This window comes from Nocardiopsis yanglingensis, from assembly GCF_045809185.1.
GTDB lineage: Bacteria > Pseudomonadota > Gammaproteobacteria > Xanthomonadales > Xanthomonadaceae > Stenotrophomonas > Stenotrophomonas yanglingensis.
In genome coordinates this window covers 56264-113140 of sequence record NZ_JBJNRH010000002.1, presented here as the reverse complement: position 1 = coordinate 113140, position 56877 = coordinate 56264, and the positions used below count along the sequence as shown (strand labels likewise).

The 56877-nt window shown below is 67.3% G+C and carries 49 protein-coding genes (2 of these 49 only partly in view); 24 read left to right on the top strand and 25 right to left on the bottom strand.

Translation table 11 applies throughout. From position 1 onward, the window contains the following. From ACJ7C5_RS03715 to ACJ7C5_RS03675, 9 genes are all read right to left on the bottom strand, one after another. Positions 1-298 carry the 5' portion of an MtnX-like HAD-IB family phosphatase gene (locus tag ACJ7C5_RS03715; protein ID WP_412703087.1) on the bottom strand. Its footprint begins 419 nt before the window's first position, so only the first 298 of its 717 coding nucleotides appear in the window; its start codon is at positions 296-298; its stop codon lies off the left edge, out of view. A 167-nt stretch (positions 299-465) separates the two neighbouring features. Next, on the bottom strand, positions 466-1674 hold the full coding sequence (locus tag ACJ7C5_RS03710; RefSeq protein ID WP_412703086.1) for a DegT/DnrJ/EryC1/StrS family aminotransferase: 1209 nt from the start codon (positions 1672-1674) through the stop codon (positions 466-468). Between the two features lie 10 nt (positions 1675-1684). Then, the gene (locus ACJ7C5_RS03705; protein ID WP_049446815.1) at positions 1685-2083 is read right to left on the bottom strand and encodes a DMT family transporter; all 399 of its coding nucleotides are present in this window, start codon (positions 2081-2083) and stop codon (positions 1685-1687) included. After that, a complete protein-coding gene (locus tag ACJ7C5_RS03700; RefSeq protein WP_012479558.1) occupies positions 2080-2439 on the bottom strand; it encodes an EamA family transporter in 360 nt (119 codons plus the stop codon). The genes ACJ7C5_RS03705 and ACJ7C5_RS03700 overlap by 4 nt, the downstream gene beginning before the upstream one ends. A gap of 1 nt (position 2440) precedes the next feature. Next, a complete protein-coding gene (locus ACJ7C5_RS03695) occupies positions 2441-3277 on the bottom strand; it encodes an alpha/beta hydrolase (protein ID WP_094000244.1) in 837 nt (278 codons plus the stop codon). Positions 3278-3356: 79 nt separating this feature from the next. Beyond that, positions 3357-4736 carry a sensor histidine kinase gene (locus ACJ7C5_RS03690; protein ID WP_005412674.1) on the bottom strand — a complete coding sequence of 460 codons (1380 nt, stop codon included), beginning with the start codon at positions 4734-4736 and terminating at the stop codon, positions 3357-3359. Next, the gene (locus ACJ7C5_RS03685; RefSeq protein ID WP_088025290.1) at positions 4733-5416 is read right to left on the bottom strand and encodes a response regulator; all 684 of its coding nucleotides are present in this window, start codon (positions 5414-5416) and stop codon (positions 4733-4735) included. The genes ACJ7C5_RS03690 and ACJ7C5_RS03685 overlap by 4 nt, the downstream gene beginning before the upstream one ends. 150 nt (positions 5417-5566) lie before the next feature. After that, positions 5567-6694: a metallophosphoesterase gene (locus tag ACJ7C5_RS03680; RefSeq protein WP_412703085.1), complete on the bottom strand. Its 1128-nt coding sequence runs from the start codon at positions 6692-6694 to the stop codon at positions 5567-5569. A gap of 73 nt (positions 6695-6767) precedes the next feature. After that, positions 6768-7217, bottom strand: a complete 450-nt coding sequence (locus ACJ7C5_RS03675) for a winged helix-turn-helix transcriptional regulator (RefSeq protein WP_097048328.1) — start codon at positions 7215-7217, stop codon at positions 6768-6770. A gap of 77 nt (positions 7218-7294) precedes the next feature. Between ACJ7C5_RS03675 and ACJ7C5_RS03670 the strand changes: the two genes are divergently transcribed. Beyond that, positions 7295-8512 carry an MFS transporter gene (locus tag ACJ7C5_RS03670; protein ID WP_412703084.1) on the top strand — a complete coding sequence of 406 codons (1218 nt, stop codon included), beginning with the start codon at positions 7295-7297 and terminating at the stop codon, positions 8510-8512. A 13-nt stretch (positions 8513-8525) separates the two neighbouring features. Here the strand turns inward: ACJ7C5_RS03670 and ACJ7C5_RS03665 are convergent, their stop codons facing one another. Next, a complete protein-coding gene (locus tag ACJ7C5_RS03665; protein ID WP_412703083.1) occupies positions 8526-9941 on the bottom strand; it encodes a GGDEF domain-containing protein in 1416 nt (471 codons plus the stop codon). 289 nt (positions 9942-10230) lie between these two features. On the opposite strand from ACJ7C5_RS03665, the gene ACJ7C5_RS03660 reads away from it, so the two are divergent. Beyond that, positions 10231-12480 (top strand): TonB-dependent siderophore receptor, encoded by a 2250-nt coding sequence (locus ACJ7C5_RS03660; protein ID WP_412703082.1) that lies wholly within the window; start codon positions 10231-10233, stop codon positions 12478-12480. Between the two features lie 45 nt (positions 12481-12525). Here ACJ7C5_RS03660 and ACJ7C5_RS03655 read toward each other — a convergent pair whose 3' ends face one another. After that, entirely contained in the window at positions 12526-13452 is a 927-nt protein-coding gene (locus tag ACJ7C5_RS03655; protein ID WP_412703081.1) for a hypothetical protein, read from the bottom strand. 220 nt (positions 13453-13672) lie between these two features. On the opposite strand from ACJ7C5_RS03655, the gene ACJ7C5_RS03650 reads away from it, so the two are divergent. After that, positions 13673-14653: a cation diffusion facilitator family transporter gene (locus ACJ7C5_RS03650; RefSeq protein WP_412703080.1), complete on the top strand. Its 981-nt coding sequence runs from the start codon at positions 13673-13675 to the stop codon at positions 14651-14653. 38 nt (positions 14654-14691) lie between these two features. On the opposite strand, the gene nfi is transcribed toward ACJ7C5_RS03650, so the two are convergent. Next, positions 14692-15366, bottom strand: a complete 675-nt coding sequence (gene nfi, locus ACJ7C5_RS03645) for a deoxyribonuclease V (RefSeq protein WP_097048331.1) — start codon at positions 15364-15366, stop codon at positions 14692-14694. A gap of 94 nt (positions 15367-15460) precedes the next feature. Here nfi and gpmA point away from each other — a divergent pair, with 94 nt between their 5' ends. Further along, the gene (gene gpmA / locus ACJ7C5_RS03640; RefSeq protein ID WP_019337589.1) at positions 15461-16210 is read left to right on the top strand and encodes a 2,3-diphosphoglycerate-dependent phosphoglycerate mutase; all 750 of its coding nucleotides are present in this window, start codon (positions 15461-15463) and stop codon (positions 16208-16210) included. A 161-nt stretch (positions 16211-16371) separates the two neighbouring features. Beyond that, on the top strand, positions 16372-18465 hold the full coding sequence (locus ACJ7C5_RS03635; protein WP_097048332.1) for a M13 family metallopeptidase: 2094 nt from the start codon (positions 16372-16374) through the stop codon (positions 18463-18465). A gap of 193 nt (positions 18466-18658) precedes the next feature. Here ACJ7C5_RS03635 and ACJ7C5_RS03630 read toward each other — a convergent pair whose 3' ends face one another. From ACJ7C5_RS03630 to ACJ7C5_RS03615, 4 genes are all read right to left on the bottom strand, one after another. Beyond that, entirely contained in the window at positions 18659-19276 is a 618-nt protein-coding gene (locus tag ACJ7C5_RS03630) for an HD-GYP domain-containing protein (RefSeq protein WP_094000233.1), read from the bottom strand. 45 nt (positions 19277-19321) lie between these two features. Further along, positions 19322-22786 carry a transcription-repair coupling factor gene (mfd, locus tag ACJ7C5_RS03625; RefSeq protein ID WP_412703079.1) on the bottom strand — a complete coding sequence of 1155 codons (3465 nt, stop codon included), beginning with the start codon at positions 22784-22786 and terminating at the stop codon, positions 19322-19324. A gap of 149 nt (positions 22787-22935) precedes the next feature. Beyond that, positions 22936-23481, bottom strand: coding sequence for a GNAT family N-acetyltransferase (locus ACJ7C5_RS03620; protein WP_004150340.1), 546 nt, complete (start codon positions 23479-23481; stop codon positions 22936-22938). A gap of 95 nt (positions 23482-23576) precedes the next feature. Continuing rightward, on the bottom strand, positions 23577-24434 hold the full coding sequence (locus ACJ7C5_RS03615) for a 23S rRNA (adenine(2030)-N(6))-methyltransferase RlmJ (RefSeq protein ID WP_024958156.1): 858 nt from the start codon (positions 24432-24434) through the stop codon (positions 23577-23579). 47 nt (positions 24435-24481) lie between these two features. Here ACJ7C5_RS03615 and creB point away from each other — a divergent pair, with 47 nt between their 5' ends. The 7 genes from creB (at position 24482) to ACJ7C5_RS03580 (ending at position 32284) form a co-directional block, all read left to right on the top strand. Then, positions 24482-25195, top strand: a complete 714-nt coding sequence (gene creB / locus ACJ7C5_RS03610; protein WP_412703078.1) for a two-component system response regulator CreB — start codon at positions 24482-24484, stop codon at positions 25193-25195. 3 nt (positions 25196-25198) lie between these two features. After that, the gene (creC, locus tag ACJ7C5_RS03605) at positions 25199-26659 is read left to right on the top strand and encodes a two-component system sensor histidine kinase CreC (protein WP_412703077.1); all 1461 of its coding nucleotides are present in this window, start codon (positions 25199-25201) and stop codon (positions 26657-26659) included. An 81-nt stretch (positions 26660-26740) separates the two neighbouring features. Then, entirely contained in the window at positions 26741-28060 is a 1320-nt protein-coding gene (gene creD, locus ACJ7C5_RS03600) for a cell envelope integrity protein CreD (RefSeq protein WP_412703076.1), read from the top strand. 10 nt (positions 28061-28070) lie between these two features. Further along, positions 28071-28481: a hypothetical protein gene (locus tag ACJ7C5_RS03595; RefSeq protein ID WP_412703075.1), complete on the top strand. Its 411-nt coding sequence runs from the start codon at positions 28071-28073 to the stop codon at positions 28479-28481. A 142-nt stretch (positions 28482-28623) separates the two neighbouring features. Then, the gene (locus tag ACJ7C5_RS03590) at positions 28624-30201 is read left to right on the top strand and encodes a M28 family metallopeptidase (protein ID WP_412703074.1); all 1578 of its coding nucleotides are present in this window, start codon (positions 28624-28626) and stop codon (positions 30199-30201) included. A gap of 153 nt (positions 30202-30354) precedes the next feature. After that, entirely contained in the window at positions 30355-31758 is a 1404-nt protein-coding gene (gene gltX / locus ACJ7C5_RS03585; protein WP_049399599.1) for a glutamate--tRNA ligase, read from the top strand. A 34-nt stretch (positions 31759-31792) separates the two neighbouring features. Then, positions 31793-32284 (top strand): Fur family transcriptional regulator, encoded by a 492-nt coding sequence (locus tag ACJ7C5_RS03580; protein WP_004150412.1) that lies wholly within the window; start codon positions 31793-31795, stop codon positions 32282-32284. Between the two features lie 92 nt (positions 32285-32376). On the opposite strand, the gene ACJ7C5_RS03575 is transcribed toward ACJ7C5_RS03580, so the two are convergent. The 4 genes from ACJ7C5_RS03575 to ACJ7C5_RS03560 all read right to left on the bottom strand — a co-directional run bounded on the left by ACJ7C5_RS03575 (position 32377) and on the right by ACJ7C5_RS03560 (position 38185). Continuing rightward, positions 32377-33531, bottom strand: a complete 1155-nt coding sequence (locus tag ACJ7C5_RS03575; protein WP_412703073.1) for an HlyD family secretion protein — start codon at positions 33529-33531, stop codon at positions 32377-32379. 10 nt (positions 33532-33541) lie between these two features. Next, positions 33542-35215, bottom strand: coding sequence for an MFS transporter (locus ACJ7C5_RS03570; protein ID WP_412703072.1), 1674 nt, complete (start codon positions 35213-35215; stop codon positions 33542-33544). After that, positions 35215-35781 carry a TetR/AcrR family transcriptional regulator gene (locus tag ACJ7C5_RS03565; protein WP_094000224.1) on the bottom strand — a complete coding sequence of 189 codons (567 nt, stop codon included), beginning with the start codon at positions 35779-35781 and terminating at the stop codon, positions 35215-35217. Before ACJ7C5_RS03565 ends, ACJ7C5_RS03570 begins: the two co-directional genes overlap by 1 nt. Positions 35782-35980: 199 nt before the next feature. After that, the gene (locus ACJ7C5_RS03560; protein WP_412703071.1) at positions 35981-38185 is read right to left on the bottom strand and encodes a TonB-dependent receptor; all 2205 of its coding nucleotides are present in this window, start codon (positions 38183-38185) and stop codon (positions 35981-35983) included. Between the two features lie 135 nt (positions 38186-38320). Between ACJ7C5_RS03560 and ACJ7C5_RS03555 the strand changes: the two genes are divergently transcribed. Both ACJ7C5_RS03555 and ACJ7C5_RS03550 read left to right on the top strand, forming a co-directional pair. Further along, complete coding sequence (locus ACJ7C5_RS03555) at positions 38321-38734, top strand: MerC domain-containing protein (protein ID WP_008264835.1); 414 nt, start codon at positions 38321-38323, stop codon at positions 38732-38734. Between the two features lie 110 nt (positions 38735-38844). After that, complete coding sequence (locus ACJ7C5_RS03550) at positions 38845-39024, top strand: 30S ribosomal protein THX (protein WP_004150462.1); 180 nt, start codon at positions 38845-38847, stop codon at positions 39022-39024. Positions 39025-39134: 110 nt separating this feature from the next. Here the strand turns inward: ACJ7C5_RS03550 and ACJ7C5_RS03545 are convergent, their stop codons facing one another. The 3 genes from ACJ7C5_RS03545 to ACJ7C5_RS03535 form a co-directional block, all read right to left on the bottom strand. Beyond that, the gene (locus tag ACJ7C5_RS03545; protein WP_412703070.1) at positions 39135-40388 is read right to left on the bottom strand and encodes an alkaline phosphatase family protein; all 1254 of its coding nucleotides are present in this window, start codon (positions 40386-40388) and stop codon (positions 39135-39137) included. 418 nt (positions 40389-40806) lie between these two features. Continuing rightward, positions 40807-41298, bottom strand: coding sequence for a methylated-DNA--[protein]-cysteine S-methyltransferase (locus tag ACJ7C5_RS03540; protein WP_012510484.1), 492 nt, complete (start codon positions 41296-41298; stop codon positions 40807-40809). Then, positions 41295-42773, bottom strand: a complete 1479-nt coding sequence (locus ACJ7C5_RS03535) for an AlkA N-terminal domain-containing protein (protein WP_412703069.1) — start codon at positions 42771-42773, stop codon at positions 41295-41297. The genes ACJ7C5_RS03540 and ACJ7C5_RS03535 overlap by 4 nt, the downstream gene beginning before the upstream one ends. Positions 42774-43202: 429 nt before the next feature. Between ACJ7C5_RS03535 and ACJ7C5_RS03530 the strand changes: the two genes are divergently transcribed. The 4 genes from ACJ7C5_RS03530 (at position 43203) to ubiM (ending at position 46630) form a co-directional block, all read left to right on the top strand. Further along, entirely contained in the window at positions 43203-44366 is a 1164-nt protein-coding gene (locus tag ACJ7C5_RS03530) for a COG3904 family protein (protein WP_412703068.1), read from the top strand. Between the two features lie 58 nt (positions 44367-44424). After that, positions 44425-44970, top strand: a complete 546-nt coding sequence (locus ACJ7C5_RS03525) for a DUF4019 domain-containing protein (RefSeq protein ID WP_097048343.1) — start codon at positions 44425-44427, stop codon at positions 44968-44970. Between the two features lie 11 nt (positions 44971-44981). After that, on the top strand, positions 44982-45371 hold the full coding sequence (locus ACJ7C5_RS03520) for an MAPEG family protein (RefSeq protein WP_412703067.1): 390 nt from the start codon (positions 44982-44984) through the stop codon (positions 45369-45371). An 80-nt stretch (positions 45372-45451) separates the two neighbouring features. Continuing rightward, a complete protein-coding gene (gene ubiM, locus ACJ7C5_RS03515; RefSeq protein WP_412703066.1) occupies positions 45452-46630 on the top strand; it encodes a 5-demethoxyubiquinol-8 5-hydroxylase UbiM in 1179 nt (392 codons plus the stop codon). Between the two features lie 25 nt (positions 46631-46655). Here the strand turns inward: ubiM and ACJ7C5_RS03510 are convergent, their stop codons facing one another. Then, a complete protein-coding gene (locus tag ACJ7C5_RS03510) occupies positions 46656-46877 on the bottom strand; it encodes an RNA-binding S4 domain-containing protein (RefSeq protein WP_014036469.1) in 222 nt (73 codons plus the stop codon). A 237-nt stretch (positions 46878-47114) separates the two neighbouring features. Here ACJ7C5_RS03510 and ACJ7C5_RS03505 point away from each other — a divergent pair, with 237 nt between their 5' ends. The 6 genes from ACJ7C5_RS03505 (at position 47115) to ACJ7C5_RS03480 (ending at position 56731) form a co-directional block, all read left to right on the top strand. Then, positions 47115-49061, top strand: a complete 1947-nt coding sequence (locus ACJ7C5_RS03505) for a DEAD/DEAH box helicase (protein WP_097048345.1) — start codon at positions 47115-47117, stop codon at positions 49059-49061. Positions 49062-49321: 260 nt separating this feature from the next. Beyond that, on the top strand, positions 49322-51703 hold the full coding sequence (locus tag ACJ7C5_RS03500) for a putative bifunctional diguanylate cyclase/phosphodiesterase (protein ID WP_412703065.1): 2382 nt from the start codon (positions 49322-49324) through the stop codon (positions 51701-51703). Positions 51704-51849: 146 nt separating this feature from the next. Continuing rightward, on the top strand, positions 51850-53478 hold the full coding sequence (locus ACJ7C5_RS03495) for a sensor domain-containing diguanylate cyclase (RefSeq protein WP_412703064.1): 1629 nt from the start codon (positions 51850-51852) through the stop codon (positions 53476-53478). A gap of 34 nt (positions 53479-53512) precedes the next feature. Next, positions 53513-54235 carry a pseudouridine synthase gene (locus ACJ7C5_RS03490; RefSeq protein WP_005408708.1) on the top strand — a complete coding sequence of 241 codons (723 nt, stop codon included), beginning with the start codon at positions 53513-53515 and terminating at the stop codon, positions 54233-54235. Between the two features lie 144 nt (positions 54236-54379). After that, on the top strand, positions 54380-55450 hold the full coding sequence (locus ACJ7C5_RS03485; protein WP_088025356.1) for a sensor domain-containing diguanylate cyclase: 1071 nt from the start codon (positions 54380-54382) through the stop codon (positions 55448-55450). A gap of 120 nt (positions 55451-55570) precedes the next feature. Then, positions 55571-56731, top strand: a complete 1161-nt coding sequence (locus ACJ7C5_RS03480) for an AAA family ATPase (protein WP_412703063.1) — start codon at positions 55571-55573, stop codon at positions 56729-56731. A gap of 30 nt (positions 56732-56761) precedes the next feature. On the opposite strand, the gene ACJ7C5_RS03475 is transcribed toward ACJ7C5_RS03480, so the two are convergent. Then, positions 56762-56877: the final stretch of a DMT family transporter gene (locus ACJ7C5_RS03475; RefSeq protein WP_049461762.1), read on the bottom strand. It continues 832 nt past the right edge of the window; only the last 116 of its 948 coding nucleotides appear in the window; its start codon lies beyond the right edge, outside the window — the gene reads right to left on this strand; it ends in the stop codon at positions 56762-56764.

Genomic DNA, 56877 nt, shown 5'->3' with positions numbered 1-56877 from the left:
CATAGTCCAGGCCGTCACTGACGATGCGCAGCGGCACGCCCAGTTGTTCGGCGCGGCTGACAAAGGCGGCGAAGCCCGGATCGATCTTTACCTGGTCCAGGTGTGCGTCAAGCGTGGCCGGGTCCAGCTTCAGCAGCCGCACCTGGCCCTGCATGCATTCACGCGAGCCGATCCTTCCCGACTTCCACTGGTCTTCCAGTTCCTGCCAGCCCGGCTGGCCGTACTTCTCCAGCAGCGAGTCGATGACATCTTCGAGGCTGATGGTGCCGTCGAAGTCACACAGGATGCTCCAGTGCATGGGCAGGTCCGTCGATGAGAAAGGCGTCCGGCACGGTGCCGGGGCAGGCTCAATGTAGGCAGGCAGCCTTTCTCGTTCCTTTCCTGTTGAAAGCCTTCATTTCCGGGCGGGGAAAGCGTTCAGGAATGATCTTTGTGAATGGGCGGATCGCCCGGGAATACCCGCTTTCAGCGTTGTGCATCAGCCAATGCCTGCAGAATCTCTGCGGTCTCTTCACGGGTCTGCCAGGCGCTGTTGCCGAGGGTCAGCATGCGTGCGGCGAAGTCGCGCGCGTTGGGCATGTCGTCCTGCGGCACGATGCCACGCAGGTAGGCGTAGTCGGGCAGGGCATGGATGAACATGCGGCTGGCACCGAGACCGCGTGGCCACAGGTCTTTCAGCACGGCGTCGCGGGCCCGTTGGCTGGGCAGCAGCAGCATCAGCATCGGCCAGGTGCCGCCGGTACCGGCCAGGCCATCGACCACCTCCACCGCTGGCAGCTGTGCCAGCTGCACGCGCAGCTGCAATGCACGCAGGCGTCCGGCCTGCAGGAAGGCGGGCAGGCGCCGTGCAGCATGGGCGCCGATGTTCTGCCGCCAGTGGCTGACCCGGTGCTGCGGGATGTCCAGCGGGAAAACATCGCCGACCGCTTCTTCCAGATCGCCGCGTTGCAGTGCACTGCGCAGTGGATTGCCGTACACCAGCGACAGCAGCGAGGGCCGATAGCAGGCTGCGAGCCCGAGCAGCTGCACGCTGCGCAGCAGCTCCCAGCGCAGGCTGAAACGGACCTGCTCGGCCGCATGTTCGGCCAGCGCGGCACGCAGTTCGTCATCGCGGCTGACCAGCAGGCCGCCTTCGTGCAGGCTCAGCCCCTTGCCGGCGGCCAGGCTGAAGAATCCGATATCGCCGCGCAAGCCGACACTGTTATTGCCAACGCGTGCACCGAGTGCCTGTGCGGCATCTTCGATCACCCAGGCACCGGCGCCGCGCGCGACCTCGCAGGCCAGCTCGACGTCGGCGATGCGACCGCCAAGATGGGTGGGCAGGATCGCCAGCGTGCGTGCATCGGCCAGACGCCTGAGCTGGCCGGGGTCGAAGTCGAAATGGTCGTGCCGGGTATCGCACAGCTGCACGCGCAGGCCCAGGCTGTGCACCGCGATCGGCACCAGCGGACAGGTGTAGGCCGGCATGATCACGGTGTCGCGCTTTGGTGCACGCTTGCGCAGCGTACGCAGCGCGATCAGCAGAGCGTGCGTACCGGAACAGGTCAGCTGCAGCGGCGGTGTGCCGAGCTGGCTGGCCAGGATGTCGCGCAGGTCGCCGCCGCCGGGAAGGAAATCGCTGGCCTGCATCGGCAGGCCCGCCGTCGGTGGCAGTTCGCGCGCGAACAGGCTCATCGCAGCCCGCTCACGAGGTGCTTTCGGCGGGGCTGTGCGGGTCGTCCGCTTCAGCGCGGCCAAGGCACACGATGCCGGCCACGATCAGGACCGCACCGAGCAGATGGTGCAGCGTCAGCGGCTCGTTCAACAGCCACGCCGACAGCAGCAGCACGCTGATCACTTCCAGGTGCGAGGCGGCGAATGCGGGGCCGATCGGCGCGTGCCGCAGCAGGCTCATCCAGGTGAAGAACGCACCCACGTAGCCGAGGATGGCGCCGTACACCCACGGCTGCGACAACACGCGCAGCAGCCACGCGGTGTTGGCCTCGACCGGCAGCGCGGCATCACCGGCGTACTTGAAGCACAGCTGGGCCAGCGTGTCGAAGGCCATCAGCAGCGGGAAGCCGATGACATACAGGCGCCTCATGAGCCGGCTCCCACCACCGCCACGCCCGCAGTGACCAGCAGCATGCCGGTCACTCGCAGCGGCGTGAGCTTTTCGCGGAACAGGAAGCGGCCGGCAATCATCAGCGCGACGATGTTGATCGAGCCCAGCAGCACGCCCTTGGACAGCGGCACCAGCGACAGGAACGCGATCCAGGCGACGAATTCAAGCACATAGCAGGCGATGCCGATCCACAGCCAGGGACGGCTGAGCATGTGTTTCCAGCGTTGCAGTCCTTCGCCTTCCTGCGGATCGCTGGCGGCGGCCTTGAAGGCGAGCTGGCCACCGGTATCGAGTACCACATTGGCCAGCCACAGCAGCGTGGCGAGTGCCCCCATCTCAGGCCACCGCCTTGAGGACGCCGCTGCGTTCACCGATTTCGGTGAAGAAGCGCGCGCTGCGGCGGATCACGTCGCGGCGTTCGCGGTCGATGGTGATCATGTGGTAGCTGTCTTCCAGCACCACCAGTTCCTTCGGGCCGCTGACCCGCGACATCACCAGCTCGGCGTTGCCCATGCTGGCCACGTCGTCCTCGCGTGCGTGCATCACCAGACACGGTGCGGTGACCTGGTGCAGGTGGCGGCGGGTCCAGTTGCTCAGGGCGCGCATCTCGGCCAGCGCGTGCCAGGGGTTGCCCGGCAGGCCGGCAGCCGCGCTGTCGCCGGACAGCATGGCGGCACTGACCTGCGCACGCAGTCGCTCGTCACGCAGGCCGTACGGCGGCTCTTCCATGAACATGCGGTCGCGGCCGATGTTGAAGCGCTTGAACCACGGCAGCAGGAACGAGAGGCGGGCCACGGCGGGAATGTTCCAGCCGTCGTAGCGGAAGGTGGCGCCATATACGCCGACCCCGGACACCCACTCCGGGCGACGTGCAGCCAGTGCCAGCGACAGCACCGCGCCCATCGACAGGCCACCGACGAACAGCTGGTCGACCTTGCCGCGCAGGGTTGCCGCCGCATCCTCCACGCCCTGGTACCATTGTTCCCAGGTGGTCGCCAGCAGGTCATCGACGCTGCCGCAATGGCCGGGCAGCTGCACGCCGTGCACGGTGAAACCGGCGTTGTTCAGCCCTTTGCCCAGCATACGCATTTCCGCCGGGGTGCCGGTCAGACCATGGACCAGCAGCACGCCCTGTGGGCCACCGGGGAGGAAGAAGTCGTGCGATTCGGTCACCTGGCGGCTCCGGGACGGCAGTGGGGATGGCAGGATCGCAAGCGCGATTTTCGCCAGCCTTTCAACGCCCCGGGCCGGGTCAGGGCGCCTTCAGCAGCGGCAGCGTGATGGCGACCTTCAATCCGCCACCGGGGCGGTTCAGGAAGCTCAGGCGGCCGCCGAAGTGCTCCACCGCCTCATGCGCGATGGCCAGGCCGAGGCCGGTGCCGCTGGCAGCGGTGCCCGGCGCCCGGAAGAAGCGCTCGCCCAGCCGTGGCATCACGTCGTCGGGCACGCCGGGACCATTGTCTTCCACATACAGTTCGACATCATTGTCGTCCAGCGCGTGCACGCCCACCGTGACGGTCGCATTGCGGCCGGCATAACGCAGGGCATTGTCGATCAGGTTGTCCAGCGCTTCCTGCAGCATGGCGCCATTGCCGAGTACACGCAGCGGATGGGGGCTGCCACGGTAGCCGAGGTCGATGCCATCACGGATCGCTTCCGGAACGCGCATGCCGACCCACTGCGGCACCAGCTCGCACAGATCCAGCGCCTCCACGGTATCGGGCACGGTCTGCGCCCGGCTCAGTGCCAGCAGCTGGGTGCTGACCCGGGCGGTGCGCTGGTTGAGCCGGCGGATGTGCTGCAGCGCCTCGCGCACTGTATCGGGGTCGCCATGTGCCAGCGCCTGGTCCACGTGCAGGGCCATGCCCGCCAGCGGCGAACGCAGCTGGTGCGCGGCATCGGCAATGAAGCGGTTCTGCAGGGTGATCATTTCCGCCTGGCGGGCAAACAGATCATCGATGGTACTGATCAGTGGCTGGATCTCCTCTGGCACGTCGGCATCGGAGATCGGCGCCAGTTCGCCGCGGCGCTGCGCCAGGCGGGTTCTCAGCGGGGTCAGGATGCGCAGGCCATAGGTCACGCCGAACCAGACCAGCGCTGCGGTACCCAGCGCCAGCATGGTCATCAGCGGGATGATGATCATCAGGATCTCGCGCGCACGCTGCCGGCGGTCGGCCATGCTCTCGGCCACGGTCACCGCCAGCTGGTCCTGCGGATCGTTCATCGCCTGCGTGCAGACGGTGGCCATGCGTACCTGCTGGCCATTGAGGTTGCCGTCGTACAGCGCCGGATGCACACCGGTGCAGTCCTGAGAAGGGGCGTACGGGCTGAAGTCTGCATTGCCGCTGAGCGTACCCATGCGGCTGCTGTCGACGTTGAAGTAGCGATGGCCGTCGGGGTCGTACTCGATCAGGAAGCGCGCCTGCGGAGACAGGTCGCTGGTCACCGGCATGGTGCTCAGCATCTGCGCGAACGAATGCGTGTCGTCGATCAGGTTGCGGTCGTGGATGCGGTTGGAATAGTCCAGCGCAACGTAATAGGCCAGGATCGTGTTGAAGGTAAGCAGGCCCAGCATCGGCAACGCCAGGAAGGCGAGCAGGCGCCGGCGCAGGCTGGGGGGGCCACTGATCACGGGGTGCTGTCGTCCTGCGCGTCTTCCAGCATGTAGCCCAGCCCGCGCACGGTGCGGATGCCCATGCCGCCGGGTTGCAGCTTGCGGCGGAGGCGGTGCAGGGCGATGTCCAGGCCGTTGTCGGTGAGGTCCTGGCCCCAGTCGCACAGCGCTTCCACCAGTTGCGCGCGCGACACGATGCGCTCGGCGCGAACCGCCAGCGCCGACAGCAGGCCGAATTCGCGTGCGGTCAGTTCCAGTGACTGGTCGTCGATCCACACGCGGTGCCCGGCCAGGTCCAGGCGCAGGCGACCGATGCGCAGATCCGGGTTGCCATTGCTGGTGACCCGCCGCAGCTGTGCGCGTACCCGTGCTTCAAATTCGTCCAGTGCGAATGGCTTGACCAGGTAGTCGTCGGCGCCGAGGTCGAGCACGCGCACGCGCTCGGCCAGGCCGTCACGGGCGGTCACCACCAGCACTGCCAGGCCATCACCGCGCTGGCGCAGGCGCTGCAGCACATCGCGGCCATCCAGTTGCGGCAGGCCCAGGTCCAGCACCAGCAATGCGTACTGGGTCGAGCCCAGGGCAGCATCGGCGTGCGCGCCGTTGTCGACGTGGTCGACCACATGGCCCTGCCGGCGCAGCGAGGCGCACAGGCCGGAGGCGATATCCGGATCGTCTTCAGCAATCAGAACGCGCATGCGCGAGGCTCCTGTAACGGTCAGGCCCACCGGATGGACGGGGTGGGCCTCTCTCGGCTGCCGAGGGTAGCCGCAAACCGGGTGAAGGTGGAGCGCGCCGCCGCCGCCGGGCGCGGCCGCGCTGTCCCTTCATTCAGTCCTGCAGGTCATTCAGTCCTGCAGGCCGGGCTCACCCTGTGCCAGTGGCACCCGCGAGCCGTCCAGCAGGCCGCGGCTGAGCCTGCCATCTTCGATGAACAGCAGTTCGCCGTTTTCGCCATTCTTGATGCTGCTGTCGATGGCGATCACGCGGTCGCCATGGAAGCTGCTGACGTGCGGCATCGAGGTATGGCCGACCACGATGCGCTGGAGCTGCAGGCGGTCGAGCACGGCCTGCACGCCTGCAGTGTCCAGTCGCCCATCGAAGTAGCCGCGGTACCAGATCGGACTGGTCTTTCCGTCATACAGCGGTGCGGTGGCCGGGTCGGCCTTCACTTCGGCCTTGGGCAGACCCAGCGAGGCCTGGTAGGCCGCGTTGGTACGCGCCGGCTCCAGCGCCAGCTGTACTGCCTCGGGCGAGATGCCGCCGTGCAGGAACAGGGTGTCGCCGATCTTCAGCAGCACCGGGCGGGTGCGCAGCCACTGCCCGATCACCGAATCGGCACCGTACAGCTGCGGGTAGCTGCGGCCCAGCAGCTGGGCGCTGCGCAGGTACTTCGGGTTGACGTAGCGCAGGTCGTCGTACAGCACCATGGTTTCGTGGTTGCCGAGCACGAAGTGCACTGCGCCACCGGCGGCGGCCGCCTGCTGCTGCAGGCCGTACAGCAGCCAGAAGGCCTCGGTCACCTGCGGACCGCGGTCGAACACATCGCCGGCGATGACCAGGGTGTCCTTGCCCAATGCCCAGCGGTCCTGCGCGTCGATGACCTGGTGGGCGCGCAGCAGGCGCACCAGCAGCCCGTACTGGCCATGGATGTCGGACAGCGCAACGATGCGCGGCACGGCCGGCAGCACGGAGACCGAAGGCGCATTCGGGGCAGCCACATGCACCGTGTGCGCGTAGCCGCAGCGCGGGGCGATATCGGTGCCTGAGGCCTGCGTGGCAAGCGTGCGCGACTCGACCCTGTCGTCGCAGATCCATTTGGCCTGCAGCTGGTCGCCCTGGCGGAACACATAGGGGCCATCGGCCTGCACGTGGTCGGCGGGCGCGGCAACCTCGCGGGCCTGCATGGTTGCTGTGGCGCAGGCCAGCAGCGGCAACAGCAGGGCGGTCAGCAGGGAAGGGCGATCGCGCGACATCGGCGGCATCCAGCGGCGGAAAGACCCGATGCTAACCGGCGTGGGCGTTCATCGGTGTGCGCGAATGGGCGGGTCAGGTGCCGCGCCCGTCGTCCCTGAGCTTGCGCACGCGGGTGGCGGTGGGCTGGAGTGGCTGGCCGTCGCGCCCGCGCGGCTGCATGTAGGGCAGTGGCCGCCGCGTCGCCAATTCGATCAGCTGTGAATGGGCTTCGCCTGCACCGAAGCGATGGCGCTCTCCCCACTGGCGCAGTGCGACCAGCAGCGGGAACAGTTCCTGGCCAGCGGCGGTGAGCACGTACTCCTGGTAGGCCGATCCATCGGAGGCCGGCTGCAGCTGCAGGATGCCGGCCTCGACCAGCCGGCGCAGGCGGTCGCTGAGGATGTTGCGCGCCGCGCCCAGGCTGCGCTGGAAATCACCGAAGCGGGTGATGCCGTCGAACGCGTCGCGGATCACCAGCAATGCCCAGCGGTCACCGAGCAGGTCGGCACTGCGGGCTACAGGACAGGGGCTGTCGGCGTGCATGCTGGTATCTCCGAATGTAGTTGCAGTTTAAAACCAATAGCGATAGCCTGCATCTGGTTTCAAATTGCAACCACACAATGAGTGCCGCATCTCTTCCACGTCCGCTGCTGGTCCTGCTCGCGGTTGCCGCAGGTGCCAGCGTTGCCAACGTCTATTACGCACAGCCATTGCTGGAACGCTTGGCACAGGCCTTTGCGCTGGACCGGGCCGTGGCCGGCGCGGTGCTGTCTGCTACCCAGGCCGGTAGCGTGCTGGCGCTGCTTGGCCTGCTGCCGCTGGCGGACCGTGGTGACCGGCGACGCCTGCTGCGGCTGCAGTTGATCGCACTGGTGCTGGCGCTGCTGTGGCTGGCAGCGTCACGCACGGCGGGCTGGCTGTTGTCGGGCATGCTGCTGGCCGGCTTGCTGGGCACGGCGCTGACCCAGGGCCTGATCGCCTACACCGCCATGCTGGCACCGCCCGAGCAGCGCGGTCGCGTGGTCGGTGTGGTGCAGGGCGGCGTGTTCATCGGCCTGCTGCTGGCGCGCGTGGTGTCCGGTACGGTGGCGGCGGCCTTTGGCTGGCAGATGGTCTACCTGTTGTCAGCGGTGGTGATGGCGGCGTTGGCGGCGCTGCTGTGGCGGCGCCTGCCCGCAGTACCGGTGCCGTCGGTTCCCCCACGCTGGCGCGAGCTGCTGGGATCGATGCTGGGCATGCTGCGCCGCGATCGAACGCTGAGCGAGCGCGGGCCGCTGGCATTGCTGCTGTTTGCAGGCCTCAATGTGTTCTGGGCGGCGGCACCCCTGCCGCTGTCGGCACCGCCGCTGCACTGGTCGACGGCGGCCATCGGCGCGCTCGGCATGGCTGGCGTGGTCGGTGCGTTGATGGCGGCCCGGGTCGGGTACTGGATGGACCGTGGTTTCACTGGTCGGGTCAGCCTTGGCGCGTTGCTGCTGATGCTTGCCGCGTGGTGGCCGCTGCTGGGCCTGCCGCAGTCGCTGTCGTTGCTGCTGCTGGGCGTAATCGTGCTCGACCTCGGTGGGCAGGCACTGCACGTATCAAACCAGGCATTGCTGCTGCGTGCACCGGCAGAACAGCATGGGCGCCTGGTGGCTTTGTACATGCTGTTCTATGCGGTGGGCAGTGGTGCAGGTGCAGCGGCCGGGCCCTGGATGCAGGCACGGCATGGCTGGCCGGCGGTATGCCTGTTGGGGGCGGGCATCGCGTTGCTGGCGCTGCTGTGGTGGGCAGCGTGGCGGGTGGTGGCGGTGAAAGCAGCGGCCGGCGGCCGTATCGGTAGTGCCGGCTGCCGGTAGAGTCGGCGCGCCATCAGCGCTGCAGTGCGCGCCGTCCCGGGGCTTCCTGCAGGTCCGCACTGGCCACCACCACGCGGTTGCGGCCGCTGCGCTTGGCCTCGTACATCGCCGCGTCGGCACGGGCCATCAGCCGCTCGTAGTCCGGATGGCCATCGTGGCCGGCCACGCCGATGCTGGCGGTGAGTGACAGCACCTGGCCATTGGCCAGTGCCACCGGCGACTGTGCGATCTGCCGCCGCAGGCTCTCGGCGATCACGGTCGCCTGCGATTCGCTGGCAGCCACCAGTACCACCACGAACTCTTCGCCGCCATAGCGGAACAGGTAGTCGCTGCCGCGCGTGAGCTGGCCGAGCAGGCCGGCGACGTGCTGCAACGCGCGGTCGCCGGCATCGTGGCCGTGTCCGTCGTTGATCGCCTTGAAATGATCCAGGTCGAGCAGCAGCAGCGAGAACGGTGTGCGGTTGCGCGTGGCCAACTCGATTTCCCGGCGCAGCACGGTGGGCAGGAAGCGACGGTTGAGCAGGTTGGTCAGCGCGTCGCTGCCGGCATCCAGCTCGCCGATGCGCTCGAACAGCAGTGTCATCAGGGTGCGGATGGCTGCCAGGTCCTCGCGGATGGCCGGCAGTACCGCCAGTCGCTGCGCCGGAGCATCGCCGCTCGCGCGCTGCAGGTGGCCGTCAATGCGGGCCATCAACTGGCCCACCTGCTGCGTTTCGCTGCTTTCGCCGAAGCTGGGGATGCCCTTGTGGGTGAACCACAGGCCGAACTCCGAGGTAGCCAGGCTGGCGTTGTCGCTGGCCTGCACGTGACCGGCCAACGCGTAGAGCAGGGCGTTTTCCCAGTCCAACAGCAGTGCGCGCTGGCGCTCGCGTTCGGTACCGACGTTCTGTACCAGCGAGAACAGCCGGTAGGCGGCGTCGGCACGGGTGGAGCGCTCGCGCGCATGGGTGTAGGCCAGGGTCATGCCTTCCATGGCGATGTCCATGATCGCGCTGAGGCAGGCGATGGCGGCGAATGCGGTCGCGCTGTCGGGTGCATCGTCGCGCAGGCGCACGAACAGTTCGTGCTTGAGAACACGCGCACCGCGGGTGACCAGGTCGACCGGGATGCCGACCCGCGCATGCACGTCGCCGATCACCCGCTGCGAGGCGACGGTGGTGGCGATGCCGGAGGCGTCAGTGGTCAGCAGTTGCACCAACCAGCGTTGCATGGCCGGCTGCAGGCGCTGTTTGACCTGATCGTGGGACAGGAAGCGGCGGGCACGCCCGTCCTGCAGCAGCACTTCGTAAAAGCGCTGGGCCAGCGCGGGTGGGGCATCGGTGGCAGCGGCCTTGAGCAGCGCGGTGGCGGCAGGGCCGGCCTGGAGCAGGCAATGCTGCCAGGCCTCGGCCAGCGGCTGGCTGGCATCGTCCAATTGGGGTGGTTCCACGTCGATCTCTGACTGCGTACGGCAAACCACGGGTATCGGCCGCGGCGGCGTACGGTTGATGGCGGGTTAGCCGGCCAGTTTACGCGCGGTGCAGGGTCGCACGGTGCGCAAACCACATTGGCACCGCTGCGGCAATGAGTGAACGCATTTGAGAATCACTCGCATTGATGGGAGAATGCGCGCACGGAACGGGCTGCAGGTGCCTGCTGCAGGACTGCTCCGCCTCCCCCTCGTCGTTGCCTCAAGCCCTTTGCCAGAGGCCCCGTAGCCCTGCCAGAAGGTCCTGATCATGTCTCCAGCCGTTGTCCTTTCGCCGCGCCCGCTGGCGCTTGCCGTTGCCGCCCTGCTGGCCGGTAGCGCCCTGACCGCCCACGCCGAAACCGACGCCACCGATATCGACACGGTGCACGTCACCGCCTCGCAGATCGCGCGCCAGGCACTGGGTACCTCGACCATCACCGCCGAGGACATCGCCAGGCGTCCGCCGGCCAACGACATCGCCGAGCTGCTGCGCACCATGCCCGGCGTCAACCTGACCGGCAACAGTGCCTCGGGCCAGTATGGCAACAACCGCCAGATCGATCTGCGTGGCATGGGCCCGGAGAACACGCTGATCCTGGTCGATGGCAAGCGCATCGGTGCGCGTGACGCCGTGCGCATGGGCCGCAGCGGTGAGCGCAACACGCGCGGCGATACCAACTGGGTGCCGGCGGAAATGATCGAGCGCATCGAAGTGCTGCGCGGCCCGGCGGCGGCACGCTATGGCTCGGGTGCGTCCGGCGGCGTGGTCAACATCATCACCAAGCGCCCGACCGGCGACCTGACCGGTGCGGTCGACCTGTATGGCCTGGTGCCCGAGCACAGCGCCGAAGGCGGCAGCGAGCGCGTCGGCCTGCAGCTGAGTGGGCCGATGACCGACACCCTGTCGTTCCGCCTGTACGGCAATCTCAACAAGACCGACGCCGACTCACTGGACCTCAACCGCCAGTACGCCACCAACCCCAACGCAGTGCCGCCGGCTGGCCGCGAGGGCGTCAAGAACCGCGATGTCAACGCGCTGCTGCGCTGGGACGTGACCGCCAACCAGGTGGTCGAATTCGAAGCAGGCACCAGTCGCCAGGGCAACATCTATGCCGGCGACCGCGCGGTGAGCACCACCGGTACCTCGACACCGATCGATCTGGGGGCGTTGGCCGAGCAGCAGGCCGAGACCAACCGCATGTACCGCAACACCGGCGCGATCACCCATCGCGGCCGCTGGGGTGACGTGACCTCGCGGGTAACGGCTGCAGTGGAGGCGGTGAACAACTCGCGCATCAACGAAGGCCTGGCCGGTGGCCCGGAAGGCAGCTTCAACGGCACCGACTGGTCGACCTCGCGCCTGCGCAACTACCAGTTGAACGGCGAAGTGAGCTTCCCGACCACGCTGGGTGGTGCCGAGAACATCTGGACGTTGGGCTTTGAATACCTCGACAGCCGCCTGACCGATCCTTACTCGATGAGCCAGTCCAGCAGCAGCGGCGGCGGCATCCCGGGGCTGTCGGCCGATCGCGCACGCGGCAAGTCCGACGCGCAGACCACCGCCGTGTTCGTGGAAGACAACATCTACCTGGGCGAGCGCTGGATCGTTACCCCGGGCCTGCGCTTCGACCATCACAGCCAGTTCGGCAACAACACCAGCCCCAGCCTCAATGCGCAGTTCCGCATCAACAGCGACTGGGTGGTGAAGGGCGGTATCGCCCGCGCCTTTAAGGCACCGAACCTGTACCAGTCGAATCCGGACTACCTGTACTACACCCGCGGCAATGGTTGCCCGAATGCGTTGCCGAGCCTGGGTGCCGGCTGCTACATGCGTGGCAATGCGGACCTGAAGGCGGAAACAAGCCTGAACAAGGAACTGGGCATCGAGTGGGCACCGCAGAGCGGCTGGCAGGCATCCCTGACGTACTTCCACAACGACTACAAGGACAAGATCCAGGCCGGCTACGACCAGATCGGCCTGACTGCCGATACCAAGGGCCGCATCTTCCGCTGGGAGAACGCACCCAAGGCGATCGTGCAGGGGCTTGAAGGCAACCTGGTGATTCCGCTGCTGGGCGAGCAGGGCAACCGCCTGAAGTGGAGCAACAACTTCACCTACATGGTGGAGAACGAGAACAAGAGCACCGGCCAGCCGCTGTCGGTGATTCCGAAGTACACGATCAACACGATGCTGGACTGGCAGGCCACCGACAAGCTGTCGCTGCTGCTAACCGGCACGTTCTATGGCAAGCAGAAGCCGGCCACTACCAACATCAACAATGATCCGCGCTGCACCGGCACCTGCGACCCGTCGATCGCGCTGCAGGATCGCGGTGCGTACAACATCTGGGGCGTGAGCGCGCGCTACAAGGTGACCGAGACGGTCAGCTTCGGCTTCGGTGTCAACAACCTGGCCGACAAGCGCCTGTTCCGCGAGGCCAACAGCAGCGATGCCGGCGCGGCGACCTACAACGAGCCGGGCCGCGCGTACTGGGCCAGCCTGCGCTTCGGCTTCTGATCCGATGAGCGCTGCGCCGGGGCGGTCCCGGCGCAGCCTGCGGGACTACTTCACCTGACGGCAATCGCGCAGGTGGACGCCGCCGGTATCCATCTTGTCGACCACGCCTTCCAGTTTCACCCAGTCGTTCTCGCGCAGGGTGGCGCCCAGCGCCATCTGATCCGGGGCCAGCGCACAGTGCACGGTGAAGTTGGCATTGTTGTCATCGTTCGACTGGCGCCCACCGATGCCGCCGATGCCCTTCATCTTGGTGACCAGGTAGCCCACTTCGAAGGTCTTGGCAAAGCGGTTGGGCTGGGCGGTGTACACCTGGCCATCGATGATGAAACGGCGGCCAAAATACTTGACGAGCAACGGCTGGTACATCGCGTCGGTATCCGGTGGGGTGTTGCTGCCGGAGAACAGCGCCCTGAGCGGTGCGGTGTTGACTTCCCGCTGCAGCCGCTTGGAGTCCTTGCCCATTTCGGTGGACATGCCAACCGCGGTGGCATGGATCGGCTTGTCGAAACCGCTGGAAACACGCACGGCTTCGGCGATCGCCTCGCCTTCGGGGCCGGTCTTGAGCTTGTCCAGCCAGCCACACAGCGCGCTGCGTGCGTCCTCTTCCTTGGCGGTCTGCCCGCGTGACAGCTTGGTGCCGACCACCACGTTGCCGCCATTGGAGGCGGTGATGATGCTGACCAGCGGCATCTTCGTGTCGGTCTGCAGCACGTACATCTGGCCTTCGGTTTCGGTGATGACATCGCCGCTGACGAAGTTGTTGCCTTCGTCGAGTGCGGCCTTGCGCAGCTGGCCCAGCGCACTGCGGGGCTTCAGGCCGGGAAGGGTGACCTCGGAGGTGAAGAACTGGCCATTGCGGGGGTCGCCTACCGAGCGGAAATTCTGCTGGCAGGTCTTGGCCGAGACGTCTGCGGCCATGCCCAGCGCGCAGGCCACGGCAACGGCGACCCAAGGGGTCTTGGTAGTCCACATGTTCCGTATTCCTTGTGCTTGGGTGTCCATTGCGGGCAGCACCGCGAGGCGATCCGGCTGCCCGTTCCCCCTCCAGAGGGGATGCGGCCATCATAATGTGGCCCCGCGCCGGCGCAAGCTGCAGCGACCCACGTCGCGGATCCTGCAATGTTATAAACACCGTGATAGTTTCCCCACGGCCGCCGGCGTAGCCTGCCTCCATCGCAAAGGAGCTGTTGCCATGGGCCACGACCACGATCACCTGCCATCCGAGATCCGCCACGAGAAACCCTTGTGGTGGGCGCTCGGCCTGACCTCCACCTTCCTCGTCGTCGAGGTGATGGGCGCGTTCTGGACCAACAGCCTGGCGCTGTTGTCCGATGCGGCGCACATGGCCACCGATGCTCTGGCATTGATGATCGCGCTGGTCGCGGTACGGCTGAGCCGGCGCCCGCCGGACGCGCGCCGCACCTACGGCTATGCGCGCCTGGAAGCGCTGGGCGCGATGATCAACGGCGCGATGCTGTTCGTGGTTGCCGCCTACATCCTGTGGGAGGCAGTCGGGCGCTTCCGCGAGCCGCAGGAGATCGCCTCCTCCGGCATGCTGGTGATCGCGGCTGCGGGCCTGATCATCAACCTGATCTCGATGCGCCTGCTGCAGGCGGGCAGTGGCGAGAGCCTCAACGTGAAGGGCGCCTACCTGGAAGTGTGGGCGGACATGCTCGGCTCGGTGGCGGTGATTGCGGGTGCGCTGTTGATCAAGTGGACCGGCTGGAAGCCGATCGATCCGATCCTGGCGGTGCTGATCGGCCTGTGGGTACTGCCACGCACCTATGTGCTGATGCGCGAGGCGATCAACGTGCTGCTGGAAGGCGTGCCCAAGGGCATGGACGTGGCCAAGGTGCGTGACAGCCTGTCCGGCCACGCTGCGGTGCTGGACGTGCATGACCTGCATGTGTGGGCGCTGGCCTCCAGCACGCCGGCGCTGACCGCGCACATCGTGATGCGCGACGGCACCGATGCGGATGCGCTGCGCCGTGAGCTGGGCGGGCGCCTGCACGATGACTTCGGCATCGAGCACGTGACACTGCAGATCGAAGCGGACCACTGCGGCGAAGCCTGTGGTGAGCCGGCGCCGGTGAAGGGCGGCGAGCACGAGGGACATGAAGGCCACGACCATGGCGAGGACGCGCAGGGCCATCGCGGTCACGTGCATCGTTGATTAAAATTGAGGGCCGTGCCGGGTGGTGCCCGGCGTGGCTATTCGTCCCGGCGCGAGGCCAGCCGATCCGCCAGCCGGGTCGGTTCCGGCAGCCGATAACCGCGCAGGGTGCGCTGCACCCAGGCCAGCGCGGTATCCGCACTGACCCGATGGCCACCGGCCACGAACAGTGGCTTGCAGCGCAGCTTGCTGCGCAGCACCCAGCCCAGTTGCTCATCGCCATCCAGCAGCGGCGTATGCGCACCGGCCTCGGCGCCCGGTTCGACGAACCTGCCCACCAGCTTCGACTTGGCCACGCCGATGCTCGGCAGGTCGGTGACCACGCCCAGATGCGCGGCCACGCCCAATCGTCGCGGGTGGCTGATGCCATGGCCATCGACGAACACCAGGTCCGGCGTATGCGGCAGCAGCGCCAGCGCGGCCAGCAGTGCCGGCAGCTCGCGGAAGCTGAGCAGTCCGGGGATGTAGGGCATCACCGTGGGAATCCGCGCGACTTCCTGCGCTATCGGCTGCAGCGTCTTCGCATTCAGCAGTACCGCAGCGGCGCGGGTGATGGCGCCGCCGTCTTCAAAGCCGACATCCAGCCCGGCCAGCCAGCGCACGTTGCGTGGCAGGCGGTCCTGGCGCTCCACGCGGCCGGCCAGCTGGAGCTGCTGCGCGCGGGCCGCGGCGACGCTGCCTTCCCAGCGCCCGGGGTCGATCACCGTATTCATTGGTCACAGCATCGCATGCACGGTGCCACGGCCCGGTGAGTGGCGCCCGGGGCTACAATGGCGGCCTGCCTTTCCTCGCGTTGGAGACCCTGCAGTGACCCGTAAACTCGTACTGTTGCGCCATGGCCAGAGCCAGTGGAACCTGGACAACCGCTTCACCGGCTGGGTCGATGTCGACCTGACCGAGCAGGGGCGCCGGGAAGCGGCTGCCGCCGGTCGCCTGATGCGCGAGGAAGGCCTGCAGTTCGACGTCGCCCACACCTCCGTGCTGAAGCGCGCCATCCACACCCTGCAGGGTGCGCTGGCCGAGCTGGAGCAGGACTGGCTGCCGGTGAACAAGTCCTGGCGCCTCAACGAGCGCCATTATGGTGGCCTGCAGGGCCTGGACAAGGCTGAGACCGCTGCCAAGCATGGCGAGGACCAGGTCAAGGTGTGGCGTCGTTCGTACGACATCCCGCCGCCGGCGATGGACCTGGAAGATCCGGGCCACCCGATCCATGACCGTCGCTACGCCGGCCTGGATCGCAACGCGCTGCCGGGCACCGAATCGCTGGCGACCACGCTCGACCGCGTGCTGCCGTACTGGCACGACGCCATCGCGCCGCAGCTGAAGGACGGCAAGACCGTGCTGGTCACCGCCCACGGCAATTCGCTGCGCGCGCTGTACAAGTACCTCAACAATGTCTCGCGCGAGGAAATCCTCGAGCTGAACATCCCGACCGGCATCCCGCTGCTGTTCGAACTGAACGACGACCTGACCGTGCAGTCTTTCCGCTACCTGGGCGACCCGGAAGCGGCGCGCAAGGCCGCTGAAGCCGTAGCCAACCAGGGCAAGGCGAAATAAGTAGATACCCACCGTTGGTGGGTATTCCTCTGCTGGGTGTGTGCGGACCAACGGTCCGCACCTACCCGATTGCGACCACGGGCGTTCCCCATGTGACCTTTGGCCGGTCCCCGCCGCAGGCCTCCCCGGCTACCCTGTGAAATTACCCGCAGGAGAGCCTCATGAACGTCCGCAACCTGGTCCCGCTGGGCCTGACCATCGCCATCGCTGCCTCGCTGGCGGCCTGTGGCAAGAATGAAACCGCGCCGGCGGCCAGCGCCGACGCCAAGCCGGCCTTCGACCTGTCGCAGATCAAGACGCCGCTGATCTCGCTCAACAGCGCCGATCTGGATCCGGCCATTTCGGCCTGTACCGACCTCAATGGCTTCGTCAACAGCAAGTGGCTGAAGGCCAACCCGGTGCCGGGCGACCAGACCACCTGGGGCAGCTTCGAGATCCTGCGCGAGCGTTCGCTGGAAGTGCAGCACACGCTGGTACAGCAGGCCGCCGCCAGCCAGGCCAAGGCCGGCTCGGTGGAAGCCAAGATCGGTGACATCTGGAAGACCGGCAACGATGAAGCCAAGATCGAAGCCGCCGGCCTGGCGCCGCTGCAGCCGCAGCTGGACAAGATCACCGCGCTGAACGACACCGCCGCCATCACCCAGTACCTGCGCGACAGCCAGGCCGAGGGCAAGGGCGTGCTGTTCTCGCTGTTCGCCAATGCCGACTACAAGGATTCGGCCAACGTCATCGCCTACGTCGGCCAGGGCGGCCTCGGTCTGCCGGAGAAGGGCTACTACTTCGATGACGCCCAAGCCAAGATCCGCGACGCCTACGTGGCCTACATCGCACAGGTGCTGACCCTGTCCGGCGTGGACGCGGCGCAGGCCGCCGAGCAGGCCAAGGCTGTGATGGCCTTTGAAACCCGCCTGGCCAAGGCCTCGATGTCGCGCATTGAAATGCGTGACCCGGCCAAGCGCTACAACCCGCTCAGCGCGGCCGACGCCGACAAGCTGACCCCGAACTTCAGCTGGAGCGCGCTGTTCGACACCCTGAAGGTGCCGGCCGCGCAGAAGTTCTCGCTGGCGCAGCCGGGCTTCTTCGGTGAAATGGACAAGATGCTCGCCGACGTGCCGGCCAGCACCTGGCAGGCCTACCTGCGCTTCCACACCATCGATGACGCCTCGCCGTACCTGAGCAGCCAGTTCGAGAAGGCCAACTTCGATTTCTATGGCACCACCCTGCGTGGCCAGAAGGAAATGCAGCCGCGCTGGAAGCGCGTGCTGGAGTCGGTCAACGGCGGCATGGGTGAAGCCCTGGGCCAGCTGTACGTCGACGCCGTGTTCCCGGCCGAGTCCAAGGTGGCCATGCAGCACCTGGTGGAGAACCTCTCGGTGGCGCTGAAGGCGCGCCTGGAGCAGCTGCCGTGGATGGGCGAAGAAACCAAGAAGAAGGCGCTGGAGAAGTGGGCCAGCTTCACCCCGAAGATCGGTTACCCGGACAAGTGGCGTGAGTGGACCGGCCTGCAGACCAACGGTGACAGCTATCTGGGCAACATGCAGGCGGCACGTGCGTTCAACTATCGCTACATGCTGGACAAGATCGGCAAGCCGGTGGACAAGACCGAGTGGGGCATGACCCCGCAGACCGTCAACGCCTACTACAACGCCACCAAGAACGAGATCGTGTTCCCGGCGGCGATCCTGCAGGCGCCGTTCTTCGACGCCAAGGCCGATCCGGCGCTGAACTACGGCGGCATCGGTGCGGTCATCGGCCACGAGATGATGCACGGCTACGATGACTCGGGCAGCCAGTTCGCTGCCAACGGCAACTTCGACAACTGGTGGACCGACGCCGACCGCAAGGCCTTCACCGAGCGTACCGACCAGCTGGTCGCACAGTTTGATGGCTACGAGTCGGTGCCGGGCGTGTTTGTGAAGGGCAAGCTGACCCTGGGCGAGAACATCGGCGACCTGGGCGGCCTGACCGTGGCCTACGACGCGTTGCAGATGGCGCTGAAGGAAGATCCGAAGGCGAACGTGGAGGTCGATGGCCACAGCCAGGACCAGCGCTTCTTCATGAACTGGGCCACCGTGTGGCGCCGCAACTTCACCGATGGTGAGCTGCGCGTCCGCCTGAACACCGACCCGCACGCGCCGGCCAACTTCCGTGCCAACGGCGCACCGTCGAACATGCCGTCGTATGCCGCTGCATTCCAGTGCAAGGCCGGTGACGCGATGGTGCGTGCCGACGACAAGCGCGTGGTGATCTGGTAATCGATCGCAGCTGATGCGTGATGCAGAAGGCCCGGCGAAAGCCGGGCCTTTTGTCTTTCGGGCCGATAGCGAGGAGCGGACTGGTAGAGTCGACTGTTAGTCGACTATCGCGCGCAGCGCGGGATTTTCGCGATCTGGACGAAGAGCAGTCGACTAACAGTCGACTCTACCGGCGAGCCGGCCAGCGCAACAGTCAGGCCAGCTCCGGCTCCCGCGCCAACATGCGATGAAAGCGCTGCAGAACGTAGGGATCGATCAGTCCGCCGGACTGCTCGTCGATGATGCGCAACGCAGTCTCGCGTTCCATCGCCGCGCGGTAGGGGCGAACGCTGGTCATGGCATCGTAGGCATCCGCAACGGTGACGATGCGTGAGCCCAGCGGAATGCTCTCGCCACGCAGGCCGTCGGGATAACCGCTGCCATCGAACGCTTCATGGTGGGCACGGATCAGGCGTGCGACCGGTGCCGCGTCGCTGCGGCCGGTGGCGAGGAAGATGTGTTCGCCGCGCACCGGATGCTCACGCATGATCGCGCGTTCCTCGTCGGTGTGCCGGCGCGGTGTCAGCAGTACATCGTCGGGAATGCCGATCTTGCCGATGTCATGGAAGCGCGCGGCCAGGCCGATCTGCGAACAGGCATCGTCGTCGAGATCGCAGTGCGTGGCCAGGCGCTGCGCGAGCAGGCCAACGCGGTCGCAATGGTGGCGGGTGTAGGCGTCGCGCATCTGCAGCGACATCGAGAGGGCATCGATCAGGCAGGCCTGCGCGTGCAGCAGGTCGGGGGCGGGTACGGCGTCAGGGAACATGGTCATCCGCCCGCACCGGGTGGGGACCGGTGCGGGGTGTTCGGGGGGCGATCAACCCGGGGCGAGGGTGGTCAGAAGGGCGCGGGCCGCATTGAAGCGATCTTCAGGCAACGGCAGCGGGTGCTTGATGCGCAGCTTGTCAGGCCCTTCCATGGCGTAGAGGTTTGGTTGTTTCTGGATCAGCTGGATCACCGCCATCGGGTCGATGTTCGGCTTGGACTCGAACACGATGCGGCCACCGTTCTCGCCCAGGTCCAGCTTGCGGATGCCCAGCGTGTTGGCTTTCAGCTTCAGCTCGGCGATGGCGAACAGGTGCTTGGCCGCATCCGGCAGCAGGCCGAAGCGGTCGATCATCTCCACCTGCAGTTCGCGCAGCGCATCGCTGTCGCGCGCGCTGGAAATGCGCTTGTACAGGGTCAGGCGGGTGTGCACGTCCGGCAGGTAGTCTTCCGGAATCAGCGCCGGCACATGCAGTTCGACCTCGGCACCACGCACTTCCTCGCCGGCATCCAGGTCGGGCAGCTTGCCCTGCTTGATGCTGCGCACCGCGCGCTCCAGCAGTTCGGTGTACAGGCTGAAGCCGACCTCGGCCATCTGCCCGCTCTGGTCTTCGCCCAGCAGTTCACCGGCGCCGCGGATTTCCAGATCGTGCGTGGCCAGAGTGAAGCCGGCGCCCAGCTCGTCCATCGACGCGATCGCTTCCAGGCGCTTTTCGGCGTCCGGAGTGATCGAGCGGCGGTCGGGGGCCACCAGGTACGCGTAAGCGCGATGGTGCGAACGGCCGACACGGCCGCGCAGCTGGTGCAGCTGGGCCAGGCCGAAGCGGTCGGCGCGGTTGATGATGATGGTGTTGGCGTTGGGGATGTCGATGCCCGACTCGATGATCGTGGTCGACAGCAGCACGTTGAAGCGCTGCTTCTGGAAATCCAGCATCACCTTTTCCAGCTCGCGCTCGGGCATCTGCCCGTGGGCGATGCCGATGCGCGCCTCCGGCACCAGCTCGGACAGCTCGCGCTGCATGCGGCCGATGCTTTCCACGTCGTTGTGCAGGAAGTACAGCTGGCCGCCGCGTGCCAGCTCGCGCTGGAAGGCTTCGCGCAGCAGTGCATTGTCCCACTGGGTGATGAAGGTCTGCACCGCCAGCCGGTTCGGCGGCGGCGTGGCGATGATCGACAGGTCGCGCAGGCCGGCCATGGCCATGTTGAGCGTGCGCGGAATCGGCGTGGCGGTCAGGGTCAGCAGGTGCACGTTGGCGCGCAGCGCCTTCAGCGCTTCCTTCTGGCGTACGCCGAAACGCTGCTCCTCGTCGACGATGACCATGCCCAGGTCCTTGAACTTCACGTCCGGCTGCAGCAGGCGATGGGTACCGACGATGACGTCGATGGTGCCGGCGGCGACCTTTTCCAGCTCGGCCTTGATTTCCTTGGTGGTCTTGAAGCGCGACAGCACCTCGACCTTCAGCGGGTAATCGGCGAAACGGTCGCGGAAGTTGCGGTAATGCTGTTCGGCCAGCAGCGTGGTCGGCACCAGCACGGCCACCTGCTTGCCGGCACTGGCAGCCGCGAATGCCGCACGCACCGCCACCTCGGTCTTGCCGAAGCCGACGTCGCCGCAGACCACGCGGTCCATCGGCTGGCTGCTGGCCAGGTCGCGCAGGGTGGCGTCGATCGCGGCCAGCTGGTCCGGGGTTTCCTCGAACGGGAAGCCGGCCGCGAACGGCTCGTACATCGCGCGGTCCACCTGCAGTGCCAGGCCGGCACGCGCCTGGCGGCGGGCCTGGATCTCCAGCAGTTCGGCAGCAACGTCGCGTACTTTCTCGGCGGCCTTGCGCTTGGCCTTGCTCCACTGCTCGCCACCGAGCGAATGCAGCGGCGCGGTTTCCGCCGACGCACCGGAGTAGCGGCTGATCAGGTGCAGCTGGGCGACCGGCACATACAGCCGGTCGCCCTTGGCGTATTCGATTTCGAGGAACTCGCCGGGCATGCCGCCGACGTCCATCGCGATCAGGCCACGGTAGCGGCCGACGCCATGGTCCTCGTGCACGATCGGCGCACCCTCGGTCAGTTCGCCGAGGTCGCGGATGATCGCTTCCGGCTCGCGGCCGGCACGGCGCGTGCGGCGGGTGCTGCCGGCGCGTTCGGGGAACAGCTGGCGCTCGGTCAGCACCGCGATGCGCGGATCGTCCAGTGCGAAGCCATCTTCCAGCGGCGCCACCGCGATCGCGAAGCGCGCATCGTGGGCGAGGAAGCTGGGCAGGTCGGCCACCACCGGTGGCTTCAGCTCGGCGGCCTGCAACACTTCCAGCAGGGCCTCGCGACGGCCGGGCGAATCGGCGGCGATCAGCACCCGGCCCGGATAATGGCCGAGGAAGGATTTCAGCGCGTCGCCAGCGGGGGCATCTCGCGCGGCCACCGGCAGCGGCGGCAGTGGCTGGTCACCCAGCGCGTGGGCATCGGCGATGCGTGCGTGGTCAGCCGACCAAACTTCGATGCGCGGGGCATCGTTCAGGCGCTCGCGCAGCAGTTCCGGCGACAGGTACAGCGCCGAGGGTGGCAGCAGCGGCCGTTCCACATCGTGGCGGCGCTGTTCGTAGCGCTCACCGGTCTGCGCCCAGAATGCTTCAGCGGCTTCGCCGGCACCGGCGCAGACCACCGGCAGGCTGCCGTCGGGCAGGTAGTCGAACAGGGTCGCGGTGCGTTCGAAGAACAGCGGCAGGTAGTACTCGACGCCGGCCGGGGCCAGCCCGGACTTCAGGTCCTGGTACAGCGCGCTGCGCCGGGTATCGACATCGAAGCGCTCGCGCAGCGTGGCCAGCACGCGGGCAATGCTGGCCTCGTCCATCGGCACTTCTCGGCCCGGCAGCATGTGCACCGCCTCGACCTTGTCCAGCGAACGCTGGCTTTCCGGATCGAAGGCACGGATCGAGTCGATGTCCTCGTCCAGCAGCTCCACGCGCAGCGGTTCGTCGGTACCCATCGGGAACACGTCGAGCAGGCCGCCGCGCACGGCGAAGTCACCCGGGTCCATCACCTGCGGCACGTTGCGGTAGCCGGCGCTTTCCAGGCGGCGCTTCTCGGCCTCCAGGTCCAGGCGCTGGCCGACCTTCAGGTCGAAGCTGCCACCGATCACGTAGCTGCGCGGGGCCAGCTGCTGCAGCAGGGTCTGCACCGGCACGATCACCAGGCCGCGCTTCAGCGTGGGCAGGCGGTGCAGGGCGGACAGGCGCTGCGAAATGATGTCCGGATGCGGGCTGAAGCGGTCGTAGGGCAGGGTTTCCCAGTCCGGGAAGGCGACCACCGGCAGGGCCGGGTCGCCGCCGAGCAGGGTGTGCAGGTCGGCTTCGAGCTGGTTGGCGCCGTGGTTGTCACGGGCGATCACCAGCAGCGGGGCGTCATGCGCACGCGCGGCCTGGGCCAGGTACCAGGCCAGGGCGGTCGGCGAGGCGGGGGCGCGCCACCAGGCGCGGAGCTGGCCGGCGCGCGGCAGCGGCGGGGCGGGGTATGAGGTACGCGACATGGACCCCGGATTTTAGCAGAAGCCCGATCGAAGCCCGGTGGGTCGTGACGGCCGTCTGCCGGCCGCCTCATGTGCCGTTGGGGGAACGCAATGCCGGCCAGTGGCCGGCACTACCGGGAGGCGTCGCCGGCGCATGCCCGGCGCATCCGTCAGTTGTCCAGCTCCAGCACCATCCGCACCAGGCCTTCGGCACCGGTCGGGTGCGGCACCGGCTTGAAGCCCAGCGAGGCGGCCAACTGCTTCATCGGCTCGTTCTCGGCGGCAACGTCGCCGTACAGGCGGTCCAGGTACTTGCCGCGGCCCCACTTCACCAGCTTGCGCATCAGCTGCCGGCCCAGGCCCTGGCCAATGAGGAAGCGGCTGATCAGGATCGCGTACTCGGCTTCACGGGTACCGGGGATGATCGAGGCCCGGGCGACCGCGCCGACCACGGCTTCGCCAGCGGGCAGGGATTCGGCAGCGACCAGGGTGATCTCGGTCTTCGGATTCGGGTGGGTCAGGCGCTGGGTGGTTTCCGGCGACAGCTCGGTCACCGCCTGCAGGAAACGATCACGGATTTCTTCCGGCCCGAACAGGCTGAACGCCGCTTGCAGCGGCGCGCCATCTTCCGGGCGGATGGGGCGGATCAGCAGCTCGTGGCCGCTGGGAGCCTTGAAGATCTCATGCCAGGGCGGCATGCGGTTGCGAGTGGCCATACCGGGTGATTCCTTGGTGGTCCATCGATTGTGGCATCACCGGGGCTGCATTCCGTGAACGAAAGGCTCACAGCGGTACAGCCTCGTGAAGGCCGTTATTCGGGGGCTTTGAGCCAATCCAGGCGGGTGCTGGCACCGGGTTCACCCAAGTGCTGGCGCAGCGCCGGCAGGGCCGGGCCGACCACCCGGTCGAACTGCCAGGGCGGGTTGAGCAGCAGCATGCCGCTGCCGTTGAGGCGCAGCGGCGAGTCGTCCGGGCGCACCAGGAACTCGATCGTCATCGCCGATTTCACCGGCAGGGCGGTGGCCTTGCGCAGGAAGTGCAGGATGGTGCGGCGCTGCTTGATCGGGAACCACACCGCGCAGGTGGCCTGCGGCCAGCGTGCCAGGGTCTCGGCCAGCGCGGCCAGGACGGCCTGGTATTCGGCGTCCTGGGCCTCGTAGGGCGGGTCGATCAGCACCAGGCCACGGCCGATCTTGCTACCGTTGAACTTCGGCGGCAGCAGCGAACGCAGCAGCGCATAGCCATCGCCCGCGCGCACATCAACGCGGCTGTCATGGGCGAACAGGGCCTTCAGTGTGGCCGTTTCGGCTTCCTGCAGCTCACACACCGCCATGCGGTCCTGCGCGCGCATCGCTTGCGCGCTCAGCAGCGGCGAGCCCGGGTAGTTGGTCAGCGCGCCGACCGGATTGTCGGCCTGCACCGCCTTCAGATAGCGCTCGACCACCTCGGGCAGCTTGGGCTGGGCCATCAAGCGCATGATCCCGGACTCGGCCTCCAGGGTCTTGCGGCTCTCTTCGCTGGCCAGCAGGTAGCGGCCGGCACCGCCGTGGGTGTCGAGCACGAAGAACGGGCTGTCCTTGCGCTTGAAGCTGTCGATCAGGGCCAGCTGCACGATGTGCTTGAGCACATCGGCGTGGTTGCCGGCATGGAAGGCGTGGCGATAGTTCATGGACGGCAGTGTACGGGGCGGCGGCCGCAGCGGCTATGCTGCGCGCCATGACAGCTCCCGTTGCCCATGTCCTGGTAGTCGAGGACGAAGCCGCCATCGCCGAAACAGTGCTCTATGCGCTGCGCAGCGAGGGCTATGCCGCCAGCCACTGCCTGCTGGGCGGGGAGGCCCTGCAACGGCTGCAGGCCGGGGATATCGATGTGGTGGTGCTGGACGTCGGCCTGCCCGACCTGGGCGGTTTCGAAGTGTGCAGGCGGCTGCGCGCGCAGCCCGGGCCGGTGGCGCAGCTGCCGGTGATCTTCCTGACCGCCCGCAACGACGAAGTGGACCGTGTGCTCGGCCTGGAGCTGGGCGCCGACGACTACATGACCAAGCCGTTCTCGCCGCGCGAACTGGTGGCACGGGTGCGTGCGCGCCTGCGCCGTGCGGCACCGGCCGTCGCAGCGCCCAGCGCGGACGCGGGCTGGCAGGAACATGGCGCGTTCGCCATCGACCGCGAAGGCCGGCGCATCCGTTTCCGCGGACAGGCGCTGGACCTGACCCGTTACGAGTACGCACTGCTGGAAGCATTGCTGCAGCGCCCCGGAGCCATCCTCAGCCGTGCCCAGCTGATGGACCGTGGCTGGGACAGCAGCGCCGACAGTGCCGACCGCACCGTCGACACCCATGTAAAGACGCTGCGTGCCAAGCTGCGCGCAGCCGGTGCCAGCGACGACCCGATCCGCACCCACCGTGGCCTCGGCTACGCGCTGGAGGTCTAGCCGATGCGCCTGGTACTGAAGCTGTTTCTCGGCTTCTTCCTGATCACCGGCATCGCCGCGTTCTTCGTGATGCGCGTGTTCGTCAACGAAGTGAAGCCGGGTGTGCGCCAGGCGATGGAATCGACCCTGGTCGACGCCGCCAACGTGCTGGCCGAGATGGCCGCCGCCGACGTCAAGGCGGGCACCATCCGCAGCGGCAGCTTCACCCGCAACCTGGCCAAGGCGCGCCAGCGCGATCTCAAGGCGATGGTCTGGCGTTTCCCCAAGCGCTCGCTGGATTACCGGGTGACCATCACCGATGCCAGGGGCATCGTCATCTACGACTCGCTGGGCCGCGACCTGGGGCGCGACAACTCGCGCTGGAACGATGTCTACCGCACCCTGCGTGGCGAGTACGGCGCCCGCTCCAGCCCGGAAGTGCCAGGCGAAGAAGGCGATACGGTGATGCATGTGGCGGCGCCGGTATATGACCCGGCCGATGGGCGCACCCTCATCGGCGTGCTCAGCCTGGCCCAGCCCAACCGCAGCATCGATCCGTTCATCGCCGCCAGCCAGCGCGCCATCATCGAGCGCGGTGCCTGGCTGATCGGGCTGTCAGCGCTGGTCGGCGTGCTGGTGACCATGTGGCTGACCACTGGCCTCGGCCAGCTCAGCCGCTATGCACGCGCGGTCAGCGCCGGCGAACCGGTGCCACCACCACGGCGCCGCCGCGACGAGATCGGCGATCTCGGCCAGGCGCTGGAAACGATGCGCCAGAAGCTCGAAGGCAAGGCCTACGTCGAGCAGTACGTGCAGTCGCTGACGCACGAAATGAAGAGCCCGCTGGCGGCCATCCGCGGTGCTGCCGAGCTGCTGCAGGAGCCGCTGCCCGAAGCCGATCGCGTGCATTTCGCGCGCAGTATTGTCGACCAGCAGGAGCGGCTGACCGAGACCATCGACAAGCTGCTGGCGCTGGCCGAAGTGGAACAGCACGGTTGGCTGCAGACCCGCGACCGGATCGCGCTGCCGGCATTGCTGGCCGATGCGGCCGCTGCCGCGCAGGTGCGCGCACAAGCGGCGGGCGTGCAGGTCCGCATCGGCAGCGTGCCCGACCTGCAGGTGCAGGGCGACGGCTACCTGCTGCGGCAGGCACTGCACAACCTGATCGACAACGCGATTGCCTTCTCGCCGTCCGGCGCGGAGATTTCGCTGCAGGCCGAGGTGGACGGGCAGGGCGTGCGCCTGCAGGTGGCCGATCGCGGTGCCGGCATTCCCGACTACGCGCGTGAGCGGGTGTTCGAACGCTTCTATTCGCTGGCGCGCCCCGGCAGCGGGCGTCGCAGTTCCGGCCTGGGCCTGCCATTCGTGCAGGAAGTCGCGCGCCTGCACGATGGGCGCGCCAGTGTCGATGTCCGCGAGGGCGGCGGCACCGTGGCCAGCCTGTGGCTGCCGTTGGGTGCGCCGGGCCAGCGCCCGCGCCGCTGACTTCACACTCGCTTCAAATTCGCCACAAACCCTGCTCACCGCGGCGGTCCATCCTGCAGCCCTCTCCAACGAGGATGGACCATGAAATCCCTGAAGATGCTGCTGCGGTTCGCCATTGTCGGCGGGCTGATCCTGCTGCTGCTGGTGCCGCTGACGATGATCCGCGGGGTCATCAACGAACGCAGTGCTTACCGCGACGAGGCCTTCTTGCGGGTGGCCGACAGCCGCGCCGGAGCACAGCAGCTGGTGGGCCCGGTACGGGTGGTGCCATGGGTGGAACGCAAGCAGGTTGAACTGGTTGACCCGCTGGGCGTCAAGAAGACCGAGGTGCAGGTCACCGAGGGGCACTGGCTGCAGATGCCGGCGTCGCTGGAGGTGGGCGGCGAGATGCTGCCGAGCCAGCGTGAGGTCGGCCTGTTCAAGGTGCCGGTATACAGCTGGAACGGCCAGATGAAGGCGACGTTCGCTGCAGACGACTATCCGGTGAAGGCCGGCCGCAGCTACGGCCAGCCGTATGTGGCGGTGGGCATTTCCGATGTGCGTGGCCTGGTCGGTACGCCGAACCTGCGCGTGGATGGCAAGCAACTGCGGTTGCTGCCGGGCGTTGGCGCGGCCAGCGAGGTGGGGCGAGGCCTGCATGCGCCGGTGGCCGGTTTCGCTGCGGAACAGGGCGGCACGCTGGCTGCCAGCACCGTTGAACTGGAGCTGCGCCTGGATGGCAGCCGCATGCTGTCGGTGGTGCCGGTGGGCGATGACACCCACATCGCGCTGCGTTCGAGCTGGCCGCATCCGTCGTTCAGCGGTGCGTTCCTGCCCAACGAGCGCCGTGTCGACGCACAGGGCTTCGATGCGCGCTGGGCGGTGTCCTCGCTGGCCTCCGACGCACAGCGACAGCTGCGCAATGATGGTTCGGTCGACTCGCAGGCGGTGACGGTGTCGCTGGTCGATCCGGTCGATACCTACACCCAGGCCGACCGTGCCTCGAAATACGGCGTGCTGTTCGTGCTGCTCACCTTCGTTGGCTTCATCCTGTTCGAGCTGATCAGGTCGCTGCGCATCCACCCGCTGCAGTACCTCATGGTGGGCCTGGCGCTGGCGATCTTCTTCCTGCTGCTGATCAGCCTGTCCGAACACATCGCGTTCTGGAAGGCCTACCTGGTCTCGGCGGTGGCCTGTATCGGCCTGCAGGCGGTGTACCTGGCCAACGTGCTGGGCCACTGGAAGCGCGGCCTCGGCTTCGCTGCGCTGCTGACCGTGTTGTATGGCGCGCTGTATGGCCTGCTGGTGTCGGAGAACAACGCGCTGCTGATGGGTTCGCTGCTGCTGTTCGTGATCCTGGCGCTGGCGATGTGGGTGACCCGCCGGGTCGACTGGTACGCGCTTGGCGCAGACCTGAAGTAAGGAGCAGGCCATGAGCTGGCGCCAGGGATTGCGGCAACGGGCACGGCAGGGCATTCCGGCCCTGCTGGAAGTGGATGCGCTGCTGCAGGCACATGGCGTGCTGGCGGCCCTGCCGGGGGCACGGATCGCCCCCGGCCTGGTCCGCTTCCAGCTGGCAGCGGTGACCTGCGAGGGATTGCAGGGCCAGGGACTGGCCTGGCTGCAGGGCGCACGGCAGGGACGCGGTGCGCTGGCCGGCAGGGTGCCGCGCTACCGGCCATGGAAGGCCGGGGCGGAGGCGCTGACCGAAATCGGCATCGGCGGCCTGCCCGATGACTGGCCCGCGCATGCGGCGGTGTATGGCTGCAGCAGCATCGACCGGCGGCACTGGTTGCTGCTGCTGCCGGAACGGGCGCAGCTGTGGCTGGGATGGAGTGGATGATTCGGTTGTTCATCCACGCATGGCGTGGATCTACTGTCGCTGTCCATGACCGATGGGACGGTATCCGCGCGCCCCTGCTGGCTAGACTCGATGGGTTGATGATCGAGCCGAAGGGCAGGGGTGCGATGTGTTGAAGTGGGGCATGCTGGCCGCAGCGCTGGCGATGGGTGGCAATGCAGGCGCGCAGCAGCGCGAGCCGGTGGACCTGGACATGGTCAGCCGCATCCGCCAGGAGGCCTTCCACCGTTCGCAGGTGATGGACACCTTCAGCTATCTCACCGAGCGCATCGGCCCGCGCCTGACCAACTCGCCGGCGATGGGCCGCGCCAATGCGTGGACCCGCGGCAAGTTCAACGAATGGAAGCTGGACAACGTCCACGACGAAGCCTTCGACGACTTCGGGCGCGGCTGGGAGTTCACCTCGGCCAGCGTGGAGATGCTGGGTGATCGCGTGCAGCCGCTGCATGCGCTGCCCAAGGCCTGGACCCCTGGAACGAAGGGCCCGGTTGAAGGCGAACTGGTCCAGGTCGAGATCAAGAAGCCCGAGGACATCGAGAAGTACCGTGGAAAGCTGCGCGGCAAGATCCTGCTGCTGGGCGAGGCGCGCGAGTACAAGCGCGGCACCGAGGCGGATTCGCACCGCCATGACGCCACCTCGCTGGAGGGCCTGCAGGAATTCACCCTGCCCAAGGACAAGGACGCCACCGCCGAGCGTGCCAAGCGGGTCAAGGAGTACCAGGAGCGCCAGCAGCTGGCGTCCAAGGTCAATGCGTTCTTCGTGGAAGAAGGCGCGCTGGCCTCGATCAGCATCAGCAGCTGGGACAACGGCATCATCCGCGTTGCTGGTGGTGGCTCGCGCAAGGCGGGTGAGTCGGTGGGCATTCCCGAGCTGGCGATGATCAGCGAGCACTTCAATCCGCTGGTGCGCGCGCTGGAGGCCAAGCAGACCGTGCGCCTGCGCGTGGATGTGGCCGCGCGTTTCACCGACGAGGCCGACCAGCCCGGTTACAACACGCTGGCCGAGATCCGTGGCAGCAGCAAGCCGGATGAAGTGGTGATGATCGGCGCGCACCTGGATTCCTGGCACAGCGGTACCGGTGCGGCCGACAACGCGGCCGGCGTGGCGGTGATGATGGAGGCGATGCGCATCCTCAAGGCCACCGGCGCCAAGCCCAAGCGCACCATCCGGGTGGCGCTGTGGAGCGGTGAGGAACAGGGCCTGATCGGCTCGCAGGCCTATGTGGCCAAGCACTTCGGTCGTTTCCCGGAACCCACCGACCCGGCGCAGAAGGCGCTGCCGGCCTCGCTGCGCGAGCCAACCGGCGCGCTGCAGAAGACCCGCGACTACGGCAAGTTCCAGGTCTACTTCAACATGGACAACGGCTCGGGCCGCTTCCGTGGCATCTACGCGCAGGAAAACCTGGCGGCGATGCCGATCTTCGAAGCCTGGCTGGCGCCGTTCCATGACGTGGGTGCCACCACCGTTGCGACCCGCAACACCGGCAGCACCGACCACATCAGTTTCGACCGCATCGGCCTGCCGGGCTTCCAGTTCATCCAGGACCGGCTGGACTACTTCACCAACGTCCACCACAGCCACCTGGACACCTGGGACCACGCCGAACCGGAAGACCTGAAGCAGGCCGCAGCCATCGTCGCCTCATTTGCCTACAACGCCGCGATGCGCGAGCAGTCCTTCCCACGCAAGGTGGAACCGTAAAAGGGGACGGAGGGGATTAAGTCGTTTCTCCCCTCCGTTTCCCGGTTGCAGGCCCAGCGGCTGGGCAATCGCGACTTGATCCCCTCCGTCCCCTTTTTCCGTCGGGGGCGGTGGGCTGGTAAAATCGGGGGATTCCCGTTCCTCGAGCCGTCCATGACCTGCCGCACCCGCTTCGCCCCCAGTCCCACCGGCTACCTGCACATCGGTGGTGCCCGCACTGCGCTGTACTGCTGGCTGGAGGCCCGCCACCGTGGCGGCGAGTTCGTGCTGCGCATCGAGGACACCGACCGTGAACGCAGCACCCAGGGTGCGATCGACGCCATCCTGGAGGCGATGGAGTGGCTGGGCCTGGATTACGACGAAGGCCCGATTTACCAGACCGACCGCGTCGCCCGTTACCTGGAAGTCGCCGAGCAGCTGGTGGCCGACGGCAAGGCGTACTACGCCTACGAAACCCGCGAAGAGCTGGACGCGATGCGCGAGGCCGCCATGGCCAGGCAGGAGAAGCCGCGCTACAACGGTGCTGCGCGCGAGCTGGGCCTGCCGCGCAAGGACGACCCGAACCGTGTCATCCGCTTCAAGAACCCGCTGGAAGGCACGGTGGTGTTCGACGACCTGATCAAGGGCCGCATCGAGATCGCCAACAGCGAGCTGGATGACATGGTCATCTTCCGCCCGGACGGCTACCCCACCTACAACTTCGCGGTGGTGGTGGACGACTGGGACATGGGCATCACCGAGGTCATCCGCGGCGACGACCACATCAACAACACCCCGCGCCAGATCAACCTGTACGAAGGTATCGGTGCGCCGGTGCCGAAGTTCGGCCACATGCCGATGATCCTGGACGAGCAGGGCGCCAAGCTGTCCAAGCGCACCGGCGCGGCCGACGTGATGCAGTACAAGGACGCCGGCTACCTGCCTGATGCGCTGCTGAGCTACCTGGCCCGTCTGGGCTGGTCGCATGGTGACCAGGAGCTGTTCAGCCGCCAGGAGCTGATCGACCTGTTCGACGTGAAGGACTGCAATTCCAAGGCCTCGCGCCTGGACATGGCCAAGCTGGGCTGGGTCAACCAGCACTTCCTGAAGACCGAGGACGTGGCCGCGATCGTGCCGCACCTGGTCTACCAGCTGCAGAAGCTGGGCCTGGACGTGGCCGCCGGCCCCGCCCCGGAGGACGTGGTGATCGCCCTGCGTGAACGCGTGCAGACCCTGAAGGAAATGGCCGAGAAGGCCGTGGTCTGGTACCAGCCGCTGACCGAGTACGACGAAGCGGCGGTGGCCAAGCACTTCAAGGCCGGTGCAGAAGTGGCGCTGGGCAAGGCCCGCGAGCTGCTGGCCGCCCTGCCGGAATGGACCGCCGAGTCGGTGGGCGTCGCCCTGCACGACGCGGCCGCAGCGTTGGAAATCGGCATGGGCAAGGTCGCCCAGCCGCTGCGCGTGGCCATCACCGGCACCCAGGTCAGTCCTGACATTTCCCATACCGTTTACCTGGCCGGCCGCGAGCAGGCCTTGAAACGCATTGATGTGGCCATCACCAAGGTAGCAACGGCCTGAGGCATCCTTGCCAGGCCCGAACCGGAGAACACGCATGCCCGCCAAGACCGCCACTGCCTGTACCGCCCCGCACCACCACGTCCACGACGCATCGGATTTCGTGGCGGTGGTCGAGCGCGTCTCGCGCGAACGCGGGCTGCGCCTGACCCCGATCCGCGCCAATGTGCTGAAGCTGATCGCCGAGGCCGGCAAGCCGGTCAAGGCCTACGAGCTGCTGGAATGGGTGCGCAACGGCAAGGGCGTGGGCGCCGATGCCCCGCCCACCGTGTACCGCGCGCTGGACTTCCTGATGGCGAATGGCTTTGTGCACAAGCTGGAATCGGTCAATGCCTTCGTGGCCTGCCACCATCCCAGCAGTGCCGCGCACTCGGTGCCGTTCCTGATCTGCAACAGCTGCCACAGCGCGGTGGAACTGGAAGACCGCGAGATCGTCACCCAGCTGGAGAAGCGCGCCAAGGAGCTGGGCTTCCAGCCGCAGGCGCAGACCCTGGAAGTGCACGGCCTCTGCGCGCGCTGCGCCGGGTAACGCAACGGTAGTGCCGGCCGCTGGCCGGCATAGGAGCGGGGTCAGATCCCTTTGCCATTGGCAAAGGGATCTGACCCCGTTTCATGACAAGGCTAGTCCATCGGCTTGGAACGGGTATCCACCCGCACGATCACCGACATGCCGGGCCGCAGCTGCTCTGCCAGCTTCTGACCTTCATTGATCGATATCCGCACCGGTAGCCGCTGCACCACCTTGGTGAAGTTGCCGCTGGCATTGTCCGGGCGCAGCACGCTGAATTCCGACCCGGTGGCTGGGGCGATCTCCTGCACGCGGCCGCGCAGCACCTGGCCCTGGAACGCGTCCACCGAGAACGTGGCCGGCTGGCCGATCGCCATGCCCCAGGTCTGGCCTTCCTTGTAGTTGGCCACCACCCACAGCGTGTCAGGTACCAGGAACAGCAGCTGCGAACCGGCGGCGACGTACTGGCCCACGCGCACGCTGGCTTCGCTGATCTGGCCGTCGCGCGGCGCATGGATCAACGTGTTGGCCAGGTCGATGCGCGCCAGTTCCAGCTGTGCCTGTGCGCTCTCCACCTGGGCTTCCAGGCTCTTGCGTGCCACCTGGGTCGACACCAGCGTTTCCTCGGCGATGCGGATCTGCGCCTGCGACTGCTGCACGCTGGCCTGTGCCGAGGCCTGGGTGGTGCGGAACTTGTCGCGATCGTTGACTGACACCAGTTGCTGCGCAGCCAGTTCCTCGTAGCGTTTCAATTCATTGCGCGACCGCTGCAGCTCGGCCTGGCCGGCCGACAGCGTGGCGTGCGCCGAAGCGATCTGCGCACGGTTCTGTGCCTGCGACTGGTCGGAGTTGGCCAGTGCCGCGCGTGCGCTGTCCAGCGTTGCCTGTGCCTGGGCGACACGCTGGGCATAGATGCGGTCATCGATGCGCAGCAGTGGCTCGCCCTCCTTCACGTGCTGGAAGTCCTTCACCAGCACTTCGGTCACGTAGCCGTTCACCTGTGGCGCCATTACGGTGATCTGTCCGCGCACATAGGCGTTGTCGGTCACCATCACGCTGCTGGTGAACGGCCACAGGTGCCAGGCGCGCAGGATCAGCGCGATGCCCAGCAGGGCGACCACCACCATCACCACCACGCTGCGCGCGCTGGGCTTGAGGTACTTCGGCGCGACCGCCGGTTCAACGGGCGTGGGTGCAGGCGCCGCGTCCGTCGGTGGCGGTGGGGTCACGTTGTCGGTGTCGTCGGGTCGGGGCGGGACGGGGGGCATGGTGGAGGACTCAGCGGAGCGCGGCCGGCGTGGCCGCAGCGGGGGAAGTGGGGTGGCGCTTGCGCCATTGCTTCAGCACGGCGGTGCGCAGCGACAGCAGCAGCAACCAGCACAGGAAGCCGATGGCCAACCAACCGCTCAGTGTGAACACATCATTGAAGCCACGCACGTTGGCTTCGCGGCGCGCGGTCTGCGCCAGCTGCGCGCTGCCCTGCGCACTGCGCATCACCGGGTCGGTGATCTGTGCGCTGTACAGCTGCTGTTGGATACGCAGGCGTTGTGCCACCACCGGGTCGGCCGGGTCGAGCTGGCTGGTCAATGCGCTGGAGTACAACTGCTCGCGATGCAGCTGGAAGGTGCCCAGCACCGCCGAGCCGGCCAGGCCGCCCAGCGTCTGCGTGATCGACAGCGTCACCAGGAAGGTGATCATGTGATCCACGCCCTGCTTCAGCGCGGCGGAAATGCCGAGCATGATCAACGGGCCCATGAACATGCCGGCACCGACCGAGGCCAGGAACTGGCTGACATAGAAATCGTGCGGTCGATCCATGCTGGTGCGGTGCTGGTCGAAGAAGGCGGCTGCGCCGAGCAGCAGGATCGCCATCAGCAGCTGGGCGATCAGTCGCTTCGGGCCGAAGGTCAGCGAGGCGCCGGCGATGCCGGTGACCACGCCCGCGAGGATCACCACGAACAGCGGGCGCATCTGGTCAGGCCCCATGCCCAGCGTGCGCATCAGGTTGACCACGCCATAGGACTGCTCGGTGGTGAGGAAGCGGATCAGGAACGCGCCGACGATGAAGTGCAGCACCGGCAGCTTCGACAGCCAGCGGATCTGCAGCAGTGGATTGCGCCGGTAGTGCTCGATGATGAAGGCGGTGGTGGACAGCACGATCGAGGCGACCAGTGCCCAGCCCAGCCATGGCGTGTTGAGCCACCAGCGGGTGTAGCCCTGCGCCAGCACGATCACCAGCAGCGCGACGGCCGGTGCGAGCAGGGCGAAGGTAAGGAAGTCCAGCGGCTCGAACGCCTTCACCTGGATGCCCGGCGGCAGCTTCAGCACCACCACTGCCGCGAACGCGCACAGTGCCAGCCCGGCTTCGAATGAGTACAGCTGGTGCCATTGGCCGGTATCGACCAGGCCCGGCGACACGATCCAGGCGATCGGCACCGCCAGCTGCGAAAGGCCGACACCGACCACCAGCAGGTTGCCGGTGAACCGCCGTGGCAGCGCCTGCAGCATGTACAGCGTGCCCAGCGTCGAACAGGCCGCGCCGGCGAAGCCGCTGGCAGCACGGGTCAGCATCGTGGTCTCGAAGCTGCCGACGAACAGGTGCAGTACCGCCAGCGCCGCGTACAGGCCCAGGCCGATCTCGGCGAACAGGCGGATGCCGTACTGCTGGCGGAACTTGAAGGCCAGCAGGTTGGCCGTGACGTTGACCATTGCATAGGCGGCCACCAGCCAGCTGCCCTGGGTCGGGGTCAGCGCCAGCTGGCCCTGCAGGAAGGGCAGGTTGGCGGTGACCAGCGCATTGCCGAGGCCGCCGGTGATCGCCACCAGCAGCGATACCAGTGCATAGGCCACGCGTCGATAGGGCGGATGCCAGGGCATCGATGCCGAACCGGGCATGGTCGGCTTCTCGTGCTCCTCCCAATCCGGAACCGGCTTCAGATACGGCTGGACCATCAGCGGGCCTCGCTGGTTGCTCCCTGGAGACCCCCGCGGAGCAGCTGCAGGGCGCGCCCGGCCAGGTGGGCGCGCTCTTCGCGGGTCTTGCCGCGCAGGGCCGCGCCCAGCATGCCCGAGATCAGTGAAATATCCGTCTTCTCCAGGTCGGCACGGCACAGGCCGGCGGCCTTGGCGCGGGCGATCGGCGCTTCCAGCAGATCGCGTACGGTTTCGCGCGCGGTGCGCATGGCCGGCACGTCCGAATCGACTGCACGCCAGTAATCGGCCAGCGCCGGCGAATCGATGATGCGCTGGGCCATGCCCTCGAACACCTCGAACAGGGCGTCGTCGCGGTCGCCGAGCTGTTCGACCTGGCGCCGGATGCGGTCGACCGTACGCTGCAGCAGTGCCTGGATCAGCGCGGTGCGGTCGGGGAAGTTGCGGTACAGGGTCGCGCGGCCCACTTGGGCGCGTTCGACCACCAGGTCCAGCGGGGCGGTGACGCCATGTTGGCCGAACACATGATCGGCGGCGTCGAGGATAAGGGCGCGGCGGGCAGCAGCATCGGCACGTTGGGCTGTCATGGGTTTATTTTCGGACAAAAGTGTCCGATTGGCGAGACATTGAGTGACGGGATTGTCCGGTTGTTGTCGTACGCACATCTTTGTGACGGATGTGTGATGGAGTCGACCGAAACGAAAACGGGGGCCCGAAGGCCCCCGTGGGATAGCGTGGGGTCAGAGCCCTTTCCTTCGGAAAGGGATCCGACCCCGCCGTGCGCGATCAGAAGAACGCGCGGATGCCGAATGCGACACCACGGCCCGGCAGCGGCGAGTAGTCGCGCAGCAGCGAGGTATGCGGACGCACTTCGCGGTTGGTCAGGTTGCTGCCATCCAGGAACACTTCGTAGCTGTTGCTCGCGTTGCGGTCCCAGCGGTAGGCCAGGTGCGCGTCGACCAGGGTGTAGCCGTTGCTCGGCTCCTCGTTCTGGGCGACGTCCTTCTGGCGGCTGTAGCGCACTGCACCGACCGAGGCACGCCAGCCATCCTTCGACCAGCGCAGATCGGCGCCGACGCGGGCCGGGGCGATACGCGGCAGGTAGCCGGTGTTGGCCAGCTCCACGCTGTAGTTGTGGTTGTGGTCGCCATGCGGCACGGCGATGTCCAGGTTGCGGCTGCCGCTGCCATCCAGCTTGGCCTTCACGTAGTCGCCGAACAGGCGCAGATCCCAGTCACCGGCACCGCCCTCGAACAAGTGCACCAGCGCTTCGGCTTCGGCACCGCGGAACACCGCATCCTGCTGGGTCCACGCACGAACCGGCAGGCCCTCGGTGACGCCGGTGTCGGCCAGGTAGATGAAGTCCTTGAACCTGGTCTGGTAGACCGACGCGGAGAAGTCCAGGCGTTCGCTGTGGGTGTGGATACCCAGTTCCACGCGCTGGCCGCGCTCGGTCTTCAGGTTGGCATCGCCGATTTCCAGCGAGCGGGTGGCGATATGCGCGCCGGCGGCATACAGCTCTTCGTTGGTCGGTGCACGCTCGGAGCTGTCCACGCCGATGCGCAGGTCGACGGTGTCGTTGAGCTTCCAGATGCCGGCCGCAGACAGGTTGGTGGCGCCGAAGGTGCGGCGGCGATAGTCACCGGTCGGGTCCAGCTTGACCTGGTCGTGGCGGCCGCCCAGTTCCAGCTTGAACGGGCCGAACTGCTTTTCCTGCAGTACGAACAGGCCGATGTTCTTGGTGCCGGTATCCGGAACGAACGCCTCTTCGCCCTTGGCGCCGAAATCACTGTTGCCGAACTGCAGGCCGAAGGCGCCGTCCCAGCCGCCGATCTGCTGCTGCACGGCTTCCAGGCGCGCCTCGATGCCGCGGTTGGTGAAGCGGGTGGACGGCGTGCCGGCCTCCAGCTCCACGTGCTCATAATCGGTGTAGGCCACGCGTGCATTGATGTTCTTCAGGAACGAGACCGGGGCATAGATGCCGGCCTTGGTCTCGAAGCGGTTCTGCACCATGTCGATGCGCACGTCATGCTCGTCGCCGCCTTCTTCTTCATCGCCATGGTCGTGACCGTGGTCATGGCCATGATCATCACCCTCGGCGTGCACGTGCGCGCCATTGGGAATGCCGTAGTTGGTGCGGTAGGTGCTGGCGGATACGCCGAAGTAGCCGCCGTCGCCCAGCCACGTTGCGCCGACACCGCCGGCGCGGGTGCGGATCGAGCTGTTGTCCAGGCGGCCGCGGCGCGGCTCTTCGCCTTCCTCGCCCGCGTGGTCATGGTCGTGATCATGATGATCTTCAAGGCTGTCGATCACGGCATAGCCGGGGATGCGGTAGTCATCGCCATTGCGCACCAGGCCATCCACGTGCAGCACGACATTGCCGCTGACGCCATCGAGGCGGAACATGCCGCTGCGTTCGTTGTTCACCGAATTGCCGCGCAGTTCTGCGCGGCCGCTCAGCGGGCGCTCCGGCAGTTCGCGCGCGATGCGGCCATCGACCACATTGACCGCGCCACCGATGGCGCCACTGCCGAACAGCAGCGTGGCCGGGCCCTTCAGTACTTCGATCTGGTCGGCCAGGAACGGCTCGATGCTGGTGGCATGGTCGGCACTGACCGTGGACGCATCCATGTTGCCCATGCCATTGGACAGCACGGCCACGCGCGGGCCTTCCTGGCCGCGGATGATCGGGCGGCCGACGCCAGGGCCGAAGAAGGTGCTCTGCACGCCGGGCAGTTTGGCCACGGTATCGCCGAGGGTGCCGGCCTTCTGCTCGTCCAGGCGCTCACCGGCCAGCACGTCCACCGGGCGCGCCAGCGATTCGGCATCGCCCTGCAGCGGCGACGCGGTGACCTGCACCGACGACAGTTCAGTCAGGTGGCGGTCACGATGGGAATCGTCTTCGCTGGCGGCGAAGGCAACGGTCGGAAGCAGGGCGGTCAGGGCCAGGGCGAGGGAATGCGGCTTCAACCGCGGGGTACGGGCGGGCATCGGTGGGTCCTTTGTTACACTGTATCAATCGCTGGGCGCACGAATCCCGTCAGCGGGACAGGGGGAGGGAAACCGTGCGGGTCGGGGAGGGATGTTATATTATTCCATAACGATTCGCCGACCCTGCTGGAAGTCATGTCCCTGTCCTCACGCCTGCGCCACCTGCTCGACCGTTTCGGCGCCACTGGTTCGATGCTGTGCGCGGTGCACTGCGCGGTGATCCCCGTGCTGCTGGCCGCAGCGCCGTCGCTGGGCCTGTCGTTCTGGCTGAGCGACGGCGTTGAACAGGCGCTGGTGGTGTTCGTGACCCTGCTGGGGCTGTTCAGCTTGGTCTGGGGCTATCGCCGGCATGGCGCGCTGCGTGCGCTGGGCTTCCTGATTCCCGGTCTGGTCGCATTGTGGGCTGGCGTGCTGTACGACCCGTTGCACCACAATGCCGTGCCGCACGCGGTGGTGATGACCATCGGCGGCCTGCTGGTGGGTGTCGCGCACCTGGTCAACCTGCGCCTCAACCACGGTCACGTGCACGACGCCAGCTGCGCGCACTAGGCGCTCCGTGATAGGATTTTCGATCGTGCGCGGGGGCGCCCAGCAAGGCGGCCCCGCCGAACCCGTGTCAGTACGGGGTAACCAGATTTCACATTTGAGGAGTTGAAGACATGGGTAAGGGTGACCGCAAGACCGCCAAGGGCAAGCGCTACAACGCCAGCTACGGCAACGCCCGTTCGCACACCGCGAGCAAGGTCGCCGTAGGCGCCGCCGCTCCGGTTGCCAAGAAGACCGTGGCCAAGGCTCCGGCGAAGAAGGCTGTGGCGAAGAAGGCTGTCGCCAAGGCCTGATCCGGCCCAGACCGGTTCAACGAAAAACGCGGCGCCTGGCGCCGCGTTTTTTTATGCTCGTCGTTCCGCTTGCTGCGTCCGCCGGGCCATGCCCGACGGATGACGTACGATCAGCGCAGGGTTTTCTTCAGCGTTTCCGGATTGCCGTCGTTCGGCGCGGCCGGCACCTGCAGCAGGTGCGCCAGCAGCGGATAGACATCGACGTTGTCGAAGCCATCGATCACCAGGCCCTGGCGGAACGACGGACCGCTGGCCACAAACACCGCGCGCATGGAGGGCAGGGCATTGTCGTAGCCATGCGAGCCACGATCCTGATGGTCGCGCTTGGCGATCTTCTCCTGATGCAGGGCATCCCAGCCTTCATCCATCACGCAGACGATGGCGGGAACGCGCGGGTGGGTGCCGTAGTGCAGCCGCGGCGGCAGGTTCTCCTTCTTCCAGCACTCGTAGTGCGCGTGGCGGCCGAGCAGGGCGTGCTCGGCGGCGGCCTCATGGCCAGCCAACGGCGCAAAACCCACCGACTGGCCCTGGCTGACATTGCGCGCGATGGCCGGGTCGGCCATCGATTCGGTGGAGATCACCTGGCCGACCGGGACGCTGGCCATGCCATGGTCAGAGACCACGATCACGTTGGTTGTCTCGGCCAGGCCGCGCTGCTGCAGCCCATCGAGCACCTGGCCGACGATCTGGTCGGCGCGCACGATGGCCTCGGCGTACTGCTTCGATTCGGGGCCGTAATTGTGGCCAGCCTTGTCCACGTGTTCCATGTACAGGGTGGTGAGGCGGGGTGCATCGGCGTCGGTCTGTGCAAGCCAATCGAGCACGATGCCGGCGCGCTGCTCCAGCGGTTCCTTGCCGTCGTAGACGCGCCACTGGCTGGGGCGTACGCCACGGATTTCCGATTCGCTGCCCGGCCATGACGTGGTGGCCGAACGCACACCGGCGTTCTCGGCACCGACCCAGATCGGTTCGCCGCCCCACCAGCCGCTGGTGGTGACCGCCTCACGGTTGCTCAGCTCGAACCGGCCCAGCGTTGCATCGTCCATGCTGTTGTTGACGATGCCGTGGTGGTCCGGGCGCAGGCCGGTGACGATGCTGTAGTGGTTGGGGAAGGTCAGCGACGGGTACGAAGGCGTCATCCAGCGCGCACGCACGCCGCCGTCAATCAGGCGCTGCAGGTTCGGGGTCAACCCGCGGTCCAGCGCGTCGGCGCGCAGGCCGTCGATCGAGATCAGCAGCAGCTTCGGCGGCGCGGCCGCAGCGACGGCAGTGGAAACGGAGGTGGATGGGGCGGGCGCGGTGGTGGTGCAGGCCGCCAATGGCAGCAGCAGCGCCAGCGCGCAGGTCAGGCGTACGGAAGTCATGCGCCCATGATAAGCCGGTGCAATGACCACCCCAAGACACGACGCGCTATCGCGCGCCGTGTCCGCACATTTTCCTCATCCCCGCGCCGTCGGCGTGCCCCCTTCAACAAGAAGGGGGCTTTTCACCAGACAGATTCCAGATGCCCCCATCCACGCATGGCGTGGATCTACCGTGTCGACCAAGGTCGACACCTACCAACAGTCGCGCAGAATGACGTTCGGACAGATCGCAGGAACCTGTCGAAGGCGGGGTGGGTCCGGTTGCAGGGGCGTGAGCGCCATGGATGGCGCGACCGAGCTTACAGGGACGTACTTGCAGCGTCCCCTGCAACCGGACCCACCCTGCCTCCGCGCAGGAAGCCCGCTGTTGCTGTTGCTCTAGCCTCTGCGGGTGCCGGGCGCAGCCCGGCAAACCCTCTCAAGCGAACAGCGGGGCCTGGCGTTGTTCCAGTCGCAGCAGCGCGGCCTTGGTTTCCAGGCCACCGCCGAAGCCGGTCAGTGCCCCGTTGCTGCCGATCACGCGATGGCAGGGCAGGATGATCGGCAGCGGGTTGCGGCCGTTGGCAGCGCCGACCGCGCGGGTCGCACTGGGCTGGCCCAGGTGCTGCGCCAGCTGCAGGTAGCTCCAGGTCTGACCGAACGGGATCAACGCCAGCGCCTGCCACACACGCAGCTGGAACGGCGTGCCGCGTGGCGCCAGCTCCAGGTCGAAGCTGCTGCGTTCGCCGTGCAGGAACTGCAGCAGCTGCTCGCGTGCTTCCGGCAGCGCATCCGGCGCGTAGTGCCAGTCGTCTCGGCCGCGTGCCGGGTGGCGGTTTTCCGGGAACAGCACATGGGACAGGCCACGCTCGTCGCCGGCGATGGTCAACACGCCGATCGGGCTGTCGAAACGATCAAACAACAGGGTCATGTCGGTTCTCCAACGAAAGTGCCGGACAGGTGCCACAGATGCAGCACGGCATAGGCGCGCCACGGCCGCCAGGGTTGCGAGCGCGCTTCGGTCGCGCGTTCGCTCAGGCGCTGGCCCTGCGCGTGGCCGAGGACCTGCTGCAGCACCAGGTCGCCGGCGGGGAAGGCATCGGGCTGGCCGAGGCCACGCAAGGCGATGTACTGGGCGGTCCAGGGGCCGATGCCGGGTAGTGCCACGCAGCGCGCAACGAATTCCTCCAATGCCTGACCGGGCCCGAAGTCGATCTGGCCGCTGGCGCAGGCAGCGGCCAGCGCACGCACGGTGGCGGCGCGGCTGCGCGGCAGGCCTATCGATTCCAGCGGCGCCTCAGCCAGCACCTCGGGCGCGGGGAACTGGCGATCGAATTCCGATGGCATGCCCGGCAGGTGCGCGCCATAGGCGTCGACCAGCCGCCGCGCAAAGGTGGTGGCTGCGGCAACAGTGACCTGCTGGCCGAGTACGGCGCGCACACCGACCTCGAAGCCGTCCCAGCCGCCGGGCACGCGCAGCCCGGGGCGTTCGGCGATGCCACGCGCCAGCAGCGGTTCTTCGCCCAGCGCGGCATGCACCTGCTGCAGGTCGGCATCAAGGTCGAAGACACGGCGTACGCGGCGCACGATGTCGGGGATCAGGCGCGGATCGACCGCGCCCAGCTGCAGGCGCAGTTCCGGGCGCTTCGGGTCGGCGGTGACGCGCAGCAGGGTGGGGCGCTCGGGTGTACCGAGCACGCGCTGGTAGCTGTCTTCGCCGATCAGCTCGATGCCTGGCAGGCTGCGCTTGCGCAGGAAGGCCAGCATGCGTGGGAAATCCAACGGCGGGCGGTACGCCAGGCGCAGTAACAGGCAGCCGTCATCGGCGGCCAGCGGCTGGTGCTGGCGACGCAGTGCGGTCGGCGCCATGCCACAGCCCTGCAGGAAGGCCGTATTGAAACGACGCAGGCTGTTGTAGCCGGCGGCCAGCGCGACGTCGGTCACCGGCAGCGTGGTCTCGGTCAGCAGCTGCTTGGCCAGCAGCAGGCGATGGGTGGCGTGGATCTGCCCCGGCGTCGCGCCCAGGTGTTCAACGAACAGGCGCTGCAGCTGGCGCGCGCTGAGGCCGAGCTTCGTTGCAAGATCGGCCACCGGCTGCTCCTGCAGGAAACCGCCATGGATCAGCGCGAGGGCGCGCTGCACGGTCTGCCCGGCCAATGCCTGCTGGGCCTGCGGTGCCAGTTCGGGACGGCAGCGCAGGCACGGGCGGTAACCGGCTGCCGCAGCAGCGGCCGCAGTCGGGTAGTAAGTGATGTTGCGCGGCTTCGGTGGCGGCGCCGGGCACACGGGGCGGCAGTAGATGCCGGTGCTGCGCACGGCGGTGAAGAACACGCCGTCGAAGCGTGCGTCGCGGGCCAGGCGGGCGCGGTCGCAGGCGGCGGTGTCGAGGGCGAGGGCGGTGTCCATGGCGCCAGTCTAGGCGGGTGCGGGCAGGGATACTCGCCGGATTCGGACATGGATGCTGGAGGGGGTTCTGGCAGGGCTTGCAGCCCTGCACCCGCAACGTCACCGTCAACGTCTCAATCAAAAGCTGGCAGTCCGTGGGATGGCGGGGCGGTGTGGGCTGGCAGGACACGCCGTAAACCCGTCCATGGGGGCTCGATGGCGCCATCCATGGCGCCAACGGTCCTGTCAGCCCACACCGCCCCACCTCTGACAGTTGGTCGCTGCAGTTGGTGGGTGCCGACCGTTGGTCGGCACGCTTTTGCTGTTGGTAGGTGTCGACCTTGGTCGACACACTTTCCCAAGGGTCAGAAGGGGTTCAGTGCCACGCGCTGAATGCGCGGCCTGGACGGGTAGACTGTGGCTCTTGCTCCCATGAATCCCGGTTGCCCGATGTCCGCCAAATTCCGCTGGTTGCCCCTGTTGTGCCTGGCCCTGGCGGGCTGCAGTCAGCTGGAGAATCCGGGCAATGTGACCGCTGCCGACAAGGCGGCGAGGGCACCGGCCAGCGATGGCGAGAACATGGTCTCGATCAATGCCGCCGACGCGCCACCGCCGCCGGCACCGCCGCGCAGCCAGGCGGATCGGCCATGGCCGCAGGCGCAGCTGGAAAATGGGCGTGCGTGGGTCAGTTGCAGTACGGAATATGCGGGCGATGCCGGCGACGGTGTCGAGCTGGAAGGCCTGCAGCGCGAGCAGATCACCCAGGCCCTGGCGCCGTGTGCCGAGCGCGGCCTGATGCGCGTGCGTTACGCCGGCAAGATCAATCCGGGCTTCGCCGAAATGATGTGGCGGCTGGCGGTGGTCGCTGACCAGCAGAAGATCCACAAGCGCATCCTCGACCTGGACTCCAGCGGTGGCCAGGTGGAATCGGCGATCGTCGCCGGTGACAGCATCGGTGAATCGGGCTGGACCATCTGGGTGCGCGAGGGCTCGATCTGCCACAGCGCGTGCGTGTTCGTGCTGGCCGCCGGTGACAACCGCCTGCTGTCGGGCAAGGTCGGCATCCACCGCATGATGCGCATCAGTTCCAAGGCCACCTCGCGCGCCGAGCTCAACCGCGAGCTGCACGAGGTCTACGACAACGTGAAGGATTACCTGCAGCGCAATGGCGTGGCGGTGGGTGTGGCCGACCTGATGATGACCGTGCCCAACCGCAGCCTGCGCTTGCTGACCCCGGACGAGCTGCGCCAGTACGGCCTGGATGGCACCAATGCGGTGCAGGACGATCTGGAGCGGATCAAGCAGATGCGGGCCTGCGGCGATGATTTCGTGCAGCGCAAGGACGCGTTCCTGATTGCCTTCGACCAGCAGTGCAAGCGCGAAGGCGCCGACATGGAATCGATCAACAGCTGCGGCCAGGCACTGAAGCAGCGCTTCGGTTTCCCGGATGCGGTGTGCCCGGAAGAAAGCCCGCTGTCGGAGATCGATGTGGCAACGCTGCCACCGGCACCCTCGGAGCCGCCGCCGCTGGCCGAACAGGCGCCAGCAGACACCGGCACGCCGGCCGCGCAGGCCGATGCCGCAGCGGTGGAAGGCAGCGCCCACGCGCGCTGACGAACGGCTCACTGCGCTGGCGTAGACTGCGGTTCTTTCCCGAGAACCGGCGGTGTCCATGAAGCGCGTGCTCCTGCTGCTGTCCCTGCTGCCCCTGACCACATTGGCGCAGGCACCCGCGCCGGCCACGCCTGCACCGGCACCCGCGCGCCCGGCACCGGCCTCGCCGGCGGCTGCAAAACCGGCCACGGCCGGCGCTCCGGCGTTGACCGCCGCGCAGCAGGCGCAGGTGCAGAAACAGGACGCGGAAATGGGCGCGGCCGCAGTGAAGGCGGCGCAGCTGGTCGATGCCAACCGCGCAGGCGAGTTGTGGGATGGCGCTTCAGCCGTCGCGCGCCGCGCAGTACCGAAGGCCGCCTTCGTCAGTCAGTTGACCACCGAGCGCACGCGCCTGGGCGCGCTGGCCGGGCGGGGCCAGCCGACCATCACCCGGGTCAAGTACAGCGCCGGTGCTGCCGTGCCGGAAGGGCTGTACATCAATGTCAGCTTCCCGACCCGTTTCGCCAACAGCGCGCAGCCAGTGCGCGAGCTGGTCTCGTTCCGTTTCGACGAGGACCAGGTGTGGCGCCTGGCCGGTTACAGCCTGCGTGCGTCGGCACCTTGAGGAGATGAATGATGGCAACTGAACTGACGATGCTGGCCTGGTCGATCGTGCTGGGCTTCGTTTACATCTTCGCTACCTCCACCGTGGTCACCCGCGAGCGCGGGATGAAGTGGAATGCCTCGGCGCGTGATGGCGAAGCCAGGCCACTCAGCCCGCTGGCCGGTCGCCTGCAGCGTGCGCAGGCCAACTTCCTTGAGACGTTCCCGTTCTTCGCCGCCGCCGCGATTGCGGTGGTGGTGGCCGGGCGCGGCAACGACACCACGGCGCTGGCGGTGCAGGCCTACTTCTGGGCGCGCGTGGTCTACCTGCCGCTGTATGCCGCGGGCGTGCCCTACGTGCGCAGCCTGGTCTGGGCGGTGTCGCTGTTGTCGATCCTGGCGCTGGTGTTCGCGTTGTTGTGACCCGGGCCTGATCCAGATCAAGGCCGGTCAGGTGCGTGGCGCTATGCTGGCGCGGACTGAATCAACGGCAGGAGGCGCGCATGCGCAGGATGGACGTGGTGGTGGTCGGTGCTGGACCGGCGGGTCTGTGCTTCGCACGCGCGCTGGCCGGCAGCGGCCTGCAGGTCGGGCTGGTCGAAGTTCAACCGCGCCAGGCCCTGGCCGAAGCCGCCTTCGATGGCCGCGAGATCGCGCTGACCCATGCCTCACGGCAGAGCATGGAGCAGTTGGGGCTGTGGCAGCGCCTGCCGCAGGCTGAAGTCGCTGAGCTGCGCGATGCCAAGGTGATGAACGGCGGCTCGCCGTTCGCGCTGACCTTCGCCAGCAGCCAGGTCGACGGCCAGCCGCTGGGCTGGCTGGTGCCCAACCATCTGATCCGCCGCGCTGCGTGGGATGCCGTGCAGGGGCAGGACGGCCTGGAGCTGTTCGACGGGCGCAAGGTGCTGGGCGTGCAGGCCGATGCGCAGGGCCACGTGGTCAAACTCGATGACGGCAGCCAACTTCATGCGCGTTTGCTGGTCGCCGCTGACAGCCGCTTCTCCGCAACCCGCCGCATGCTCGGCATCGGCGCGCAGATGCGCGACTTCGGCAAGTCGATGCTGGTGTGCCGCATGCAGGTTGAGCGTGATCATCACCACACTGCCTGGGAATGGTTCGGCTACGGCCGCACGATGGCGTTGCTGCCGCTCAACGAAGGCCAGGCATCAGCAGTGATCACGCTGCCACCGCGGCAGATTGAAGAACTGCTGGCGATGGACGAGGTGGCCTTCGGTGAGGCCATCGGTGCCTGCTTCGAACACCGTCTTGGCCGGATGCAGCCGGTGGCCACGCCGCAGGCGTATCCGCTGGTGGGGGTGTACGCGCACCGTTTCGTCGGTGAGCGTTCGGCGCTGATCGGCGATGCCGCCGTCGGCATGCACCCGGTCACCGCGCATGGCTTCAATCTGGGACTGGCCAGCGCACAGCGGCTGGCACAGGGCATCGTCGCGCAGCAGCGACGTGGTGCCGACATTGCCGCGGCCGGCTTGCTGGCCAGCTACCAGCGCGGTCATCGGCTGGCATCGCGGCCGCTGTACGAGGCCACCAACGCGATCGCCAGCCTGTATACCGACGATCGCCGCCCGGCGCGGCTGCTGCGCGCGGCGGGCCTGCGCCTGGCACAGGGCGTGGCACCGTTCAGGCAGCTGATCGCCTCGCACCTGACCCAGCGCGTGGCCTGAACCGGTTCAGATCAGGCCGTTCAGATCAGCCGGCAGCCAGCACGCGGATCTGGCTGTCGGCGAATTCGACCACCTGGCCTGCGCGGATCTTGCAGGCCTTGCGCAGTTCGACTTCGCCGTCGACCCGTACCTGGCCTTCGCTGATGACCATCTTGGCCTCGCCGCCACTGGTGACCAGGTCGGCCAGCTTGAGCAGCTGCTTGAGTTCGACGTAGTCACCGTCGAGGTCGAATTCGAGAATCTGCATGGAGCGGGGTTCCTGGGAAGAGGGCGCGTATTGTGCGCCAGCGCGGGGCATGACGGCACGCGCACGGAAAGCTGTACGCCTCGTTCAGGATCAATGCGGTATGATTCCGCTCTGAGCGAGTGAAATCTCCTCCAACCGAGCAGCGCCAGGGCACGCGATAAGAAGGGCGCCCAAAGCGCGGACCATCACCTTTTTTATCGCACTGCCAGGAAGACGGCAGTGCCTTCGGAGTTCCCCATGTCCCAAGATTCCCAAGCGCCGCTGCAGTTTGCGCAGCTCGGCCTGTCCGAGCCCGTGATGCAGGCGGTCACCGCCATCGGCTACGAAACCCCGTCGCCGATCCAGGCCGCCACCATCCCGGCGATGCTGGAAGGCCGCGACGTGCTGGGCCAGGCCCAGACCGGCACCGGCAAGACCGCAGCGTTCGCTCTGCCGGTACTGTCCAACATCGACCTGCAGCAGATCAAGCCGCAGGCCCTGATCCTGGCACCGACCCGCGAACTGGCCATCCAGGTTGCCGAGGCGTTCCAGTCCTATTCGTCGAAGATCCCGGGCTTCCGCGTGCTGCCGGTGTACGGCGGCCAGCCGTATGGCCAGCAGCTGTCGGCGCTGCGTCGTGGTGTGCACATCGTGGTCGGTACCCCCGGCCGCGTGATCGACCACCTGGACCGCAGCACCCTGGACCTGTCCGAGCTGAAGACGCTGGTGCTGGACGAAGCCGATGAAATGCTGCGCATGGGCTTCATCGACGACGTCGAAGCCGTGCTGAAGAAGCTGCCGGAGCAGCGTCAGGTGGCCCTGTTCTCGGCGACCATGCCGCCGCAGATCCGCCGCATCGCGCAGACCTACCTGCAGGATCCGGTCGAGGTCACCATCCAAGCCAAGACCACCACCTCGGCCAACATCCGCCAGCGTTACTGGTGGGTAAGTGGCATGCACAAGCTGGACGCGCTGACCCGCATCCTGGAAGTCGAGCCGTTCGACGCGATGATCATCTTCGCGCGCACCAAGGCCGGCACCGAAGAACTGGCCAGCAAGCTGCAGGCCCGCGGCCTGGCCGCTGCCGCCATCAACGGTGACATGCAGCAGGCCCAGCGTGAGCGCACCATCGCCATGCTGAAGGAAGGCAAGCTGGACATCCTGGTCGCCACCGACGTGGCTGCCCGCGGCCTGGACGTGGAGCGCATCAGCCACGTGCTGAACTACGACATCCCGTACGACACCGAAAGCTACGTGCACCGCATCGGCCGTACCGGTCGTGCCGGCCGCAGCGGCGAGGCGATCCTGTTCGCCACCCCGCGCGAGAAGGGCATGCTGCGCCAGATCGAGCGCGCTACCCGTCAGCCTATCGAAGAGATGCAGCTGCCGAGCGTGGAAGCGGTCAACGACACCCGCATCAACAAGTTCACCTCGCGCATCAGCGAAACCCTCGGCGCCGGTGGCCTGGACTTCTACCGCCAGCTGCTGGAGCGCTTCGAGAGCGAGCAGAACGTGCCGGCCATTGAAGTGGCTGCCGCGCTGGCCAAGATGCTGCAGGGTGACACCCCGTTCCTGCTGCAGCCGCCGGTGCGTGCCCCGCGTGAAGAGCGCGCGCCGCGCGAACGCTTCGACCGTGGTGACCGCCCGGAACGCGGTGATCGCTTCGACCGCAACGAGCGTGGTCCGCGCTTTGAGCGTGGCCCGCGTCGCGACGACGCCGAAGGTGGTTTCGAGCAGCGTCCGCGCCGTGAGGTTCCGCCGCGTGGTGCGCCGGAGCAGGGCATGGAGACCTACCGCATTTCGGTCGGCCACCAGCACGGCGTGAAGCCGGCCAACATCGTCGGCGCCATTGCCAACGAGGCCGGCCTGGAAAGCCGCTTCATCGGCCGCATCGACATCCACGACGACTTCTCGCTGCTGGATCTGCCGGCGCAGATGCCGTCGGACGTGCTGTCGCACCTGCAGAAGGTCTGGGTGTCTGGCCAGCAGCTGCAGATGCGTGCGCTGGCTCCGGGTGAAGACACCAACCCGGCCCCGCGTCCGTTCAAGCCGCGCTTCGACAAGCGTGGCCCGGGCGGCCCGGGTGGCCCGCGTCGTGGCGGCCCGGGTGGTCCGGGTGGCCATGGTGGCGACCGCGGCGGTGACCGCGACAGCCGCCCGCCGCGTCGTGACGGCTTCAAGCCGCGCGGCCCGCGCAGCTTCTAAGCCGCGCCCGCAGCCGTCCTGATCAACGCCAGCCTCCGGGCTGGCGTACAGAAAAAGGGGACGGAGGGGATTAAGTCGTATACGGCAGGCCATGCGCTTATGCCAAAAACGACTTAATCCCCTCCGTCCCCTTTTTCGCATGGTCAACACATTGCCGGTCCTAGGCTGAGCCGGCTCCAAAGGAGGTTGTCACCGCATCACATTCGGGGGGATCCGGGATGGGTAGGAGTGGCACGGACCAGCAGAGCCGGCGGGTACCGATGACCCGTGGCCTGGGACTGCGATTTGCGTTGTTGACGGGCATGGCGATTGGACTGGTCGCACTGTCCGCCTTGATCCAGGAACTGCAGGCGGCCTCCACCGCCTGGATTGCCGGCCAGGGCTACTGGTCACGTGGTCAGCAGGATGCGACCGCCGCACTCAGCCGCTATCTGGCGCGCGGTGATGCCCAGGACCTGGACGACGCACGCCAGGCCCTGCAGGTGCCATTGGGCGATCTGCAGGCGCGGTTGGCGCTGGAACAGGCCGAGCCGGATGAAGCCAAAGCCAGGCAGGGTTTCCTGCAGGGCGGCAACGCGCGCGCCGACATTCCACGGCTGGTGTTCTCCTTCCGCCATGCACGTGACATCGGTGCGTTCCGCGAGGCGACTGCGTTGTGGCGGCAGACCGATGGTGACCTGATGGCGGTGCAGCGCCTGGTCGATGAGCTGCAGCTGCGGCATGGCGAAGGCGCCTTGCCTGCGCCTGTCCGTGATCGCTACCTGCAGCAACTGCGTGATCTTGATCGTCGGCTGCAGGTACTGGCGCAGGCGTTCTCGCAGGCGTTGCTGCGGATGGCCACGATGGTACGGATCGCCACGCTGGTGGTCGGTGGGCTGTCGGTGCTGGCGATCAGCCTGATGGCTGTCGCGCTGGCGCGTCGCGTCGGCAAGGATCTGACCGAGCATGAAAGCCGCTTCCGTGCGGCCTTCTACCAGGCCAATGTCGGCATGCTCAAGCTCGACACCGAAGGCAAGGTGATCGAAGCCAACCAAGCGATGGCCGATATCCTCGACTACCGACGCGACGTGCTGCTGCAGATGTCGCTCGGCGATCTGTTGATGGAAGGCGAACTGGTCATCGATGGCGTCGGCCGCATCGACTGGGACCGGCAACTGCGACCGAGCGAGCTGCGCTTCTGCCGCCGCGATGGCAGCCTGGTCTGGGGGCGCTGGAGCGGTACCGGCGTGCGCAGTGCCGGTGGTGGGCTGTCGGTGTTTGCGATCATCGAGGATGTTAGCCAGAACCATGCATTGGCGCGTGAGATCGAGCATCACGCCAGTCACGATCCGCTGACCGGCCTGATCAACCGTCGCGAGATCGAGCGGCTGCTGGAGCGTTCGCTGCTGCAGGTGCGCAGCGACGGCGGCACGCATGCGCTGTGTTACATCAACCTGGACCACTTCAAGCTGGTCAACGACAGTTTCGGCCATGCTGCCGGTGATCAGATGCTGCGCAGTTTCGCCGACTATCTGGTGGCGGCGGTGCGTGATGGTGATTGGGTCGGCCGGCTGGGCGCCGACGAGTTCGCCGTGTTCCTCGCCCATGCCGGGCAGGACGAGGCCAAGCGGGTGCTGCAGCGGGTGATCCGCAACCTGGGGCAGGCGACCTTCCCGATCAGCGAGGGCAGTCCGCAGCTGAGCTGCAGCATCGGCGTGGTCGAAGTCAGTGCCGATGCGCCGGACGTGAACTGGTTGATGAGTGCCGCCGACAGCGCCTGCTATGCGGCCAAGCAGGCCGGGCGCAACCGCGTGCACTGCTTCAACGAGAACCGCATGGCACTGGAGGAACGGCGCCAGGAGGCCGAGCGCCTGCAGGGCGTCAGCCTGGCAATGGCCGAGAATCGAATGGTGCTGTATGCACAGCGCATCGCCCGCGTGGGTGATCCGTCCTACCTGCATTACGAGGTGCTGGTGCGCATGCGCGGTACCGATGGCAGCCTGCATATGCCCGGTCAGTTCATGCCGGCGGTGGAGCGCTATGGCATGGCGGTGGCGCTGGACCGGCACGTGCTCGGGCTGCTGTTCCGCCACCTGCAGGTGTGCCCGGCACACGTGCGCCAGCTGGGCCTGTGCAACGTCAACGTGTCCGCGCAGTCGATCGCAGAGCCCGGGTTCCTTGCCTTCGTCTGTGACCTGCTCGAGCGCAACCGCGCACTGGCCTCCAAGCTGTGCTTCGAAATCACCGAGACCGCAGCGATCAGCAACCTCAGCCAGGCCCGCGCGTTCATCGACGCAGTGAAGGCACGCGGTTGCCGGATGGCACTGGATGACTTCGGCTCCGGCCTGTCTTCGTTCGGCTATCTGCGCCAGTTGCCTGCGGACATCCTGAAGATCGACGGTGCCTTCGTGCGTGACATGGATACCGACCCGGTCAGCCACGCCACCGTGCGCGCGATCAGCGAGCTCGGGCGCGAGCTGCAGATGGACGTGGTGGCCGAATGGGTGGAAACCGCCGAAGTGGCGGGTGCGCTGACCCGGCTCGGTGTGCAGGGACTGCAGGGCTACGCGATCGAGCGGCCGCAGCCGCTGGAACGGATGACCCTGGCCGATCTGCGCCCGGTGCGGCTGGTCGCGGTGAAGGGGCCACCGGGGGCTGGCTGAACGGCGTGGCGGCGACTTTGGTCTACACATGTGCGGCGCGCCCGGCTGCGATAATGCGCGCCAGGGGCGACGCGCAGTGGGCGCGGACGTAAGCAGGAACAGGATGTGGCGTGGGCGTCAGGCAGTGGCAGTACGGAACAGGAGCGGTGCTGGTCGTACTGCTGGCGTGGTTGGCGACGCCGTGGCCGCTCCAGGCCGCCGTGGCCGTGTCGGGCCGCGATTATCTGCTGGTGGGAGGCGCCACCGATGAACCGACCCCACATCGCGCATGCACGCCGCAGATGCTGTCCGGCTCCCGCCAGCAGGTGCTGGTAGCGGCTCCGCAGGAGGGCTGGTCGGGCCAGCCACAGGCGCTGGACGTGTTCAATGTCTTTGCCGGCGAAGTGCGGGTCCAGCACGGTGACCGCGAAATCTGCGGCAACATGCACGACGCCCGCACCCGCGACTCGCGCTTCCGCGCAGGCATCGGCCTGGTTGCGGTGCCGCCGGCGGGCAGCCACGCGCCGTTCCTGGTTTCCTGGCAGACGCCGCTGAAGGCGCGCTGGGTACCGACCCTGCGGCTGGGCGCGCCCAGCCCGGTGCAGCAGAACGACACCGCCCGCCTGCTGATGCGTGCCGCCTGCATCGCCGTGGCGATCGCATTGGCGCTGTCGGCGTTGATGGCCTTCCTGACCACGCGCGATCGGAGCTTCCTGGTCTACGTCGCCGGCACCACGGTGCTGGTGCTGTGGCAGGCCATCCTCGGTGGCCTCAGCGGCTACCCGGAGCCGTGGCTGCCGGTGGGGGAGCGTGGGGCCTGGTGGCTGCTCTCGCTGACGGCCGCCACCCAGGCGCTGGTACTGCCGGCGCTGTGGCGGCTGAACGGCGGTGACCGCGTATGGCCACGGTCGCGGCCGCTGCAGGCGACCGTGCTGTGGGGGCTGCTGGCGCTGGCCGTACTGGTGCCGTGGCTGCGCTGGGAACAGCTGGCCTGGGTCGCGCAGGGCCTGCAGGCGTCCTATCTGCTGGGATGTGGCCTGGCATTGCTGATGGGCGTATGGGCCCGCTGGCGTGGCGACCGTTGGGCGCAGGCGGGGCTGGCCGCGTTGGCACCGATGCTGGTCCTGATCATCGCCGATGCCAGCCTTGCGGAATGGCTGTTGGAGTACCGGGTTGAAGCACTGCAGCTGTCGGTGACCTGGCTGCTGATGATGGCCGCCTATGCCATGAACCAGCGGCTGGGCCGGCTGCGCCAGCAGCGCGATGAACTGCGCCAGTTGGCCGAAACCGACGGCCTGACCGGACTGCCGAATCGCCGCGCCGGCCTGCAGCAGCTGGCCCGTCACCTGGCACATGTTGACCGTGAGCGCGGCCCGCTGGTGATCGGTTTCCTCGATATCGACCTGTTCAAGGACATCAATGACCGCCACGGCCATGCCGTAGGTGATCAGGTACTGGTGGCGGTGGCACGCGCGCTGCGCGCTGCGGTGCGCAGCCAGGACGAAGTGGTGCGGATGGGCGGCGAGGAGTTCCTGCTGCTGATGCCGGGAATGCCGCGCGAGGCGGCGTCGGCGCGGCTGGACCGCCTGCGCCAGCGCATCACCGAGGCCGGGCGGGCGCTGCAGGTGCCGGGCCTGGAGGTGACCGCCAGCATCGGACTGGCGCAGTGGCGGCCGGGCGAGGACGACCTGGCCGGGCTGCTGCGGCGGGCCGACCATGCCATGTACGTGGCCAAGCGCGCCGGCCGGAACCGGGTGTTCGACGGCGAAGAGCTCGATCCGCCCGGCCTGGCATGAAGCGCTGCGGGCGGCGATGCCGGATAATAGGGCGATGACCACCCGACTCAACAAACATATCGCCGACACCGGCTTCTGCTCCCGCCGCGAGGCCGATCGCCTGATCGCCGCGCGCCGCGTCACCGTCAACGGCCACCCGGCCGGCACCGGCGCGGTGGTGGGCGAGGAAGACCAGGTGCTGGTCGACGGCCAGCCGCTGCGCGCGCGCGTGGCACGCAAGCCCGGCGCCCGTCGTCACGTCTACATCGCGCTGAACAAGCCGGTGGGCGTCACCTGCACGACCGAGACGTCGGTCAAGGGCAACATCGTCGATTTCGTCGGCCACGAGCAGCGCATCTTCCCGATCGGCCGCCTGGACAAGGAATCCGAGGGGCTGATCCTGATGACCAGCAACGGCGACATCGTCAACCAGATCCTGCGTGCCGAGAACGGACACCAGAAGGAGTACCTGGTGGCGGTGAACAAGCCGGTTACCGATGAGTTCCTGCGCGGCATGGCGCGCGGTGTACGTATCCACGACCAGATGACGTTGCCGTGCAAGACCTCGCGCATCGCCAAGTTCGGTTTCCGCATCACCCTGCAGCAGGGCCTGAACCGGCAGATCCGCCTGATGGCCGCCGAATTCGGCTATCGCGTAACCCAGCTGCGCCGCGTGCGCATCGACAACATCAAGATCGGCGCGCTGAAGCCGGGCCAGTGGCGCAACCTGACCGAGCAGGAGCTGCAGGGCCTGCTGCCGAAGCAGCTGGACTGGTAACGCGCGGTAGTGCCGGCCGCTGGCCGGCTGCACCAGGCATCGAATGAGCGCGGGATGCCGGCCAGCGGCCGGCACTACCCGTTGTGCGGATTACGCACCGGCATCGGCTAGACTCCGCAGTGACCTGCCGGAATGTGACGCTGCATGATCAAGCCCGACAAGCCTGCCAATGAAGCCCTTCGGCTCGAGGCGCTGTACCGCTACCGCATCCTTGATTCGCAACGCGAAAAGTCATTCGACGACCTGGTGGCGATCGCCAAGGCGGTCTGCGGTACCTCGATGGCGGCGGTGACCCTCATCGACGTCGAACGGCAGTGGTTCAAGTCGATCCAGGGCATCGACGCGGCGGAGAACCTGCGCAGCGAATCGATGTGCGGCCATGCCATCCTGCAGCCGCAGGAAATCATGGTGGTCGAGGACGCGTTGCAGGACATCCGCTTCCACGACAACCCGGTGGTGACCGGCGACCCGCACATCCGCTTCTACGCCGGTGCGCCATTGATCAGTTCCGATGGCCTGCCTCTGGGCACGTTGTGCGTGTTCGATGCACATCCGCAGCACCTGCCCAGCGACAAGGCCGAGGCACTGGCCGCACTTTCACGGCAGGTGATGCTGGTGATGGAGCTGCGCCGTTTCGCGCTCGACATCCAGAAGCACATGCTGGAACGCGATGACTACGAGCGCCTGCTGTCGGAGTACCAGGACGTGCTGCTGGCGCAGAATGCCGACCTGGCCGAGCAGAGCCGCACCGATGCGTTGACCGGCCTGCCCAACCGCCGCGCGATGGCGGCGGCACTGGAAGAGGCGGTGGTGGAGATCGATGGGCAACCGGGCGTGGCCTGCGTGGCCCTGCTGGACATCGACCACTTCAAGCACATCAACGATTTCCAGGGCCACGCCACCGGCGACCGGGTGCTGGCCGAGCTGGGCGTGCTGCTGCGCTCGCATTTCGCTGGCCGTGGCATGGCGGCGCGCTATGGCGGCGAAGAGTTCGTGGCGGTAATGCCGGGCACTGATCTGCACACGGCCGAACTGCAATGCGAGTTCCTGCGCCTGGCCGTGGCTGATCTGCCCTTGGGGTTCCCGGTCACGATCAGTATTGGTGTGGCCCAGTACCAGGCAGGTGAAAGCGTGGATGACATGCTGGCGCGCGCCGACAAGGCGCTGTACCGCGCCAAGGGCAATGGCCGCAACCGGGTGGAACGGGCGGGCTGAGCCCTGCATGCAGTAGATCCACGCCATGCGTGGATGCTTTTGCAGATGGGGTAACGCCGTGTCGCGGCCTGTGCGATTGCGCCCGGCGAATATGCCGTTCCTGTTCCCACGGACACAACCATGCTGCAGACCCTGGCCATCGCCCACTATCGCTCGCTGCACGGGCTGGTACTGCCGCTGCAGCCGTTGAATGTGGTCACCGGTGACAACGGCAGTGGCAAGTCCAGCCTGTACCGCGCGCTACGCCTGCTGGCGGAGACCGCACAGGGCGGCGTCGCGGCGGTGCTGGCCCGCGAAGGGGGTCTCGGTTCGGCGCTGTGGGCTGGCCCCGAATCCATCGATCGCCGGGTTGCGGCCGGCGAGATCCCGCTGCAGGGCGGGCCCCGACAGGCGTCGGTGGGGTTGAAGCTGGGCTTCACCACCGACGAACTTGGCTATGCCATCGACCTGGGCTACCCGCCACCCAGCCGTTCGGCGTTTGCGCTGGATCCGCAGATCAAGGCCGAGGCGATCTGGGCCGGGCCGTTCCTGCGCAGCGCCAACCTGCTGGTTGATCGTCGCGGGGCGATGGTACGGCAACGCCATGCGCGCGGCTGGGATCTCGTGGATGACCGCTTGTCGCTGTTCGACAGCCTGTTCACCCAGGTTGGCGATCCGCAGCGCATGCCGGAAACCATCGCCCTGCGCGAGTACATCCGTCGCTGGCGCTTCTACGACCATTTCCGCAGCGACGCCGATGCCCCGGCGCGACAACCGGCGATGGCCACGCGCACGCCGGTGCTGCACCACGACGGCCGGGATCTGGCGGCGGCCTGGGTGACCATTCTCGAGATCGGAGATCCGGTCGCGTTGGCACGTAGCGTTGATGATGCGTTCCCCGGCGCCACGGTGGGTTTCGAGGACCTGGACGGTCGACTGGCCCTGCGCTTCCACCAGCCGGGCCTGCTGCGACCGTTATCGATGGCCGAACTGTCCGACGGCACACTGCGCTTCCTGCTGCTGGCCGCGGCACTGCACACGCCACGCCCGCCGCCGCTGCTGGTGCTCAACGAACCGGAGACCAGCCTGCATCCTGACCTGCTGCCGGCGCTGGCACGGCTGATCATCGCGGCCAGTGCGCGCAGCCAGGTGTGGGTGGTTTCACATGCCAGCCGCCTGATCGCGGCACTGGAACAGGCACCGGGTTGCCACTCGCTGCACCTGCACAAGGAACAGGGCCGCACGCTGTTGAGCGGGCAGGGCCTGCTGGATGCACCGGCATGGCACTGGCCGCAGCGCTGACAAGGCGATTCGCACCCTGCGCGGATGCGCTCAATCGGCGATGTTGCGTGCTTCCGACGTACCGAGAATCTCCGGATGCTGCACCGGCTTGCGGCGGTTCAACAACGGATGCAGGAACACCGCGCCGACGATGATCGCCACGCCCA

Coding starts and splice junctions, on each gene's coding strand:
- ACJ7C5_RS03505 (WP_097048345.1), top strand. CDS start 47,115: ATGTCCCAAGATTCCCAAGCGCCGCTGCAGTTTGCGCAGCTCGGCCTG.
- ACJ7C5_RS03590 (WP_412703074.1), top strand. CDS start 28,624: ATGCTGGCCGCAGCGCTGGCGATGGGTGGCAATGCAGGCGCGCAGCAG.
- ACJ7C5_RS03550 (WP_004150462.1), top strand. CDS start 38,845: ATGGGTAAGGGTGACCGCAAGACCGCCAAGGGCAAGCGCTACAACGCC.
- gltX (WP_049399599.1), top strand. CDS start 30,355: ATGACCTGCCGCACCCGCTTCGCCCCCAGTCCCACCGGCTACCTGCAC.
- ACJ7C5_RS03510 (WP_014036469.1), bottom strand. CDS start 46,877: ATGCAGATTCTCGAATTCGACCTCGACGGTGACTACGTCGAACTCAAG.
- ACJ7C5_RS03560 (WP_412703071.1), bottom strand. CDS start 38,185: ATGCCCGCCCGTACCCCGCGGTTGAAGCCGCATTCCCTCGCCCTGGCC.
- ACJ7C5_RS03630 (WP_094000233.1), bottom strand. CDS start 19,276: ATGACCATGTTCCCTGACGCCGTACCCGCCCCCGACCTGCTGCACGCG.
- creC (WP_412703077.1), top strand. CDS start 25,199: ATGCGCCTGGTACTGAAGCTGTTTCTCGGCTTCTTCCTGATCACCGGC.
- ACJ7C5_RS03580 (WP_004150412.1), top strand. CDS start 31,793: ATGCCCGCCAAGACCGCCACTGCCTGTACCGCCCCGCACCACCACGTC.
- ACJ7C5_RS03595 (WP_412703075.1), top strand. CDS start 28,071: ATGAGCTGGCGCCAGGGATTGCGGCAACGGGCACGGCAGGGCATTCCG.
- ACJ7C5_RS03490 (WP_005408708.1), top strand. CDS start 53,513: ATGACCACCCGACTCAACAAACATATCGCCGACACCGGCTTCTGCTCC.
- ACJ7C5_RS03655 (WP_412703081.1), bottom strand. CDS start 13,452: ATGTGGACTACCAAGACCCCTTGGGTCGCCGTTGCCGTGGCCTGCGCG.
- mfd (WP_412703079.1), bottom strand. CDS start 22,786: ATGTCGCGTACCTCATACCCCGCCCCGCCGCTGCCGCGCGCCGGCCAG.
- ACJ7C5_RS03540 (WP_012510484.1), bottom strand. CDS start 41,298: ATGACCCTGTTGTTTGATCGTTTCGACAGCCCGATCGGCGTGTTGACC.
- ACJ7C5_RS03485 (WP_088025356.1), top strand. CDS start 54,380: ATGATCAAGCCCGACAAGCCTGCCAATGAAGCCCTTCGGCTCGAGGCG.
- ACJ7C5_RS03530 (WP_412703068.1), top strand. CDS start 43,203: ATGTCCGCCAAATTCCGCTGGTTGCCCCTGTTGTGCCTGGCCCTGGCG.
- ACJ7C5_RS03520 (WP_412703067.1), top strand. CDS start 44,982: ATGGCAACTGAACTGACGATGCTGGCCTGGTCGATCGTGCTGGGCTTC.
- ACJ7C5_RS03670 (WP_412703084.1), top strand. CDS start 7,295: ATGAGTGCCGCATCTCTTCCACGTCCGCTGCTGGTCCTGCTCGCGGTT.
- ACJ7C5_RS03480 (WP_412703063.1), top strand. CDS start 55,571: ATGCTGCAGACCCTGGCCATCGCCCACTATCGCTCGCTGCACGGGCTG.
- ACJ7C5_RS03635 (WP_097048332.1), top strand. CDS start 16,372: ATGAACGTCCGCAACCTGGTCCCGCTGGGCCTGACCATCGCCATCGCT.
- ACJ7C5_RS03685 (WP_088025290.1), bottom strand. CDS start 5,416: ATGCGCGTTCTGATTGCTGAAGACGATCCGGATATCGCCTCCGGCCTG.
- nfi (WP_097048331.1), bottom strand. CDS start 15,366: ATGAATACGGTGATCGACCCCGGGCGCTGGGAAGGCAGCGTCGCCGCG.
- ACJ7C5_RS03700 (WP_012479558.1), bottom strand. CDS start 2,439: ATGGGGGCACTCGCCACGCTGCTGTGGCTGGCCAATGTGGTACTCGAT.
- ACJ7C5_RS03675 (WP_097048328.1), bottom strand. CDS start 7,217: ATGCACGCCGACAGCCCCTGTCCTGTAGCCCGCAGTGCCGACCTGCTC.
- creB (WP_412703078.1), top strand. CDS start 24,482: ATGACAGCTCCCGTTGCCCATGTCCTGGTAGTCGAGGACGAAGCCGCC.
- ACJ7C5_RS03570 (WP_412703072.1), bottom strand. CDS start 35,215: ATGGTCCAGCCGTATCTGAAGCCGGTTCCGGATTGGGAGGAGCACGAG.
- ACJ7C5_RS03705 (WP_049446815.1), bottom strand. CDS start 2,083: ATGAGGCGCCTGTATGTCATCGGCTTCCCGCTGCTGATGGCCTTCGAC.
- ACJ7C5_RS03545 (WP_412703070.1), bottom strand. CDS start 40,388: ATGACTTCCGTACGCCTGACCTGCGCGCTGGCGCTGCTGCTGCCATTG.
- ACJ7C5_RS03525 (WP_097048343.1), top strand. CDS start 44,425: ATGAAGCGCGTGCTCCTGCTGCTGTCCCTGCTGCCCCTGACCACATTG.
- ACJ7C5_RS03620 (WP_004150340.1), bottom strand. CDS start 23,481: ATGGCCACTCGCAACCGCATGCCGCCCTGGCATGAGATCTTCAAGGCT.
- ACJ7C5_RS03660 (WP_412703082.1), top strand. CDS start 10,231: ATGTCTCCAGCCGTTGTCCTTTCGCCGCGCCCGCTGGCGCTTGCCGTT.
- ACJ7C5_RS03555 (WP_008264835.1), top strand. CDS start 38,321: ATGTCCCTGTCCTCACGCCTGCGCCACCTGCTCGACCGTTTCGGCGCC.
- ACJ7C5_RS03500 (WP_412703065.1), top strand. CDS start 49,322: ATGACCCGTGGCCTGGGACTGCGATTTGCGTTGTTGACGGGCATGGCG.
- ACJ7C5_RS03615 (WP_024958156.1), bottom strand. CDS start 24,434: ATGAACTATCGCCACGCCTTCCATGCCGGCAACCACGCCGATGTGCTC.
- ACJ7C5_RS03575 (WP_412703073.1), bottom strand. CDS start 33,531: ATGCCCCCCGTCCCGCCCCGACCCGACGACACCGACAACGTGACCCCA.
- ubiM (WP_412703066.1), top strand. CDS start 45,452: ATGCGCAGGATGGACGTGGTGGTGGTCGGTGCTGGACCGGCGGGTCTG.
- ACJ7C5_RS03565 (WP_094000224.1), bottom strand. CDS start 35,781: ATGACAGCCCAACGTGCCGATGCTGCTGCCCGCCGCGCCCTTATCCTC.
- ACJ7C5_RS03710 (WP_412703086.1), bottom strand. CDS start 1,674: ATGAGCCTGTTCGCGCGCGAACTGCCACCGACGGCGGGCCTGCCGATG.
- ACJ7C5_RS03535 (WP_412703069.1), bottom strand. CDS start 42,773: ATGGACACCGCCCTCGCCCTCGACACCGCCGCCTGCGACCGCGCCCGC.
- creD (WP_412703076.1), top strand. CDS start 26,741: ATGAAATCCCTGAAGATGCTGCTGCGGTTCGCCATTGTCGGCGGGCTG.
- ACJ7C5_RS03650 (WP_412703080.1), top strand. CDS start 13,673: ATGGGCCACGACCACGATCACCTGCCATCCGAGATCCGCCACGAGAAA.
- ACJ7C5_RS03680 (WP_412703085.1), bottom strand. CDS start 6,694: ATGTCGCGCGATCGCCCTTCCCTGCTGACCGCCCTGCTGTTGCCGCTG.